This is a genomic window from Roseobacter insulae (assembly GCF_019375555.1).
Lineage (GTDB): Bacteria > Pseudomonadota > Alphaproteobacteria > Rhodobacterales > Rhodobacteraceae > Roseobacter > Roseobacter insulae.
This window is the reverse complement of sequence record NZ_JAHXDN010000003.1, coordinates 113,047-167,276: the sequence shown is the minus strand read 5'-3', so window position 1 is coordinate 167,276 and position 54,230 is coordinate 113,047. Positions and strand designations below refer to the sequence as shown.

The window sequence follows — 54,230 nt, the reverse complement described above, 5'->3', positions numbered from 1 at the left end:
GAAAGAGGGGTAATGACACAGCCACGTAAAAAACCGCCACCTTTTCGGGTGGCGGTGTGATGTTCAAAACGGCCTTGCATCCGCCTCAGTCTGTGACGGTGACCTTCTGCATCAGATCGGGCGCGCCGATCACGGCGCCGTTCGGACCTTCGCCCAGCTTGATCGCATCCAGCACGTCCAGCCCGTCGACGACGCGTCCGACAACCGTATACTGCCCATTCAAGAAGTATCCTTCGTCGAACATGATGAAGAACTGACTGTTGGCACTATCGGGATTCTGCGCCCGCGCCATGCCGACCACACCCCGGTCGAAGGGCACGTCGGAGAATTCAGCCGCAAGGTCCGGCTGGTCGGACCCGCCCATACCCGCGCGGCGCATGTCGCCGCCGGATTTACCGAATTCGACGTCACCGGTCTGGGCCATGAAACCCTCGATCACACGATGAAAGACGACACCGTCATAAGCGCCACTGGTCGCCAGCGCCGTGATGCGCTCCACGTGACCGGGTGCGACATCTTCCAGCAGGTCGATGGTGATGGTGCCGTTGGCCTCACCGGCCACCTGAATTTCAATCCCCGTCGCCATGGCCGGACCGGCCAGCATCAGCGATGCAGCAAGAGCCTTATACATCAGCAGCAACCTTGACGGAGATCATCCGGTCCGGCTCGGCCGGGGGTTCGCCACGCACGATGGCATCCACATGCTCCATTCCTTCGACAACCTGACCGTAAACGGTGTACTGACCATTCAGGAAATCATTGTCCTTGAAGTTGATAAAGAACTGGCTGTTGGCACTGTCGGGGTTTTGCGACCGCGCCGCCCCGATCGACCCGCGGGCATGCGGGATCTTGGAAAACTCCGCCGGAACATTCGGCAGATCCGATCCGCCCGTGCCTGCCATGCGCAGGTTAAAGCCATCTTCCATATCGCCGTGCTGCACGTCGCCGGTCTGGGCCATGAAGCCTTCGATCACCCGGTGGAACGCCACGTTGTCGTAATGACCGCCGCGCGCCAGTTCCTTCATGCGCTCAACGTGCTTCGGGGCGACATCCGGCAGCAGCTGGATCGTGACGGTGCCATCTTTCAATTCCATCAGGATCGTGTTCTCGGGGTCTTTGATTTCGGCCATCTTGGGCTCCTTAACTAATCGGTTGCCGATTACCTAAGCTGTGGCAGCGCGAATGCCAAGCAAGTCCATTGACCTCTGGGCAGATAAGCGCAAAACACGTGGGCAACCGGAACCGAAGGAGACGACGATGGCCTGGAAAACACTCGATGATATGGATCTGGCCGGGAAGCGCGTGCTCGTCCGCGTCGACATCAACGTTCCTGTCGAAGACGGTCAGGTCACGGACACCACCCGGATCGACCGCATTGTTCCGACCATCAAGGATATCCTGAGCGCGGGGGGCCTGCCGATCCTGCTGGCACATTTTGGCCGCCCCAAGGGTAAATACGTGCCGGAGATGTCGTTGCGCGTCACCCTGCCCGCCCTTGAGGCCGCACTTGGCCAGCCGGTGACCTTTGTCGAACGGCCCGACCCGGCGGAATTGGCCGCCCTGCCCGCAGGCACTGTTGTGCTGGTGGAAAACACCCGTTTCGCCGCTGGCGAGGAAGCCAACGATCCGGGCATGGCACAGTTCCTCGCAAGCCTCGGCGATGTCTATTGCAACGACGCGTTTTCGGCAGCGCACCGTGCCCATGCATCGACGGAGGGCGTCGCACGGCTGTTGCCTGCGTGCGCAGGCCGGTTGATGCAGGCCGAGCTTTCCGCGCTGGAAGCGGCCCTGTCCAATCCCAAGCGCCCCGTTGGCGCTGTCGTGGGCGGTGCCAAGGTCTCGACCAAGATCGCGCTGCTGGAAAACCTTGTCACGCGGCTTGACCTGCTGGTGATCGGCGGCGGCATGGCAAACACCTTTCTGGCCGCGCAGGGTGCCAAGCTGGGTGCCTCTTTGCAGGAGCCCGATTTCATCGACACCGCCAAAGCGATCATGGACCGCGCCGAAGAAGAGGGATGCCGCCTGTTGCTGCCGGTTGACGGGCTGGTCGCGCGCGCATTCGAGGCAGGGGCAGAGCACGAGGTAATCGCCCTGAGCGCCAATACCGTTCTGGCGGATGACCAGATGGTGCTGGATGCCGGACCTCAAAGCATCAAGGCGGTGACCGAAGCGTTTGGCAAGCTGAAAACGCTGATCTGGAACGGTCCGCTTGGTGCGTTTGAAATCGCCCCTTTCAATCAGGCGACCAATGCCGCCGCGGCGGATGCAGCCAGACAGACGAAGGCCGGTACGCTGATCTCGGTGGCGGGCGGCGGCGATACGGTTGCAGCCCTCAACCAGGCCGGAGTGGCGGAGGACTTCACCTACATCTCCACGGCAGGCGGCGCATTCCTGGAGTGGATGGAAGGCAAGGAACTGCCCGGTGTCGCGGTTCTGTCCGAATAATCGGGGAAACCCGCCCAAAGCACCTGATTCTTAAAGGTTTTGCGACAAAAGGGATTCCCTTGACGAGGCGCATGTGCCATAGTGATGCCACGCCCGCAAAGAGGCGACCAAGAGGCACGACAGATGACCCGCACATCGCGACCGGCACTCGGCACATTCACCTTCTTCGCGCTGGCGTTGGGATTGGCAACCTATTTCACCTTCGCGGCCGTTCAGGGCGACTTTGGCCTGTTTCGGCGGGCGGAGATCATTGCCGAGGCAAACGCCCTGCGCGGGCAGTTGAATGAGGTCCGGGGCGATGTTGCGCGCATGGAAAATCTCACCCAAAGACTGTCGGACGACTACCTCGATCTTGATCTTCTGGATGAGCAGGCACGCTCCGTTCTGGGAATGATCCGCGCCGATGAGATCGTCATCCGGTGATCCGAAATCCCCTGCTTTGCCCGTTGGCACCACATCGGGCTGACCATGGGTCATATTGCCTCTCGCATTGCCTTTGCGAATCCGATAAAGAATAGTTTAACGCTAAACTATCTGCCCTGCACCGGGCGCGATGAGGGAGGATTGCCAGTATGGCACCGCGTAAATCAGCCAAAAAACCCAATGTGTCCGCAGAGGAACTCAAAGCCTATTACCGCGACATGCTGTTGATCCGCCGGTTCGAAGAAAAAGCCGGTCAGCTCTACGGGATGGGCCTGATCGGCGGCTTCTGCCACCTCTACATCGGTCAGGAAGCCGTGGTTGTGGGCCTCGAAGCTGCGGCGGAAGAAGGGGATAAGCGCATCACCTCCTACCGCGACCATGGTCACATGCTGGCCTGCGGTATGGACCCCAACGGCGTGATGGCCGAATTGACCGGACGCGAAGGCGGCTATTCCAAGGGCAAGGGCGGCTCGATGCATATGTTCTCCAAGGAGAAGCACTTCTACGGCGGCCACGGCATTGTCGCCGCGCAGGTTCCGTTGGGCGCGGGGCTGGCGTTTGCCGACAAGTACAAGGAAAACGGCCGCGTCACCTTCACATACTTTGGCGACGGGGCGGCCAACCAGGGCCAGGTCTACGAAGCCTTCAACATGGCGGCGCTGTGGAAACTGCCCTGCGTCTTCGTGATCGAGAACAACCAATACGCGATGGGCACATCGCAGCAACGCTCCACCTCCTCCGCCGAGATCTACGAGCGCGGCAAATCCTTCGGCATTCCCGGCGAAGCCGTGGACGGCATGGACGTGCTCGCCGTAAAGGAAGCGGGCGAGAAAGCCGTGGCGCACTGCCGCTCGGGCGACGGCCCCTACATTCTTGAGATCAAGACCTACCGCTACCGGGGCCACTCCATGTCAGACCCGGCCAAGTACCGGACCCGCGAAGAGGTGCAGAAAATGCGCGATGAGCGCGATCCGATCGAACAGGTCCGTTCGCTGCTGCTGACCGGCAAACACGCGACCGAAGACGACCTGAAAGCGATTGACAAAGAGATCAAGACCATCGTGAACGAGAGTGCGGAATTCGCAAAGGAAAGTCCCGAGCCCGCACTGGATGAGCTCTGGACCGATATTTACGCCACAGAAGTACCGCAGGAGGCTTGATCCATGGCAACTGAAATTCTCATGCCCGCCCTGAGCCCGACGATGGAAGAAGGCACGCTGGCCAAGTGGCTGGTGAAGGAAGGCGATACCGTGTCTTCCGGTGACATCATGGCCGAGATTGAAACTGACAAGGCGACGATGGAATTCGAAGCCGTTGATGAAGGCACCATCGGCAAGATCCTGATCGCCGAGGGCACCGAAGGCGTGAAAGTGAATACTGCCATCGCGGTACTCCTTGAAGATGGCGAAAGTGCCGATGACATCGACACGGCAGCCGCCGCGCCGGAGGCGGCACCCGCCGCCGACGCGGGCAACGAGGCGGCTCCTGCGGCCTCCGAGGCGCCCGCCACGCCTGCCCCGGAAGCACCACGGACGGACAGCACGCCTGACTGGCCGGAAGGCACCACGCTGAAACAGCAGACCGTACGCGAAGCGCTGCGCGACGGCATGGCCGAGGAAATGCGCCGTGATGAAAGCGTTTTCCTGATGGGTGAAGAGGTCGCCGAATACCAGGGCGCCTATAAGATCAGCCAGGGCATGCTCGATGAATTCGGCGCCAAACGGGTTATCGACACACCGATAACCGAACACGGGTTTGCCGGCATCGGCGTCGGCGCGGCCTTTGGCGGTCTGCGCCCGATTGTCGAGTTCATGACGTTCAACTTCGCCATGCAGGCCATCGACCAGATCATCAACTCCGCCGCCAAGACGCTCTATATGTCGGGCGGCCAGATGGGCGCGCCAATGGTCTTTCGCGGGCCCAATGGTGCCGCCGCGCGAGTAGGCGCGCAACACAGTCAGGATTACGCTGCGTGGTACATGCAGGTGCCCGGCCTCAAGGTGGCGATGCCCTACTCCGCCTCTGACTACAAAGGGCTTATGAAAACGGCGATCCGCGATCCGAACCCGGTGATTTTCCTGGAGAACGAAATCCTCTACGGGCGCAGTTTCGACGTGCCTGACCTGGATGATTACACGGTGCCTTTTGGCAAGGCCCGCATCTGGCGCGAAGGCACGGACGTGACCATCGTGAGCTTTGGGATCGGCATGAGTTACGCGCTGGCGGCCGCCGATAAACTGGCGGAAGACGGTATCTCAGCTGAGGTCATCGATCTGCGCACCCTGCGTCCGATGGACACCGGCAGCGTCATCAAGTCCGTCATGAAAACGAACCGTTGTGTAACGGTCGAAGAAGGCTGGCCACAGGGCTCCGTGGGCAACTACATCAGCTCGGTAATCATGCAGGAGGCCTTCGACTATCTGGACGCGCCGGTGATTAACTGCACTGGCAAGGATGTCCCCATGCCCTATGCGGCGAACCTTGAAAAGCTTGCGCTGGTCACCACGGATGAGGTCATCGCCGCGGTGAAACAAGTCACCTACACCTGAAGGCGTCGCCATGATAATTCTTGATGACAAAGAAATGGCTTTCATCCATGTGCCCAAGTGCGCTGGATCAACCGTACGTCATCAACTGCTGGAATTTTCGAACCAGGAAGACACCTTCAAGGGTCCGGCCATCCTGCCGGATCTGGGCAAAGTGCATTTGCCGCATTTGACCCTCGATCAGGTGCGCAGCGCATTTCCGGAAGCCTTCAGGAAAATCGGATCTTACGAGACATTTGCAATCACAAGGGATCCGATCAGCCGGTTCGCCTCCGCGCTCGGGCAGAGGTTGAAGCAACACAAGGGTGTGAATATCCATACGATGGACGAGCACAGCAAACGCAGGGAAATGGAAGTCGTCTTTGACGTTCTGGCGGCAAATGACGGTGCGCTTCCAAGCGAATTCATTCACTTCACCCGACAGTCCGCGTTCATCGAGCTTGAGGGCAAGCAGATCGTCAAACACCTGTTTCCAATGGCAAAAGTTTCAGAACTGGTGTCCGTTTTCGCGGAAAAATTTGGACGGGCGCATGTAAACCCGGGTCGGCACAATCAAAGCCTCGAATTTCGTCATGACGGACTTCGCGATGCCGCGATGAAGCTCAACAGGTCCCTGAAGCGGCTGGTCCCCCGGTCGGTTTATGTCCAGCTGAAAACCGCGGCGACCCCCCTGCTGACGAAAAAACCATCGGCAGGATCAAAGCGCCTGCCGTTCACAAACGCCGAAATTCGTCTGATCGAACAGTACTACGCAGCGGATTTCAAGTATCAACAAATATCGAAAAATCGCATTAAGCGACGAGATGAGGAGAACGCCTGATGCCGATAAATATTCTCATGCCCGCCCTGAGCCCAACCATGGAAGAAGGTACATTGGCCAAGTGGCACGTCAAGGAAGGCGATACAGTGTCTTCGGGCGACATCATGGCCGAGATTGAAACTGACAAGGCAACGATGGAGTTCGAAGCCGTTGATGAAGGCACGGTTGGCAAAATCCTGATTACCGAGGGAACGGAAGGCGTGAAAGTGAATACTGCCATCGCGGTTCTCCTTGAAGATGGGGAAAGTGCTGACGACATTGACGCATCCCCTGACGCTGAGACCGAAGCGCCCGCCGAGGCCAGGCCAGCAGAAGCGGACCCTGCCCCCGCGGCTGCCGCCCCGACACCGGCTGCACCGCAAGCCTCGGACGGATCGCGCATTTTCGCGACGCCCTTGGCCCGCAGGATCGCTGCGGAAAAGGGTTTGGATCTGGCCAGTGTCAAGGGCTCCGGCCCGCATAACCGTATTATCAAAGCGGATGTCGAAGGGTTGAGTGCTTCGGAGACACCGAAAGCGGATGCTCCGGCGGCATCGGCTGCGCCAGACGCCAGACCCGCCATCGCGGCGGGGCCGTCCGCTTCTGCGGTCATGGCGATGTATGAAGGCCGCGAGTTTGAAGAGATCAGCCTGAACGGCATGCGGAAAACCATCGCTGCCCGCCTGACTGAAGCCAAGCAATCCATTCCGCATTTCTACCTGCGCCGGGACATCGAACTGGACGCGCTGTTGAAATTCCGCGGGGACCTGAACAAGCAGTTGGAAGCGCGCGGCGTGAAGCTCTCTGTCAATGATTTCATCATCAAGGCCTGCGCGCTGGCCTTGCAATCTGTCCCGGACGCCAACGCGGTGTGGGCCGGCGACCGGATGCTCAAACTGAAACCTTCCGACGTGGCAGTTGCCGTGGCGATTGAAGGCGGGTTGTTTACACCGGTCCTGAAGGATGCAGAGATGAAATCTCTCTCCACGCTCTCGGCAGAAATGAAAGATCTCGCCGGTCGCGCACGAGACCGGAAACTGGCGCCACATGAATACCAAGGCGGCAGCTTTGCAATTTCCAACCTGGGAATGTTTGGCATCGACAACTTCGATGCGGTGATCAACCCGCCGCACGGGGCGATCCTTGCTGTCGGCGCCGGCGTCAAGAAACCTGTCGTCGGGAAGGACGGTGAACTGGCCGTGGCAACCGTGATGTCGGTCACCCTTTCAGTGGATCACCGGGTCATCGATGGCGCCTTGGGGGCACAATTGCTGCAGGCAATCAAGGATAACCTTGAAAGCCCGATGACCATGCTGGCGTAGCAGCCGCTCGAACGCAAAAAAGGCCGGGCGCGTTACGCCCGGCCTTTTTTGCATCTATTTTGTGACTTTACTGGCTTTCTGGGCCAAACATATGGTTCATCGAAACCGAGGGCTGATCGCACCCGGCTTCGCCAACGATACGCGCCGGAATGCCCGCCACCGTCTTACAGGCGGGAACCTCTTCGAGAACGACGGACCCGGCAGCGATGCGGCTGCAATGGCCCACCTTGATGTTGCCGAGTACTTTCGCACCCGCACCGATCAGCACGCCATTTCCGATTTTCGGATGGCGGTCTTCTTCTTCCTTGCCGGTGCCACCCAAGGTCACCGAATGCAGCATCGAGACGTTGTCGCCAACAACCGCGGTTTCGCCGATCACGATAGAATGGGCGTGGTCGATCATGATCCCCTGCCCGATCCTCGCAGCCGGGTGGATGTCGACACCAAAGATCTCGGACACGCGCATCTGCACGAAATACGCCAGGTCGCGATGCCCTTTTGTCCACAGGTGGTGTCCAACGCGGTAAGCCTGCATGGCCTGATAGCCCTTGAAGTACAAAATGGGCTGCAGCAGACGATGGCATGCCGGATCGCGTTCGAATATCGCGGCCAGGTCAGCGCGCGCCGCCTGGATCAGTGAAGGGTCCTGCGCATAGGCTTCTTCCACCATTTCACGAACAACAACCATCGACATCTCGTTCGACGCAAGCTTGGCCGCAATTCGATAGGACAATGCCTTCTCGATGCTCTTGTGATGCAGAATACAGGCATGCAGAAAACCGCCCATCAGGGGTTCGTCTATAGCAGCCTGGCGCGCCTCGTCACAAATCTGATCCCAGGCCGGGTCTAACTTTGCGATGTTCCGTTTCAGTTCAGCCATGACACACATCCTTTTCACCGATTCTTACTCTATTTAAGAACCAATTCACAAACGCAAACCCGTGATGCCCATCATTCCGATTTGAAATGACATCCCTAAACCCGCCGAATCTCACGCATATCGCGCCCCAAGGTGACCAGTCCAGCCCCTGAAGGGGCTGCTAAACCCCCATTTCAAATCGACGTGACAATCCCAGCCCATATGCCGCGGATACCTGCCCGACCTCGATCGTGAAAGGTTCAGACATGCTGTCCTCAAGCTGGTTTGCAAGCGAGTAATGCCATTTCGGCTGTGCGACCGAGACTTCTCGAACGGTCACGCCATCCTTGATAATCCGAACGACATAGGCTTCGCTTTCCTCGCCAAGGGGTATTTCGGGTACGTCCCAACTGTCCCCGTCCACCCGTGTGCGCCTGATCCAATCGATCACAACTGTGCCATCATCCGCGCGCTTGGCCCGCAGATGGGCTGGCGCGTATGGCCGTAACCCGTTCCCGTCGAACGCATGCGTTTCCTGAATATAGGAGGCGTCATCAACTGGACGGCGTGCTGGTCCGATCCGGTATGTTTGCGCCACACGTCGCAGGTTGCGGCTCAAGTCCATCTGTTCCGGAAGTCCGTTCAAAAGCACGAACCAGGAATCCGCGGGCCATACATCAGGCATGATACCTTCGGTACCAAGCTGGCCGCGCAGACGATTTGTCAGCCGATAGGTGTTTTCGGCCACCAGTTCAGCGTCCGTGAACTGAAAGACCTCCCAATTGTTTGGATGCCCGTCGCCAATAGCCGCGAGATTAGCGCCGCTCAGGACCGCTCGGATGTCGACGGAACTCAGCGTGCCACTGCTGAGTTTCACTTCAAGAGCTGCGCCGCGATCCAGACGGCCTGATGGCGCCGAGACAATTTCAGTTTGCGTTTTACCGATAATGGAGCGGGCGGAGAATTGACTGAGCAGCTTGAAGTCGCTCTCCTGCGGAGAAGTGTAAAGAGCCACCGATCCGGGCCAGGGCTGTGCGGTAATGGCCACATGTGGCGCATAGGGGTTTTCATCCCCCGTGATAAGCGGCAAATCCAGAAACAGCGGGAGGACAGGTACCGCCGGTACGACCGGGCGCGCCGTAGGAACCTCATCATCCATACCGGAGGGTGTGTAGATGTCCGGTTCGATCCGGACTGCCTCAACGATCTGCAGCATGCCCTGCTCGACGCGGTCTATTCGATACAGCGCCTTTCCTTCGGCCTGTTCCCCATTCAAGGCCACAACATCGCCTGCGCCCATCGTCAGACAGGATGGAGGAAGCGCAAATCGAATGGCGTCGCGAGCCACCCGGGCCTCGGTGAGCCATCGCTCCGCGACCTGCCGCCCTTCCACGCGCGTCAGCGCGATGGGCATTTCGGAGGTTGACACGGCATGTGTTTGCTCATCTGCAAGAACCGCTTCCTCCGCCAGGACATCAAATTCGGCATCGGCCTGGACGAACCTTAGCCTCACCCGCCCGGCCATTTCGGCCTGCGCCGCTCGTGTTTGCTCAACCGCGCCATCAAGCTCGGTGCTCAAAGCCAATACTGCGCGATCAAGAGTGACTGCGCCACGGCCGTCACGCATCTTGAAAATCAGCTTTCCATCCCGCTCAATCGCATCGAAGGAGTATCGCAACATCAGCGGCTGCAGTGAGGCACGCGCATCATTCACGTCATCTACCAGATATCCGCGTACCGTCCCGTACAACTGGCTCGTATCGACATCTGTCAAACCGGCTTTTGCACAGACTTCGGCGACAACCGATGCAAGTGATCGGGCCGACGTGCGCCCGTTCAGCCAATGACCACGACCATAGTTTTCTGAATCGCTCCACAAACTCGAAGTATTCGGAAAGTAGGGGTACGGGCGTGCGTCCCAAGCCCATACGAACGCGCGGTCCATATCCACCATGGGACCAGCATATACCGATGACACCGGATTATTTGCCGGATCACCCCAATATGAGGCCATGGTCCGCAGGTATTGCGCCTGCATGAAGTCGTCTCGCGCCCCATTCGAGTATTTCGGCAGGCTGCTTTCAGATGATTTCGCATCCAGAAACTTGTTGGGTTCGTTGGTGCCCTTGTCGATCGCGGCGCAGCCCATTTCCGTAAACCAAACCGGTTTTGAGCCCGGTACCCATGGCGATGCTGTCGGTGATCTCTGCCCGGCGACACGGTCGTGATGCGGGTTTGACCACCAGTTGCGAATGTCTTTGTAACGGTAGATCCATGGTTCGTTGTGTGCCTGATCCTCGATCGGTGTGCGTATCTGATTGTTCCGCGCATCGTCTGACGCATAATACCAATCATAACCTTCACCGCCAGCCACATTGCCCCGCAGGTAATCCAGATCGTAAATGGTTCCTGCATCGACATCGAGGTGGTCGTCACCGTCACGCCAGTCCGAGATCGGCATGTAGTTGTCTATGCCGATGAAATCGATATTGGCGTCCGCCCAGAGCGGATCGAGGTGAAAGTAGCGATCGTTTGATCCATCCTGTGGCTGGTAGCCAAAGTATTCGCTCCAATCGGCAGCGTAGCTGATCTTGGTACCTGCGCCCAGAACTGCACGCACCTCACCAGCAAGAGCCCTCAGGCGCTCAACAGCCACAAAACTGTTTCCCGGGCCTCTGATCTGAGTCAGTCCTCGCATCTCGGAACTGATGCAAAACGCTTCGACGCCACCTGCGAGCTTGCACAAAGCGGCGTAGTGCAGCACGAAACGCGACAGGGTCCATTCCTGAGGGCCGCTGTAACTCACCACACCGCCGGCCGTTGAGTAATCTGCAGCGGTGGCAGACCCGAAAAAAGCATCAACTTCGGTCGTGGCCGCTGCGCTGCCATCCGGCGACCCGTCAACACCGGGCGCAACAGACAAGGTAATCCTACCACGCCAGGGAAGCCGGGGTTGCATTTCTTCCGGGGCGTAGGGGTTCGGCAGCATGTTGTCGGAAAGCTGATCCATCAGAATGAACGGATAGAACATCACTTTCTTGCCTGCGGCGTGCATCGCCTGAATGGCTTGAATGACAGATTGATCCGTCGGTGTTCCCCCGTAAATCGGACGGCCATTCTCTTGCACCATGGCCTGCGCGGAAGCGCGTGTCAGCCCGGCAACGGTCCATGGCATGTTCTCGCCTTCGTACTGCTTTTTCTCAACCTTGGGGCGCACGCTGCAATTGCCGCACCGAAGATCGTTGCCAAACCACGACACGACCAGCGAGGCAGCCTGACAGTTCGGCAATTCTTCCACCAGCGCCTCCAGCGAGACACAGAAATCCGGCTTTTCGGCTGGCGTGTTGACGTTAGCGCTCCATCTGCTGCCCGGTCCATTTGTGTAGTGGACCGGTGTGGTCGCCAAGGAATATTCACCCGTGCCGGGGATCAATGCAACGCTGCGAATGCCGTAGGTCAATGACTGATCTGCATCCGCCTCACCGATCTGTTCGGGCCGCGACACCTCGAATGAAAACTGCGGCACACGGTTTCCGAACCGCTCCAGATCGAGGTTCTCGATGACCGCATATGCCGTGCCGCGATAGGCCGGAACCATTCCAGTGCCTTCAATGGCCTCCATCACCGGATCAGGCAGTTGCTCGGCACTTCCCTTGTAAATCCGCAAATTCAAATCATCCGGGGCAATCTCTTCGCCGTTTGCCCAGATGCGTCCAACACGGGTGATTTCACCCTCGCATATCGCAACAGCCAGATTGACGGTATACGAGTATTTCCGTGTCTGCGGCTGGCTGGGCGCACCTTTGCCACCACCGCCGCCACCACCGCTTACGGTGACAGTCTCCTGAAAATCAGATGCCCAGATGACCTGACCGCCAAGCCTCATGCGGCCGTAGACCTGCGAGATCACCTCCCCCTCGCCAACACTGGAAATCCGGAACCGGTCGACCTGACCGGTGGTCACCACATCGGATCCCTGCCCCAGAAGTCTCTGGTCGATCATCTTGCCAACCGTCGCACCAACCGCGCGGCCGATGACAGCGGTGGAAAGACCTGCGACCGATCCCCCGATGGAACCACCAACAGCCGCGCCAACCGCGGAAAGTACTATCGTTGCCATCAGGTGGCCTCCTCAGGAAATTGAAACCGTGCAACAATGCGACGCCGCCAAGGCAGGCTCAGCGAGCTCTCCTTAACCCCGTGACCGGAATACGCGTGCAGAAAACTGGCATCCGCGCCAATGCGGCCCGCCACGCCCAGATGCTTGGCGACGGCGCCAGCGCGCATCCGAAACAGCAATACATCGCCCGCATCCTCGTCGTTGAGATCCTTCGCGACCAGATGCCGCAAGGCGGCCTCCCACAGTTTCTCTTCTCCCTGTGGCTCGGACCAATCGTAAGAATAGGCTGGTATCTCTTCTGGCTCGCCATCGTATAAAGCGCGCCAGATTCCGCGCAACAAACCAAGGCAATCGGTGCCTGCCCCCCTCACCGAGGATTGATGAACATAAGGCGTCCCAATCCAGGCACGCGCTTCCTGAACGATTTTCTGTGAAAATTCCGTCATCTGCGACTACCGCCTGTGTTTGCACTGGTCGACTTTGGTACGGCCATCATCCAGTCTTCTCCGGGAACATCCGGAAATCCCTGAAAATTCGCGAGGTTCGAAAACTTCAGACGGCATGTTTCGCTGCGCTTGTCACAACCGGCGATCAACCGAACGTTGGTACCGCCGGAAATCGCGCTGCGGATTGGCTCCCACAACTCGATGATGCGCTTTGATCCGTCGAAACGATCATGCTTGATCATGCCCCAAAGTCCCGCGGGATCGCCGCTAAGCACTTCAAGCCGCCCGCGTGAAAACCAACCCGCGTCGAAGCCTGAGAAGTTATCCCACGTGAAAATGCGCGACTGGGTCACGCCTTCAACGGGCAAATCAATGAAATTCCCCGGTGCATTCAGATCCACGCCGCAGGATGTGTCGCCCAGAACGGCGGTGCAGGGTTTTTGGTATACGCGACCCAACGGGCGGTTCAGTGCTTCGGTCAGCCCCCGCAGCTCGGCCTGAAAACCTCCGTCGGCCCGCCGCAGCTCTCCGATCATGCCACGAAACTGCAACCAGCGCTGCGAGACATCCTGCCAGTTCACCAACCATGCCTCGACCTGTGCCTCATCGAACCGGCCCTGCTCAATCTCGTCTTCGCGGATTGACAGGTCGCTCAGCGCGCCAAGTGCTTCGGTGTTGTCAACGGACAGCCCGGTACTCTGCGCCAATGACAGGGCGGTCAAGCCGGTATCGGCCCTGAAGGTGACCCCTTCAAACTCCAGATCACGGTCGTGATCCGTGAAACCCAGGACCACGCCGTCCTTGCGCGTGATCGACCACGCATGCGCGACGGTTGTCAGCCCGCTCGCCAGATGGGCCTGAAGGCCCGCATCCATCTCGGCCATCAGATACGCACCTCCACGATCGGAACATTAGGCACTTCGCCGGCCTGAAAGCTTGCAATGCTGGTCTGAATGCGATCCGTGTCAAAGCGCACCGGCACATCGAATTCGAAACCGGCAGTGACCGTCGCACCCGCTTGAGGCGCATTTGCAAAAGTGACCAGCCCGGACGTCAGGTCGACGGAAAACTCGACAGTGTCGGTCAGTTCAACATCCGCTACGCCAACGCGAACGGTTCCCGAAACAGGTTTCGTGATGGGCCGCACATAGCTATACGCACCGGAGTCGTAGGTTTTGAGCAACTGAAATTCGGACTTGACCCCATCGCCCGTGCCGATTTCCTGGTCGAAGGCTGTGATATCCAACGATGGTTTGCTTGATCGGTAGTCGGACCAGTCCTTCCAGCGGAACGCGAAAAGCTGCCCGTATCGTGCTTCGAAAAAGGCAATCATTGTCTCGATATCGTCGAGCGACCGCATACCCATGCCAGCATCATAGCGACGACGCGAATGCGCCCAGGGCGAATTGCGCTCCTCGTATCCATTGCTGATGGTGACAACATCCGTGCGCCGCTCCGGGCCGCCCACGGATCCAAAACTCAATGTTGCCGGAAATCTGACTTCGTGAAACTGCATCTGTTGCTCCCCTCAATGTTACCGATTGCGCTGACCGCGGCCCAAGGCCCGCGACATCTGGGCCGCGATCTGACCCTGGCTGCGCTGGAACCCCTGAACGTCGGGTGTGGTGATATTCATGACCACCGTCTGGCCACCACCACCGGCACCCCGCACGCCCAGTTTGCCGTCCGGGCCACGCGCCAAGGGCATGATGGCCTCGGGGCCCGCCTCGCCCATGATCCCCATGCCGCCCCGCATGCCAAAGGGCGTGGCGCCGCTGACAATCCCACCGGTGGCGAAAGGCATCACGCGCCCTTGGCTGAAAGGCGCCCCATCGGCGAATGGCAGGATATTACCCACCAGCCCATCGACCCCCTGTGCCAGCAGACCGCCTACGTGTTTCGTCACCGGGCTGATGGCCGCGTTGTAAGCGGTGTTGACCATGCTGTCGGCCAGCGTATGCAGTGCATCCGACAAGTTCAGACCATCGAACACCACACCGTCAAAGGCACGCCGCAAGCCACGGCTCAGGCCCCGTTCCAAAACAGCGATGTCCCGGCCCGTCGCCTCCAGCGACGACTTCATGCGCCGTAGCTCGCTGTCAAATCCGGTCACCAGAACGCTGGTTTGTGCAAGGGTATCGTTAAGCCCGTCAGCACGCGCCTCGAAATCATCAAAGCTGCTATCATCTGTCATTGAGCTCATCCTCATTTTCATTGTCCGGGTAGGCCGCCATCAGGGCTTCGAGGCCACTGGTCAACAAGGGTCCGGATTGCGCGGGATCTCCCACGATCAACTGGAATTCCGCAGGTGTCAGTTCCCAGAAGGCCTCTGGCGACAATCCGCAACCGCGAAACGCCACCCGCATCAGGGCCGGCCAGTCAAGGCTGCTCATGTGCCATGAACCGTGAAGGCTCGCGCCAGCAATTCCGCCGCCGCTTTCGCTGCAGCGATCGGCCCCCCGGTGATGTCTGCATGGTAGAGAGCATCGGCCTCCACCCCGCATTTACCACCGCGCAAACCGGCGTGCAGCAGATCCAGCACATCCTGGCTGGTGAAACTGCTGCTTTCGAAACGTTCGACCAAAGCCATCAGGGATTTCTCCTCCAGCGAGGCTTCCAGTTCTGCAAGCGCACCGAGTGTCAGGCGCATCACATGCGTCTGACCGTCGATCTCCAAGGCCACATCGCCCCTCCAGGGATTTGCCATTGTCAGATCGCCGTGAAGCTCAGTGAACCCGCGCTGGCAAGTGACAACTCGTAGGTCGCCTCACCGTTGTGGCTGCCGCCGTATTCGATCGCGGTGACCTGAAATGGCCCCTCCACGATACCGAAATCCGGGATCACAACCTGGAACTGCGGCGCTTCACCGTCGAAGAACAACTGCCGGGCGCGTTCATCGGTGTCCGCGTCACGGAAGACACCGGAACCGCTGATCGACACCGACCGCACACCGGCGCCTGACAGCAACTCGCGCCAACCACCCTGGCTTTCAAGGCTTGTCACATCAATGGTTTCGGCGTTGAAGCTCACCCGCGTGGCCCGTAGACCTGCCAGCGTCGTGAACGCTCCCGTGTTTGTCATATCGACCTTGATCAAAAGGTCTTTTCCGTTCTGAGCACCCATGGGTTGTCTCCTGTTTGAAATCAAAAAATGTTATTGGTCTTCGACTCTGGCGCGAAATCGCAGCCGGATTTCCCGACCGGCGTTCTTGTCGATCCGCCGCGCGTCCGCGCGCGAAAAGCGCAAGTAAACAAGACGGCCACGGCTCAACACGAGATCCGCATCGTGCAAAACGTCCGAGATAGCGGCGGCGACGTCCTTGGCACCGGCAAATCCCGGTTGCGTCGTTATCACCGAGATGTCGATGATATGCAGCGCGCCATCGCCGGTCTGATCAGAGGCGTCTTTCACCTGTTCGCGGCCCAAGCTCACGTAGGTTTCGGGCATCGTACCGGTTGGTACAGCATCGTAAATGTCACCCCCGATCAGGCCCGTCAGCGTCAGGTCGGTTGTCAAGACATCGTAGATGGCGGCCTGAAGCGCGCCCGACATGGCATAACTCATACCGCGATCTCCTCGGTGGCAAAGCAGGTGATGAAACGCCCGTCCGCGTCTTCTTCAGCCACTGCCTGAATGACGAACAGCCGCTCGCCTTCCCGAAACCGCTGCTCCGGCTTGGGGCGATCAGGCGCTCCGAAAGGCGCTCCGCGCACAACAATTCTGTAGCTCATGGCAGACACGGGAGCACCGGATTGCGCGGTCTCCCGACCGGTCCGCGCCGACACCTGTGCCCACAGGGTGCCGAGCGGCTGCCAGTCCTCGACGTAGCCACCGGCCCCATCGGCGATCTTGACAGGTGTCTCAAGCACCAGTTTGCGATTCAGACGTGGGGCGTTCATCGGTTTGCCCCCGGTCCCATCCGCAACACCTTGTAACGCTCGATCAGGCTGGAGACGCCAAACGGCATGCATCCATCGCTCAGGGATGTCTCGTGGCGGTATTCGTAGTAGTGCGACGCCAGAAGCAACACGGCCTGACGCAGGTCGGCGGGCAAATCACTCCAGGTCAGCCCATACCCTGCCTCGAACTCCACCAATGCAGAGCCACCTTGCGGGATCACCGGCAAACAGGCGCCAACCGATCGCAGGCGCGGGCGCTGGCTGTCGCGTTCAAGCCAGTATTGTGCCGCGTCTATCTCGGCCTGGGATCCGTCTCTTGCGACGGTCCAGACGTGGTTCACCACCGATACCGGCGCAACAGGCAAAACCTGTGCATCGCGGTCCCGCCAAAAGGTCAACGACCAGCTGAAAGGGCGAGTCATCAGGACTTTTCCCGTACGCGCTTCGACGGCCGCCATCGCGGCGCGTAGAAAACCGCTTAAAACCTCGTCTTGCGCACTCTCGTTGCCAAAGCTGGTTCCCAGCCGCAGGTGCGCTTTGAATTCCTCGACGGGCAATGCCGCATCCGGCACCGTCGTCTCTTCAATCAACATCATGGAATGTCTCCAAATTCTTGCCCCCGTGGACATGGGAGCCGGGCACGCGCCCATCCGCATTGCTCGGTCGGAGGGGAGCAGCTAGACAACGCAAATGATGCCGGCGCGCACCCGGCCCCGGCGCACGGGGCACAGGCCCCGGCGCCGGTATCGTCACCTCCGCTTAGGAAGTGCCGAATTTCAGCAGTTTGATGGCGGAAAAGTCGCTTACATCACCGCCGACCCGCTTCGTGGCATAAAACAGCACATGCGGCTTGGCGCTGAAGGGGTCCCGCAGAACACGCAGATCAGGGCGTTCCGCGATGGTGTAGCCGTTTGCGAAATCACCAAAGGCGATGGCCGTCGCATCAAGGCCCGCATCGGGCATGTCCTCGGCGATCAGAACGGGGTATCCCATCAGCCGTGCAGGCTCAGCCGCCGCAAGACCGTCCGACCACAGGAAGCGACCGTCGTTGTCCTTCAGCTTGCGCACCAGACCAGCCGTCTTGGAATTCATCACGAAGGTCGCGTTGGCGCGGTACTCCGCTCCCAGCGCATAGACCAGATCAATGATGGAATCCGCCGTGACATCGCCGGCAAGGCCCGTCGGCACATAGCCCAGGTTGCCCCAGGTCCAGACATCGTTGTCCACCGTGGCATGTGTCAGGAACCCCATGGGTTTGTCGATCCCGTCGCCGTTGACGAAGGCCGCGGCTTCTGCGCGGGCAAACTTGTCGGCAATACGGCTTGCCAGCCAGTTCTCGATATCAAAGGCGCTGTCGTCAAGCAGCCGCTGGGACGCCTTCGGCAGAGCGCTCAGCTCGTGCAGCGGGATGGTGATACGATCAAGCTGCGGCGTGTCGGTTTCCGTGGTCGCGCCTGTCTCGGTCGCCCAGCCTGCACCGACATCGGTGTGATCGACCAGAACGTCATAGGAAGTTGCTTCAACGTTGACCACCGCCGCGATGGCGCGGATTGAGGCCGTCGCCTTAAGCACCGAATTCACGGCGTCCGACGTCTGCGGGTCGACAAGGTAGCCGCCGTCCGAGTTGACTGCGGTCGAAAGGGATTTCGCGTCCATCTCAAGCCCGCGCAGGCCGTCATCATCCCCCGAACGCAGGTATGCGTTGAAGGCCTTCTGGTGTGGCGCGCCAGCTTCGATGGCGCCGCCAAGAGGGGTACGTTGGGGGGAGTGTGTCTTACGGTCCAGCATGGTCAGTCGCTCTTCTGTTTGTTGAAGTTTTGTTTCAATGTCGGTTTGGAAGCTTTTGAAATCAGTGACAAAGCCGGTTACGGCTTGTCTGACGTCCTCAGCGGGGGACAAACCTTCCCCGCCCGCCGCCTTGCGTTCGGTCTTGCTCATTGGCAGTTCCTCAATGTGATAGATTGATGGGCGCGGCACGTGCGCACGCCCGGGACGACAGGTGCGCGTTAGCGGCGCGCCAGATCAGCGCGCGCGCCTGCAAAGGCGGCCGCCATGTCACGCAGATGGCGGTCAAGGTCGGTGTCCTCCGACTTGCCCGCAACCCGCGCACTGGGCAGCATTGGAAACGTCACCAGCGACACCTCCCAAAGCTCCAGTTCGGTCAAGAGCCGCTGGCCCTTGGAATTCTTCGTGGCCTTGCGGGTGCGATACCCGATCGACAGCCCGTCGATGGCGCCCGCCTCGATCAGCGCAGCGGCTTCGCGGCCCTTGGCCACACTGTCCAGCAACCGGCCCTTGACCCAAAGGCCCCGGGCGTCCTCGCGGACGTCGTCCCAGATCCCAATCGGTTGCGTGGGGTCATGCTGCCAGAGCATCTTGACCTTGGTGCCCTTGGCATTCAAGGACGCCAGCGATGCGCCATAGGCACCGGCCGCCACGACATCATTGCCCTGATCGACGGCCCCGAAAAGGCTGGCGTAGCCGCTGATGACGCAGCCTTCCTCCACCTCAAGCGCTTCGCCGAAACGGGCGAACTTGCGTTCCAGCCCTGTGTCGAAGTCCATGGCCTCTCTCCTCATGTTTGATGTTATCATCTGTTCTGTCACGGCACGGCCACCAGCACGGACTGCAAAGCCTCACCCAGGATCATCGCGACGATCCCGTAAACGGTCAGCCACAGTCTTTTCTCCAGCCGCTCCATCATCTCCTCGACCCGGTCGAGCCGCCGGATCAGGTTTTCATGCTGGATCTGCGAGACCCGTTCATGGGCCTGCAGCCGCAGGCCCGGCGCGCATTCAAACCGCTCCACCCTCGGATCACTCATCCGCACTCACCGCCGGCAAGCCCAAGAGCGCCCGTTTCTCCGCCTGGCTCAGGAAATCCGCCTGCGCGACCCGGTTCCACTGGGCATCGCGTTCTGCCGCCAGTGCAGGTACCTGGTCCAGATCGGGCTTCAGGGTCAGCTGTTCGCCGGTGTACTGCGCGATCCAGTTGGCCAGTGCCGCAGTGACCCGGGTGACCAGCGGCAGTACCGTCAAGCGGTAGAACGCGCGATGCGCCTCCTGGTAGTTCGCGTAGGTCGCATCGCCCTGTATCCCCAGCAGCATCGGCGGCACACCGAAGGCCAGCGCGATCTCGCGCGCGGCAGCCTCCTTGGTTTTCTGAAATTCCATGTCCGAGGGCGAAAACCCCATGGGTTTCCAGTCCAATCCGCCTTCCAGCAGCATCGGGCGTCCCGCGTTACGCGCGCCCTGATGATGGCTCTCCATTTCACTGACCAGACGTTCGTATTGGTCGGTGTTCATCGTGCCTTGCCCCTCGGCGCCCCGGTACACGATGGCGCCCGACGGGCGTGCCGCGTTGTCCAGCAGCGCCTTGGACCAGCGGCTGGCGGAGTTATGCACGTCCACCGCCATCGCCGCCGCCTGCATCGGGCTGAACCCGTAGTGATCATCCTGCGGGTGAAAGCTCTTGATATGGCATACCGGCGTCTGCGCGCCCGTCGCATCGAACCGGTGCTTGCGCCCGCCAACAGCGTATTCATAGGCGATGGGCCAGCCATCGCTTCCCGGTACCACACTCATGCGATCTGATCGCAGCACGTGCAATTCAACGGGCAGCGCGCTTTCCGCGGCCACGGCCTCGACGTATCCATTGCCGGTCAGCAGAAGCTGCGCGTAAAGCGCCTCCAGCAATTCCGCACGCCCCTGCATCGGGTTGGGGCGCGACACCAGGTCAATGAAGGGGTGTGTTTCGTACCGTTGTTCGGCATCCTGCAGCACCAGAGGCAAGGCGGCCGCCGCTTCCGCGATTAGCTTCACCGACCGGAAGCCAACCGGATTGCCGGAAAATCCTGTGCGCGTCAGCGAGACAGCATCCCGCGGGCTCCACGCCACCCGCCCCGAAGACTGGTAGGCCACGACCGGCCCGGTGGCGCTCGCCTTCTGCTCCGGCACCTCCATCGGCACACCGCGCTTTAGAAAGTCAAAAACCATGTCGTTTGCTCCTCGATTAATGTGCCGGCGCGCCAAAGCAGTCGGCGCGACCGCATTCGCCGCACCGATTTCTGATCATTCGCCAAAGTGTTAAGTGTTACGGGGTCCGCGCTCTCAGAGCGACCGCACCCGCGGGGCCCGCCACTTTGCGGCGGGTTCAATCATCAGTTCATGCAAGGCCCAGACTAGGGCGTCGACCCGATCCGGGGAGCCCTTGCCTTCGTAACCCTGTAGCGTCATCCGGCACATCTGGTCTTCCAGATCCTCAAGGCCCGGCATGTGCCGCACCCGCCCCTGCTCGTAGAGCGCCGCAACCGGTTCTGCCCGTGCGACCTTGCCGCGGCTGGCATGTACCCCTTTGTAGGGGACCAGCGGATCGACCTGCCGGATCACTTCGGCCACCATCTGGCCGCCCTGGTTGACTTCAGCCACCAGCCGGTCCGCGCCGAACTGCTCCATCGCCGCAATCGCGGCCTGCGCCCATCCGGCGGGCGATGCCCCTGTCACGGTGCAATCGGCCAAAACCACGGCCCGCCAGTCCTGCGGTGCACCCGCTGTCTTGACCCCTGCCACGATGATCCCGCACTCGTCAGAGTCCGAACCGCCTGTGGTTGCCGGGTCCACCGCCACAACGATGCGGTCCAGTTCCGGCGCTTCGCGCACCCGGCACTGCTCGATACCCGATGATGTCCACAACGCGCCCTCCGCGTCTTCCAGCAAGACACCGTCCAGTTCCTGACGTCCCAGCCGCGTGCCCTTGTACCGCGCCCGCACCTCCTCCAGAAACGACGCGGCCAGGTTGGCCGCATTGGCTTCGGTCGGTGCCTGCGTCAGAACCGTCGATGGCGATTTCAGCAGGGCTTTCAGCACCCCGACATTCCGCGGCGTGGTCGTAACGCAAACCTGCGGCTTGTCCCCCAGCCGCAAGGCGAACTGCAACATGTCCCATGTGCTCTCCGCCTTTTTCCACTTCGCCAGTTCGTCAACCCAGGCAGCATCGAACTGCGGCCCGCGCAACCCTTCAGGGTCGAAGGCGGAATGCACCGAGGCCACGGCCCCATTGGGCCAGACCAGGCGCTTGCGCCCCGCTTCCCAGTCGGGCCGTCTGTCCGGTGGCGAACAGGCCAGAATACCGCTGTCGCCGAATATCATCACTTCGCGGACCTGATCGATGGTCTCGCCTACAAGGGCCACGCGTCTTGCACGCCCCTCATCCGTTGGTTTCGCTCCCTCGACCTGCGCGCGCACCCACTCCGCGCCTGCCCGTGTCTTCCCCGCACCGCGTCCCCCCATGATCACCCACGCGCGCCAGTCTCCCTCTGGCGGCAGCTGATGTTCCATGGCCCAGAACTCGAACAAATAAGGGAGAGCCAGAAGCTCTCCCTCGTTCAGGTCATTGAGAAATGTCTCTTGTAGGTCGCGTGCAGCGGAGCCGAGCCAGCTTGCACCCAATCTCAGCCCGTGCTCTTTCGAGATCGAGGGCATAGCCCCCGCGGGCGATACCTGCGTGTTTGCTGCGGCATTCGACAAGGCGGTTCTCCACTTTCTGGCAGGTCTCAAGTAGCGACACGGCTTGTGTCACGGTCTTGTTGCCCTGCACTGTCTGCTCACCATCCGTTGCGCGGACCCGTTCTTTCAGGTCTTCAAGTTCTTTACGCAAATCCTTGATGGAACCGATGACCGAATTCAGAAGGTCTTCGGTTTGCGACTCTACGAGCTCTGGGGTTATCAAAGTCATTCAGGTGTCTACCTCTCATGCGCGTAGTCTCCGCACGAGAGAAACGAAAAAACGACCCGGCGGGATCACTCCCGGGGTCGTCTGCCCACTTCTTCTAGCATGTCACAAGTTATACGTGTGTCCGTTCGCAAAGTCAAGAGAATTCGAGGCAAGCAAAATCTCTAACCGTACGGTACGATTAACAAATTCCTAAAACGAATACACGCATAAGGGTATCATGGATCACTGGGCAACGCCTTTACGCAAGGGAAGAAAACACGCGATCGGCCCCTGTTTTATTGCGCCGTTGTTGTCGTCAGTTGGCGCGTTCCGCCTCAATCTCACGCCATTTGGCCACATTGCGATTATGCTCATCCAGCGTTTCGGCAAAGGCATGTCCGCCGGTGCCATCGGCAACGAAGAATACATAATCCGTCGTCAAGGGCCGCGCCGCCGCCTGCAGGCTCGCGGCCCCTGGGTTGGCAATTGGTGTGGGTGGCAATCCTTCGATCACATAGGTGTTCCACGGGGTTGCCGCGCGCAACTCGCTTTGCCGCAGACCCCGGCCCAGAACACCCTGCCCCTTGGTGACGCCGTAAATCACCGTCGGGTCGGTCTGAAGGCGCATGCCACGGTTCAGGCGGTTGACGAAAACGCTTGCCACCTGCCCCCGCTCTTCGGCAACACCGGTTTCCTTCTCAATGATAGAGGCCAGCACCAGCAGCTCCTCCGGCGTCTCTACGGGCAGGTCCTCCGCCCGGTTTTGCCAGGCTTGCGCGACCCTCAGTTCCTGCGCGGCCTGCATCCGTTCGATGATCTGCGTCCGATCATCCCCCGGGCGCACCTCGTAGCTGTCCGGCGCCAACGATCCTTCGGGCGGCAAGTCAGCGACAGCCCCCTCCAGCACGTCCATCGACTTAAGGCTCTCGACAACCTGCCAGCTCGTCACCCCTTCGGCCAACGCCACGCGGAACCGCGTATCGGGCTGCGCCTTCTTTTCCGCATATATTTCGGGCGTTTCTTCTTCGGCCGGGGTAAAGGCGGCGCGTTCTTCGAAGCGATTTGTTTCAGGATCCAGTTCGCGCACCTGGATGCCCAGTCTGTTCACGCCAATCCGGTAGACAACCTCGGTCCCGCAGGTGCTGGCGCCGCCCCGCGTGACGATGTCCACGATCTCCGCCATGGAGGCACCGGGGGCGACCAGATAACTGCCCGCCTTCAGCTGCGACGTCTTGTCGGCATAATCTGCCCCCATGCGAAAAATCGTCGGGGAGCTGACCGCGCCCTGATCTTCCAGCGACCGGCTGACCCGGCGCATGTTAGACCCGCGCTCGACCTGCAGGCATATCGCCTGATCAAGCGGACCGGCTGCCTCATACTGGCCCTTGCCCCAAAGGATCACGCCACCCATCAGGAAAAGCAGCACGATCAGCATGGTCACCGCGTTAGACGCGATATGTCGCCACATCAGCCGACCTTCCCGAAAATGACGCTGGCGTTCGTGCCGCCAAAGCCAAAGGAGTTGGACAGGGCGACGTCCACCTTGCGTTCCCGTTTCGCATTGGGCGCGAGGTCGATTTGCGTTTCAACCGCCGGATTGTCCAGGTTGATCGTCGGTGGCGCGACCTGGTCACGGATCGCCAGGATCGAGAAGATCGCCTCGATCGCGCCCGCCGCGCCCAAAAGATGACCCGTGGAAGACTTCGTGGACGACATGGTGACATTGCGCGCGTGCTCTCCCAGCATCCGCTCGACCGCGCCAAGCTCGATGGTATCGGCCATCGTCGACGTACCATGCGCATTGATGTAATCGATGTCGGCCGGCGTCAGTCCGGCATTGTTCAGGGCGGCACGCATGGCGCGCTCGGCACCGTCGCCGTCTTCGGCAGGGGCGGTAATATGGTAGGCGTCACCCGACAAACCATATCCCAGCACCTCGGCATAGATCTTGGCGCCGCGCGCCCTGGCATGCTCATATTCTTCCAGCACGACGATCCCGGCCCCCTCGCCCATGACGAAACCATCGCGGTCCTCGTCATAGGGGCGGCTGGCTTTCTCCGGAGTGTCTCCGCGCTTGGTGCTGAGCGCCTTGCAGGCGTTGAACCCGGCGATCCCGATTTCACAGATCGCGGCCTCCGCACCGCCGGCAATCATCACATCCGCGTCGCCGTGCTGGATCAGGCGGCTCGCATCGCCAATCGCATGCGCCCCGGTCGAACACGCCGTCACCACCGAATGGTTCGGGCCGCGGAACCCGTATTTGATCGACACCTGACCGGAGATCAGGTTGATCAGCGCGCCCGGCACAAAGAACGGCGAGACGCGGCGCGGCCCCTTCTCATTCATCATGATCGCGGTGTTCGCGATGGAATTCAGCCCGCCGATACCCGAGCCGATCAACACACCGGTGCGATCGAGGCTCTCGCGATCCTCCGGGTGCCACCCGGCATCCTCGACCGCCTGCTGTGCGGCGGCCAGACCAAACAGAATGAAGGTGTCCACCTTCCGCTGGTCTTTCGGCTCCATGTAGGTGTCGGCGTTGAACGTGCCGTCCGAGCCGTCACCCAAAGGCACTTCGCAGGCGTATTGCGTGACCAGTTTACCGGGATCAAACCCCGTGATCGGCCCCGCACCTGATTGACCGTCAAGGATACGCGACCAACTGGCTTCCACGCCATCGGCCAACGGTGTTACCAGGCCCAAACCTGTGACAACTACTCTCCGCATCGTAATGCCCCTCTCAATTTCGTCCCACCCCATACAGTGCAGGGAGGTTTTTGTGCAAGTGCACTCAGTACACAGCGCATCGCCGCAATGTTACTGTGGTGGTCCCTTGCGTGCCATCAATCGGACAGCACTGCCATCGAATTCTGCATCCCGCATCAACTCGTAGCCCAGAGCGTCGGCAATGCGCAGTGATCCGCCATGTTCCGGCGCGATCATGCAGACAAGCCTGCCGGTGACCACGCGGTCGAACCAGTCATGCGCCGCCCGCGCCGCTTCGATCCCGAGGCCCTGCCCATGCGCCTCCGGCGCAAGCACCCATCCTGCCTCGGGAAAATCGTCAAAATCCTCACCAAGATCCCGTTTTGCATAGAAAAACCCCACCTGCCCACACATGTCGGGTGCACGGTGCCGGTGAATCGCCCACTGGCCGAAACCCGTGATCTGCCAGTGCCCCGCGTTGCGCAGGAATGCATCCCACGCCTTGCTGCGCGACCAGGGCGCGCCGTTGATGTGTTCCACAACCTCCGGCATCGACCAGATCGCGGCATAGCGCCCAAAATCCTCCGGGCGCATCCCGCGCAGGGTCAACCGCGACGTGTTGATTGTTGGTATCGTGCGCGACATCTTTGCTGCCTCTGCTCTGATTGCGGGGCTTTGCGCCCTCTTTTCGCAGATTTGCGCGAGACAGGGCGCCAATTCAACCCCTCCGCGAACTTTATAGGACAAAAGGCGCCTTTCCTCGCGGAAAGACGCCTTTTTAATCTCGTTGCCGGAAAAGCCCGGCGGCTATTAGGAGGCTTCGGTAATGAACTTCACCGCGTCGCCAAATGTCTGGATGGTTTCGGCGGCGTCATCAGGAATTTCGATGCCGAATTCTTCTTCGAATGCCATCACCAGCTCGACAGTATCGAGGCTGTCTGCACCAAGATCGTCGATGAAAGAAGCATTCTCAGCTACTTTATCCTCTTCAACACCAAGGTGCTCAACAACGATTTTCTTAACGCGATCTGCGATGTCGCTCATAATAGTCCCTCATTCGTTCGGGCCATACTGGCCCCTTTCGGTTGCCCGCCCACCCGGTGATCCCGGGATGGTCAGACGTTTGCCCCAAAGGGGCGGCTCTGTCCGTGTTGGCGCGGCGCCTGCCGTACCTTGTTCGGATCGATCCCAACATGCAACTGCATATCCGGGCTCAAAACTGCGCCCCCTTTAGCACAAGCGGCACAGATGGCAAACGCATTGTGCACACTCTTTGAGCGCGGCGCAAATCTGACCTACAACATGGCCATACCGCCATTCACATGCAAGGTGGTACCGGTAACATAGCCCGCCTCCGCACTCGCCAGATAGGCCACGGCCGCGCTGATTTCTGCCGGCGTGCCCATGCGCCCGGCAGGAATTTGCCCCATGATTCCGGCCTTTTGATCCTCTGTCAGCTTGTCTGTCATCGCGGTTTCAATGAAACCGGGGGCCACCGCATTCACGGTGATGCCACGGCTCGCCACCTCGTAGGCAAGGCTTTTGGACATGCCGATCATGCCCGCCTTTGACGCGGCGTAATTCGCCTGGCCGGGGTTCCCGGTTGCGCCGACAACGCTGGAAATATTCACGATCCGGCCCCACCGCGCCTTCATCATGCCGCGCATCACACCTTTGCAAAGCTTGAAGGTTGCGGTCAGATTGACGTCCAGAACCGAATTCCACTCCTCGTCCGACATGCGCATGAACAGGTTGTCCCGGGTGATCCCGGCATTGTTGACAAGAATGTCCACGGAACCCATCGTCTCGATCGCCTGTTTCGGCAACGCCTCCACCGCGGCCATGTCGCTCAGATTGCACGGCAGAACATGCGCGCGCTCGCCAAGCTCCGCAGCCAGCGCCTCCAGGGGATCAACCCGTGTTCCCGATAAACCGACTGTCGCGCCTGCACAGTGCAGTGTCCGGGCGATCTCTGCACCGATCCCCCCCGAGGCGCCGGTGACGAGCGCAGATTTACCAGTCAGATCAAACATTCAGGGTCTCCCAAAAATCAAAAGCTGGCGTGGGAGTGCCACGCCAGCCTGACAAATTCAACCTCGCTTGATGGGTCGGCCGCGCCGCACAGGCTCACGATGCAGGAGACCATTGTCTTGCGCACGCCTCGCGCACCCCTGATACGCATCTGCATCGGGATGCCACCTGTTTCAACGCCGCTGCGGTGTCTAGATGACTCCGGCGCGGCTGATATCACCGATACGCGCGCGCCCGTCTGAGGAGGACGCGGACATCGTGGTATTAGCAAAGGTGCTGATGCCGTCATCCACCGTGGCAGCGTCGCTTGCGAGGGCGGAGACTCCGGCAATGGCTATCGCTAAAAGCGCCACGCCTTTTCTAAAAGAAACCATGCAATCATCCAATCAACAGTCACAATCGTTACACCGCCGGAAATATCGACGGATACGGAAATATTAGCTGATGGAAGCCTTTCAGGTCAAATGTTTGCGGGTTTCAAACGTTCACCCTGTGTTTCAAAAATGTTTCAAATCGTCCTCAAAGGCTCGCGACCACGGATGTCACGTCCTCCGGTGTGCCGACGTTGCGCTGTGTGCTGTCTTTTGCGATCCGGCGGATCATACCGCTGAGCGCCTTGCCCGCGCCGATTTCCCAGAATTCCGTGACGCCCTGTCCGGCCATCCACTCCACCGAGGATTTCCAGCGCACCCGCCCGGTAACCTGATCCACCAGCAGCGACCGGATCAGCGTCGTGTCGTTGACCGATGCGGCAAGCACGTTTGCAACCAGCGGTACCTTGGGGGCGTTCAGCGTCACCTTGTCCAGCGCCTGCGCCATCTCCGCAGCGGCAGGCTCCATCAGAGCACAGTGGAAAGGCGCCGATACCGGCAGCATCAATGCGCGTTTGGCCCCTGCCTCCTTGGCCAGCGCCACCGCGCGCTCCACCGCCTCCCGGGTGCCCGACACCACATTTTGCGCGGGGTCGTTCTCATTGGCGATCTGGCAGATCTCGCCCTGTGCCGCGCGGGCCGCGACATCCGCCGCCTCGTCGACGTCAAGCCCGAGGATGGCCGCCATGGCTCCCTCGCCCACCGGCACGGCCTGTTGCATCGCGCGGCCGCGAATGCGCAACAACCGTGCGGCGTCGGCAATGCTGAAGGTTCCTGCCGCAGCCAGCGCCGAGTATTCCCCAAGCGAGTGCCCCGCGACATAGCTCACACGGTCCAGCCCGATGCCTTCCGCCTCCAGACTGCGCAAGGCGGCCATCGAGGTGGCCATCAACGCCGGTTGCGCGTTTTCCGTTAGCGTCAGCGTGTCGATCTCCCCGTCCCAGATCAGGCTGCTGAGCTTTTCGCCCAAGGCATCATCAACTTCGTCGAACACCGCGCGCGCCGTTGGATAGGCGTCCGCCAGCGCCTTTCCCATACCGATGGTTTGCGCCCCCTGCCCCGGAAAAACAAATGCGATGCTCATGAAAGACGGTCTCCTCTTGGTAATGGTTCTGTCTGGCTTAGCCTGCCCGCGCGGGCGAGGCAACGGCGGAACCGGCCCGGCAGGGGCACGGGGCGCATCGGCCAATACTCCTGCCTGCGTCCCCCCTGCTCACGGGCGCGCACCCTCTGTGCACTGGCTGGCATTGCGTCCAGCCGGTGACCCGCTACATGATGCAGGATGTCACGACGTTTGAGGTTACCGATGTCCCTTTCCAATACCGCTTCGCATTACGGCAGTGTCACCAAAACATTCCATTGGCTCACCGCGCTTCTGGTGCTGACGCTGATCCCGCTGGGCATCTACGCCAACAGCCTGCCGTTCGACACATCCGAGCAGCTTGCGCGGAAAGCCTGGCTGTTCTCGCTGCACAAAACCCTGGGCGTGACGGTATTTTTTGTAGCACTCGCACGTATTGTCTGGGCACTCAGCCAACCCAAACCCGGCTTGCTGCATCCGGACCGCAAGGTCGAAAGTCTCGCCGCCGAAACCGTGCACTGGCTGCTGTACGGATCCTTGCTGCTGGTGCCCCTGTCAGGTTGGGTGCACCATGCCGCGACGGATGGGTTTGCGCCGATCTGGTGGCCCTTGGGGCAATCGCTTCCCCTTGTGCCCAAATCCGAAACCGTTGCGGCCGTAACGGCAGGGCTTCACATCGTCTTTGAACGCGTATTGGCAGCGTCGATCCTGCTGCATGTCGCCGGCGCGGTAAAACACCACGTCATTGACAAGGATGCCACGTTGCGGCGGATGCTGCCCGGGCGCCCGGAGGTAGCAGCAACCGGCGGCGGCCATCGCATCGTGGCCCCCGTGACAAGCGCCGTGGCGATCTGGATCAGCGCCCTTTTTGTGGGCAACGCCCTAGGTCTTTACGCGGCTCATGGGCCAACCGTCTCCGCCGCCGCTCTGGAGGACGTGCAATCGGACTGGCAGGTGCAGGAAGGCGAGATCACCATAACGGTCCGCCAGCTGGGCACGAACGTTCAGGGCAGTTTCGCGGACTGGACCTCTGCAATATCATTCGATGAAGACGTCACCGCGGGAACCGCCGGTACTGTGGAAACCACTGTGTCCATCGGGTCGCTGACGCTGGGCTCGGTCACCAGCCAGGCACTGGGGGCCGATTACTTCAACGCGGAGGCTTTCCCGACGGCGGTTTTTGTTGCGGAGATTCTGCGATCGGAAAGCGGGTATGAAGCCCAGGGCACACTGACCATGAAGGACACCTCGGTGCCAGTCACCCTGCCCTTCACACTGGAGATATCAGGGGACGTTGCGACCATGACGGGCAGCGCAACGCTGGACCGGCGCAATTACGGGATCGGCGACAACCAGAAAGACGAGGGAACACTGGGGTTCAACGTGGCGGTGAACATCTCGCTGACCGCCACCCGCGCCGAACAGTAACCAAAAAAAAAAGCCGCGCAACCCACTGCGCGGCTTTTGTCGTTTCTGCCGTTGTGACAGCTTACTCCGCTTTCATCGCCTCGATCGAGATGTTGATTTCGACTTCATCGCTGACGTAGGGCGCGAAAGCGCCAAGGTTGAAGTCGGAGCGCAGCACCGTTGCCGTGGCATCGAAGCCCGCCCATGGTTTGCCCGCCTGGGGGTGGTCGCCCGTCTGGTTCAGTTTGACATCCAGCACAACCGACTTGGTGACGTCGTTCATCGTCAGATCGCCGGTGATCTTGGCGGTGTCATCGCCGGTCACCTCGATGGAGGTGGAGGAAAAAGTAATCATGTCGCCTTCTTCAGCGCCGAAGAAATCCTCGGACATGAAATGCCCCTCACGCTTTTCCCAGCCGGTGAACATGCTCATCACCGGCATCGACACGTTCACGGACGAGGCGGCGGGATCGGCCTGATCGAACATGATTTCCCCTTCAAAACCGGAAAACATGCCGTAGGTGGTTGAAAAGCCGAGATGGTTGTAGCTGAACAGCACCTGGCTGTGGCTGGAATCGAGCACGTATTTCTCTGCAGAAGCAGCAGCCATACCGGCTGTGGCTGTCAGCGCGGCAGCAAGAAGAAGTGATTTCATGGAAGAACCTCCTGTTATTAATACAGAAGGTTATGTGGTGTGCGGTGCGTCCAAGGCAATCCCGCAGGTCTCAACAGGGAATGCGCGCTGATGAACAGCGCGCTTTTCCGCCTATGTGAATTTCGGAAGTCAGAGTTTGCCGGCAACCCGCAGGGCGGTGACGAGGCTGCGATGCGCGACCCGGTCGGTTGCGGCCACTTCGGCCAGCAAAGCGTCGTTCTTGCCCCAGAGCTTCACGTAGGTGCCGGAATTCTCGACGCTGGTCAGATCCTTGAAGGCGCAGCGGTCCAGAACGAACCGGTCCTTGCCGCGGGTGCGTACCAGGCGCACTTCGTGACGAATTGTGTCCACCTCCACCTTGGGTGGCGCAGGACGAACAAAGCCTTGCAACAGGGCGATCCCGGCCATGCCGCCAATCGCGGACGCCAGCAGCTTGAAAAGCATCAGTTCGTGATCCCAGCTTGCACCGGGTGCGAACCAAAGGCCAAGGGCCGTCAGGATCAGCGCAGCGCCGACCACGCCCTGCGCTGCGCGCATCAGCATTCGGCTACCGTCTGTTGTCCGCACCGGTTGCGGTGCGATGGAGTCAAAGCTGATCGGATCGACTGTGCTGGACATGCGCTTTCCCTCTCTTGGTTAACGAGCAGGAAAACGCCCAATCAAGACGCAAATAAGACGGCTTTCTGGCGCGGCCGGGACTATTTTAAGAAAGATGCCGTCAATGCGGGCGCGCATGGGGCGGGCATAGAGCCTTGCGCTGCACGCCAAAGCGTGTATATCGGCCCTTCCTTTTGCACATACTTGAACCGCGCAGTCTCTCGTGGCGGGGCCGCAGAAGGATACCAGGCCCCACCTTTGAAATGCGCCTTGATATAAATGAGGAAGCTACATGCCTAAATATGAGCATGTTATGATCGCGCGTCAGGACCTGTCCAACACGCAGGCCGAAGGGCTGATCGAACATTTCGGCGCCGTCCTGTCCGACAACGGCGGCAATCTCGTGGATCACGAGTACTGGGGCGTCAAGACGATGGCCTACAAGATCAACAAGAACCGCAAGGGCCACTATGCCTTCCTGCGCTCGGATGCCCCGGCACCGGCCGTTCAGGAAATGGAACGCCTGATGCGCCTGCATGACGACGTGATGCGCGTTCTGACCATCAAGGTCGATGAGCACGCGGAACTGCCTTCCGTGCAGATGCAGAAACGCGACGAACGCGACCGTGGCGACCGCCGCGAGCGCCGTTAGTCAGCTTCAGGACAAGGATATAACCCATGGCCGCTAAACCATTTTTCCGCCGTCGCAAGGTCTGCCCCTTCTCGGGCGACAACGCGCCGAAGATCGACTACAAGGACACCCGTCTGCTGCAACGCTACATCTCTGAGCGCGGCAAGATCGTGCCCAGCCGTATCACCGCAGTCTCTGCCAAGAAGCAACGCGAGCTGGCCCGTGCCATCAAACGCGCCCGCTTTCTGGCACTTCTGCCCTACGCCGTGAAGTAAGGAGAGCATCATGCAAGTTATCCTTCTCGAACGTGTCGCAAAACTGGGCCAGATGGGCGAAGTCGTCGATGTGAAACCCGGCTACGCCCGCAACTTCCTGTTGCCGCAAGGCAAGGCGCTCAGCGCTTCGAAATCCAACATCGAAGCCTTCGAGCAGCAAAAAGCGCAGCTTGAGGCCCGCAACCTGGAGACCAAGAAAGAAGCGTCATCGCTCGCAGAGAAACTCGATGGGCAGCAGTTCATCGTGATTCGCTCCGCGTCCGATTCCGGCGCGCTCTACGGCTCTGTCACCACCCGCGACGCCGCCGAAGCCGCGACCGAGGCCGGATTCACCGTGGATCGCAAACAGGTTGTTCTGCAGCCGATCAAGGAACTGGGCCTGCATTCCGTACAGATCGTTCTGCACCCGGAAGTCGACGCCACAATCGAGCTCAACGTGGCCCGCTCGCCCGAAGAGGCCGAATTGCAGGCTGCCGGTAAATCCATTCAGGAACTGGCCGCCGAAGAAGAAGCCGCTGCCGACTTCGAAATTGCCGAGCTTTTCGAGGATATAGGGGCTGCGACCTCCGAAGACGAAGATCTGGCCGAAGCCGTGTCCGAGCCGTCCGAGGAAGATCAGGACGACGCAGAAACCAAGTCCTGATCGGTCTCATATCACATCACGAAAAAGCCGGGTGCCTGTCAGGTCCCCGGCTTTTTTTGTTGCCCGCCGCCGCATCGGCATTTTGCGACGGTCGCTGACCGGAAAGGGCTTTCACCATCCTGCACAAAGAGGCATCCTGCCGTCATGAACGGGCGTGTTCTCATTTCAGGGTGTTCCGGCGGTGGCAAATCAACGCTGCTGGACGAGATCGAGGCGCGCGGCCACGCGGTTGTGAAAGAACCGGGACGGCGCATCGTGGCCGAGCAGAAAGCGGGCGATGGCAAGGCCTTGCCCTGGGTCGATATGGCGGCCTTCGCACGGCGGGCGACAGAGATGGCCAGACATGACCTGTCAGCCGCTGCTGAACGCGGCGGGTTTGTGTTTTTCGACAGGGGGCTGGTAGATGCCGCCGTCGCGCTTCAACAGGCGATAGGCGTTCCGGTGGCGGAAACACTTGCCGGGGCGCACCGCTATGCGCCTTGCGTGTTTCTGGCCCCGCCATGGCCGGAAATCTTTACCAGGGACGCCGACAGACAGCATGACCTGAGCACGGCAATTGCCGAGTATCACCGGCTGGAACAGGCATTTGACGCATTGGGCTACGCGATATGTCTGTTACCGAAGGCCCCGGTGTCTGACCGCGCCGATCTTGTGTTGCAAAAGGTCGGGCTGACCTAGCCACATGATGCAATTGGGGTGATCAGAGCGCGCTGTCCCGGCGCGCAGCAACATAATGCCGACAGGCAAAGGCCAGCTTGCACCGGGCTGCGTCACCGATAGGGTGCGTGGACCATCAGCCATTTGGGACGCGCTATGCCCCGTTCTCCGCAACCAGTCACAAGCCTACCACGGCGCAATTTCATCTATGCCCTGACCGCCCTGCTCCTGACCGGCTGCGCGCCCCCGGACCCGGCTGGATACAATCCGCCCCTCTACCCGAACGAGACACCCGAGTTGCGGCGCCTGATAAACCAATACGCCGATCTCTATGAATTGCCGCGGCCCTTGGTACACAAACTGGCGATCCGGGAAAGCACGCACCGTCCCTGGGTTCGCAACGGCCCCTATTACGGCTTGCTGCAAATCCTGCCGCAGACCGCCCGCACCATGGGGTTCCGCGGGGCGCCAAACGATCTGCTGGATGCCGAAACCAACCTCAAATACGCAGGCAAGTACCTGCGCGGAGCCTGGTTGTTGTCGGACGGCCAACAGGACAGGGCCATCATGTGGTACGCTCGCGGCTACTATTACGAGGCCAAAAGGCGCGGCATGCTGGTCGAGACGGGCCTGCGCCCGGGGTGATACCTGCTACCATCGCGGGAAACTTGAGCTTGACGGACGTTTCCCGCCGGTTGATCCTGAGGGTCATGATGCTGTGATCTGCCCCCGGCATCTCTTCCTCCAGTGCGTTCAGACCAAAGGAAATCCGCCATGACCCTCCGCCTCTCCCGCCGCTCCTTCATCGCTGGCAGTGCCGGCCTGCTGGCCGTGCACCCATTTTCCGTGCATGCTGCCGCTGGTCAGGCTCATTTGCGCCTGATGGAAACCACCGACCTGCATGTGCATGTCTTTCCCTACGACTACTACGCCGACAAACCCCGCGATACTGTTGGCCTTGCGCGCACCGCCTCGATCATCAGCGACATCCGGTCCGAGGCCACGAATTCCCTGCTGCTCGACAATGGCGACTTCCTGCAAGGCAATCCGATGGGTGATTACATCGCCTATGAACGCGGCATGAAAGACGGCGACATGCATCCGGTGATCGCCGCGATGAATACCGTGGGCTTCGATGCGTCAACGCTCGGCAATCACGAGTTCAACTATGGCCTTGATTTCCTGATGAAATCTCTGGCCGGTGCGGATTTCCCGGTGCTGTCTGCAAATGTGGTCAAGCAGATGGGCGCATCGCCAACTGCCGACATCCCGCTGATCAAACCCTACACGATCATCGACCGGACGCTGACAGACGGTGCAGGCAACACTCATCCGATCAGGATCGGCCTTATCGGCTTTGTGCCACCGCAGATCATGAACTGGGACCGCCGACATCTTGAAGGCAAGGTAGAGACCCGTGATATCCTTGAAGCCGCCCGCGCCTATGTCCCTCAGATGAAAGAAGAAGGCGCGGATATCATCATTGCGCTGTCTCACTCGGGTATCGGATCGGCGGATGAAAGCGAGATGATGGAAAACGCCTCCGTCCCGCTGGCGGCGGTTCCGGGGATTGACGCCATTCTGACCGGGCACAGCCACCTCGTGTTTCCCTCCGGCACCTATCAGGATTACGCCGCTGTCGACGCTAATGCAGGGACGATCCACGGCAAACCGGCGACCATGGGCGGTTTCTGGGGCAGTCACCTTGGCCTGATCGACCTGATGCTGGAACGGGACGGCGGGAGCTGGCGCATCGCCGGGCATGCGTCCGAGGCGCGCCCGATCTCGAAACGCAATGAAGACAGGTCGATCACCGCGCTGGTGGAGAGCGATGAAGCGGTACTCGCCAGCGTTCAGCAGGAACATGACGAGACCCTTGCCTATGTGCGCCGGGCGGTTGGCAAAACGGATGCGAACCTGCACAGCTACTTTGCGCTGGTGGCAGATGATCCCTCGGTGCAGATCGTCTCCAACGCGCAGACCTGGTACATCAAGGAAATGCTGCAAGGCACTGAATATGAGGGGCTTCCTGTCCTGTCCGCGGCCGCGCCCTTCAAGGCGGGCGGACGTGGTGGCCCGGAATACTACACCGATGTGCCCAAGGGGGACGTGGCGATCAAGAACGTCTCCGACCTCTACCTCTACCCCAATACCGCACGGGCTGTGCTGGTGACCGGAGCCGAGGTCAAGGACTGGCTCGAACGGTCGGCAGGCATGTTCAACCAGGTCACCCCGGGCAAGGCGGACCAGCCTCTGATCAACGACAGCTTCCCCTCTTACAACTTCGATGTGATGGACGGTGTGACCTACCAGATCGACCTCAGCCAACCGTCGAAGTTCGACCCCAAGGGCGTGCTGATCAACCCCGATGCCAACCGGATCGTTGAGTTGAAATACAATGGTGAACCGCTTGACCCCGATCAGAAATTCATCATTGCGACCAACAATTACCGCGCCAGCGGCGGTGGCGATTTCCCCGGTGCCAAAGGCGACACGATTGTCTTTGAGGGGCCGGATACAAACCGCGACGTGATCGTCCGTTACATCGTGCAGAACGGCACCGTCAGCCCGCGCGCCGATGCGAACTGGACCTTCAAACCGCTGGACGGGGCTTCCGTCCTTTTCGACACCGGGCCGAAAGCAGAGGACTATGTGGATGACGTCAAAGGCGTCACCGTGGCCCCTGCGGGCGAAGGTGCGGACGGCTTTGCGCGGTTCCGCATTCAACTCTGACCCCTGCACGACAAACAAAAAGGGGCCGCGCATCGCCAGCGCGGCCCCTTTTATCATGCCATAGCGGGAAGGATTATTCGTCTTCCAGCGCCTCAACGGCTTTCTGCAGATCATCCTTGGAGACTGTTTTCTCCTTGATCGTGGCCTGCTCGAATACGTGATCAACCACCTTGTCTTCGAACAGCGGCGCGCGCATCTGCTGCTGCATCTGCTGGTTTTGCTGAACGAATTCGAAGAACTGGCGCTCCTGACCGGGGTACTGGCGCGCCTGGTTCATGATCGCCTGCGTCATCTCGGCATCGGTGACTTCCACTTCGGCCTTCTGGCCGATCTCGGCCAGCAGCAGGCCGAGGCGCACGCGGCGCGTCGCCAGCTTGGTGTGCTCTTCAGTGGCTTCGATCTCCGGGTGATCATGGCCTTCGACATCCGGGTTTTCCTCGTGCCAGAGCTGATGCGCGATCTGACCGGCTTCCGCTTCGACCAGCGAGGGCGGCAGATCGAAATCGACAAGCTCATCCAGCGCATCCAGCAGGCTGCGCTTCATCACCGCACGCGCCGCCCCGGCGTATTCCGCTTCCAGACGTTCTGAGATTTGCGTTTTCAGCGCAGAGAGATCCTCGGCACCGAACTTGGTGGCCAGTTCATCGTTGATTTCGGCGGCAACGGGTTCTTTGACTTCCTTGATGGTGCAATCGAACACCGCCTCTTTGCCTTTCAGGTTCTCGGCCTGATAGTCATCCGGGAAGGACACGTTGACTGTCTTCTCCTCGCCCGCTTTCACGCCAACCAGCTGCTCTTCGAAGCCGGGGATGAAGGAGTTGGAGCCCAGCACCAGCGGATAGTCTTCCGCAGAGCCGCCCTCAAAGGCTTCGCCGTCCACTTTGCCAACGAAATCCATCACGACCTGATCACCGTCCTTGGCCTTGGACCCTTTCTTGCGGGCTTTGAAGTCCTGCGCGGTTTCGGCGAGATTGGCCAGCGCTTCGTTCACGGCCGCGTCTTCGGCCTTCACAACCAGTTTTTCCAGCTTGATCTTGGTGTATTCGACTTCGGGGATGTCGGGCAGCGCCTCGTAGGACATCGATACCTCGACATCGTCACCCTCTTTCCAGTCCTCGTTGGTCATCTTGACTTCGGGCTGCAACGCCGGACGGTCGCCGGAGGATTCAAAGTGTTCGCTCATCGCGCCGTCGATGCTTTCCTGCATCGCCTCGCCCATCACCCGCTGGCCGAACTGCTTTTTCAGCAGCGCCATCGGCACCTTGCCCTTGCGAAAGCCTTTCATTTCGACTTCCGGCTGGGCTTCCGCCAGTTTCTCGTTGACCTTGGCCTCCAGCTCTGCGGCGGTGACCGTGATGGCATAGCCGCGTTTCAGACCTTCGTTCAGCGTCTCGGTGACCTGCATGTGTGCTCCATGTAAAAGAGGCGCGCCGGGCGGGCGCGGGCATAAATTTTCCGCCCTTCTAAGTGCCAAGCGCGCAAGGTGCAAGAGGCGTTCTCTGCCTGTTCCAAAGGGCTGGCCACGGGAGGGATTGACGTGGTGCGGGTGAAGGGACTTGAACCCCCACGCCTTGCGGCGCCAGAACCTAAATCTGGTGCGTCTACCAATTCCGCCACACCCGCACGGTCCGGTCGTCATCACCGGATCGCGGGCTTCCTAGCAAACCCTGCGGCCACTGGCGAGAGCAAAAAATCAAAGACTTCGTGGCGGATCTGGTCTATCGTGCCTTCAACCTTGAGGCAGGTTGAAAAGGAAGACGCCCATGAAGCCGAAAACGGCCGGGCGCGTAGGCGGTGGATACCGCCCTGCGGGCCATATGGCGCAGGCAACATCTCCCTTTGCGGGACTGGTTGCGGGCGCTAGCATACCCACCCTGAATGGCAATTGCGCCGTCGAAGACCTGTGCCCCGGGACACATGTCATCACCCGGAACGCCGGGGCCATACCGATTGAACGGATCGAAACGCGCAGCGTCGTGACGCAGGCAGTGTACGTGATCGCCGGATCACTGGGCCATGACCGCCCCGACCGCGACAGCCTGCTGTCGGGCGCGCAGCGCGTGCTGGTGCGCGACTGGCGGGCCAAGGCCTTTCTGGGCCAGACGCAGGCGCTGGTTCCGGCGCAGGCGCTGATCGACGGTGAATTTATCGAAGATGTCGGACAAAGGGCCCTGACGCTTTTCCGGATCTTCTGCGGTGCCCCGCGTATCCTTTACGCCGACGGGATGGAGTTGGCATCAGCCGACGATATCGCGCTGAGCCGGACGCAGGACGCAGCTTAAAGGCTCAGGGCGCGCAACACTTTGGGAAGCTCTTCCGGCAGGTCTTCGGCGATCAGCCCCGGCCCGAAGGAGCGTGCGCATTCCACGTGCAACCACACCGCCGCCTCGGCAGCGACAATCAGATCCGCTGAGACGGGAGAGGCCGCCAGTCCGGCGATCATGCCCGCCAACACATCCCCGGCCCCTGCTGTGGCCAGCCAGGGCGCGGCGCGGTCGTAAGCAGCAGCGTGCAGACAGGCCGCGCCTTCGGGGTTGGTGATGACGGTATCGGCGCCTTTCAGCAAGACCACGCAACCCGCGCGCGCCGCCGCCTCCCGCACGACGTCAATTTTGGACTTCGCCCCGCGCACGGCTTCTGCGAGGTCCGGGAAAAGCCGGGCAAACTCGCCTTCATGCGGCGTCAGAATGGTGCGTTCGTGCACCTCGGCAAAGAGCGTTTCGGGATCATCCGCAAAGCTTGTAAGGGCATCCGCGTCCAGCACCACGACGGGCCGCCGCCAATCCCTCTCGCCCGCCTTCCGGGCCAGAGCCGCCTGCACCAGCGCCCGGGTTCGCGTGCCGACACCCAGCCCCGGCCCCAGGCAGAACCCCGACACCCGGTCATCCGCGACCTCACCCAGCAGGTTCGGGTCGTCGAGCCCCCTCAGCATGACCGCATTCAGTTGCATCGCGTTCTCCATCAGGGCGGCCTTGGGGCACACAAGCGTCACCAGTCCGGCACCGGCGCGCAAACCGGCCCGCGCAGCCATCCGGCCCGCACCACCACGCCCCACGCCACCAGCAAAGACAATGAGATGGCCGAAGTCGTACTTATGCGCACCGCCGCGACGTTTGGGCAGAACCGATGATGGCCAAGTGCCGGGTTCCAGTGCGGTCAGTCCCGCGGCGCCGAAATGCTTCGGCTCGGTCAGGCGGGCGCGCTCCGGATCAGCGGGCAGCCCGATGATGCCGCGCTCCATCGCGTCGCCGCGCAGGCCGATGTCGGCGACGGCCAGATGTCGACTCATCAGCGGCCCCAGCTCAAGATAATGACCCGGCTTTGGCGTGTGGAAGGTGACCGTCAGGTCGGCAATGTTGGATCGTCCCGGTGGTGGTTCGGATGCAGGCGCCTCCATATCTGGCTCAAGGGGCACGTGGCCATTGTCGAGATTGAGTCCCGAGGGGCAATCCACGGCGACTTTCCGAATGCGCATCCAGTTCTTCCAGGACTCCCGGGCATGGTGATCCAGAACCCGCGCTACCTCGCCCGGCAACGGGCGGGTCAATCCGATGCCAAAAACAGCATCCACAATCACGTCAGGGCGCGCGCCCGACAGGATCAGATCGACGTCCCATTGGTGTGCTTCTCCGGTTTCGATCCACCGATCGTGATTGGCGCGGGCATCGGGGGGCAGCTTCTCGGCCTTGCCGTAAAGAAACACGTCAACCTGCCAGCCCCTGTCCGCCAGCAGCCGCGCGATCACGAAACCGTCGCCGCCGTTGTTCCCCGGACCGCAAAGAACCAGCGCGCGATGGGCGGTTTCGGCAAGTTCCGGCCAGTTGTTGCAGAGCGCATCCACCACGCCCTGCCCGGCGCGCTCCATCAGCTCCAGCCCCGTCACCTTGCCCGACTCAATGGCCGCACTTTCGAGGGCGCGCATCTGGTTTGCCGTCAATAATTCCGTCATTTCATCCCTTCGCGATTCACTTCTGCTTATTTTTTGTGCGACATGCCCTCAGAATAGGCGGCGCACAGCCAAAAATACCGGAGTCATCTTTCAGTTAACGCCTACGCATGGACCGCTCTAGTGCGAAATGATCTGACACCTAACGAAACACAGGCAGGGAGGCCCCCATGAAGAAGATCGAGGCGGTGATTAAACCGTTCAAACTGGACGAGGTCAAAGAGGCCCTGCAAGAGGTGGGCGTGCAAGGCCTGTCCGTGATCGAGGTCAAGGGCTTTGGCCGCCAGAAGGGCCACACCGAGCTTTACCGCGGCGCTGAATATGTCGTGGATTTCCTGCCGAAGGTGAAGATTGAAATCGTTCTGGACGATGACATGGTCGATGCTGCCATCGACGCCATCGTATCGGCAGCCAAGACCGAGAAGATCGGGGACGGCAAGATTTTTGTGACGCCGGTAGAACAAGCGATCCGGATCCGCACGGGCGAAACCGGCTCGGAAGCGCTCTGATCGGCGCGTCAGACATATTATCATTCCATTGAAGAGGGATATCGAGAATGAGCAATGAACTGCTAAGCATGATCAAGGATGAGGACGTCGCATACGTCGACATCCGTTTCACAGACCCGCGTGGCAAACTGCAGCACGTGACTGTGATGGCCGATCAGGTGGATGAAGATTTTCTTGAGGAAGGGTTCATGTTTGACGGCTCCTCCATCGAGGGCTGGAAGTCGATCGAAGCATCCGACATGAAACTGATGCCCGACACCGACAGCGCCTATATCGACCCCTTCTACGCCGAGAAAACCGTCTGCCTGCATTGTTCCGTGGTCGAGCCCGACACCGGCGAAGCCTATGAGCGCGACCCGCGCGGCACCGCTCAGAAGGCTGAGGAATACCTGAAATCTTCCGGCATCGGCGACGTGGCCTACATGGGCCCCGAAGCGGAATTCTTCCTCTTCGACAACGTGAGATATTCCAATACGATCAACAAGGTATCGTACGAAGTTGATGCCTCCGACGGTTCCTGGAACACCGATACCGAATACGAGATGGGCAACATGGGTCACCGTCCCGGCGTCAAGGGCGGCTATTTCCCGGTAAACCCGATCGACGAAAGCCAGGATCTGCGCTCCGAGATGCTCTCGACCATGAAGCGTCTGGGCATGAAGGTGGACAAGCATCACCACGAGGTGGCCTCCTGCCAGCACGAACTGGGCCTGATCTTCGACAGCCTGACCAAACAGGCCGACGAGCTGCAGAAGTACAAATACGTGATCCACAACGTGGCCCACGCCTATGGCAAATCCGCGACCTTCATGCCGAAGCCGATTGCCGGAGACAACGGCACGGGCATGCACGTCAACATGTCGATCTGGAAGGACGGCAAGCCGGTTTTCGCGGGTGACAAATACGCGGATCTGTCTCAGGAAGCGCTCTACTACATCGGCGGCATTCTTAAGCATGCCAAGACGCTGAACGCCTTCACCAACCCCGGTACCAACAGCTACAAGCGACTGATCCCGGGCTTTGAAGCGCCCGTGCTGCGCGCCTATTCCGCGCGCAACCGCTCCGGCTGTGTGCGGATCCCGTGGACCGAAAGCCCGAAAGCCAAGCGCGTCGAGGCCCGCTTCCCCGATCCGTCCGCCAACCCTTATCTCGCTTTTGCCGCCCTGCTGATGGCGGGTATCGACGGGATCGAGAACAAGATCGATCCGGGTGAGGCGATGGACAAGAACCTCTACGATCTGCCCGCCGAAGAACTCGCAGGCATCCCGACGGTATGCGGATCGCTGCGCGAAGCCATCGAGGCGCTGACGGCGGATCATGACTTCCTGCTGAAGGGCGATGTCTTCACCAAAGACCAGATCGACGGCTACATCGACCTGAAAATGGAAGAGATCGAGCAGTACGAGCACACGCCGCACCCGGTTGAGTTCGCGATGTATTACAGCTGCTGAGAAGTTCAGCTTTCTGACAAAGACAGAAGAGGCGTCCGGTTGGGCGCCTCTTTTCTTTGAATGTCCGCGACTCCGCGGTGCGCGGTCACATCAAGCCCCGGCCGTTCCTGAGCATTTTCGCAAAAATTGCCGCGAATTTGTGGCAATTCCGTGGCATTCCGGCCGCGCGCCGCCGTCTGTGGTGTCTATTTCCCTGAAACAACTAAACAAAACCGACGCTCCCCTAAAACGGGAAAATCTTCTCAATTACACCGTCTCACCCAATGATCACCATATTCCGCAGATAACTTCAGGTTGAACACATACAGGAGAGAAACCATGTCATGTAATGGCACGTGTTATCATTCTGGGATGTTACTGAGTGACGAGACAACGGTCGATCTTGCGGAGATCAAGCACCTGACGTCCGTGTTTATGAGTGAAATCGGGGCAAAGAGTTTCTGCGACGTGACGGTCGCCGAGAATGAGGCGAGACTGCGCGGCAAGCTGCTGGAAATCGGGCTGCTGTTTCCGGGCACCGCGACGCCCCAAAGCGAAACCGAAGACCTGCCTTGCATGGCCAAAGGCCACCGTGAACTGCGCGTTGAAGTGACCGGCCCGGATGGCGAAGCACTTGCGGAACACGACGCCATCCTCGCCGCCCTGCTTTATTATCTGACAGAAAAGACCGACCCGATCCATGTGCAATGGCTGTCGGAAGAAACCCGTCTGACGAAAGAAGCATTCCTCCGCATGTTTGCTCCCGAAGATGCGGACGACAAGGTGCAGGTGCGACGCCCCCGGATTTCCGCAAGCGCACGCACACCACGGCCCGCGCCCTCTGCGACCACCCTTGCCAAAGGCCATGTGACGCAGCCTTCCCGGTCAAAAGTGATCCCGAAGCGGCCCTGCGCGCAGGGACAGCTGAGAAAGCGGCGCGAATCGGATAGCCTGCGCGCCGCCTTCACCAACCTGAGCAACACACAGCTGGCGACACAGCGCGCGCTTGCAAAAAGCCGGTCGAATGTGCCGGAAAGGGACTCGTGGTTGGCAAATGTGCACCAGTCTCTCCTGCGCTCGCGGGTCAGACTGTCCGAAGCCACTCATCTTCGCGCAGCAATGGTCGGAGTTCTGGCCATCGGCATCATTGGCCAGCCCCAGATCGCAAGCGCGCTGCACACCGCCGCCAGTGTCTTGAAGTAACAGCGACTTCGGGCGCGGAAAGGTGGCGCAGAACGCGGTGGCGCTTGATTGCGGCACCGCACATCTGTAAGCCGCCGCCATGCGTACCTTCGAAAACATCATCCGCGACCGCGGCTCGAAATACGCGGTCTCCGGCGCGCTATGCACGTCGGAAAGCGACGCAAAAACTCTGATCAAAGCCTTGATGCGCAAGAAAAAGTTTGCGAAGGCAACCCACAACAGCTGGGCCGTTCTCACCGCGTCCGGCCCGGTGAAGAATGACGATGGCGAGGCCGGCGCCGGCATGGTTATCCTGCGGATGCTGGAACGCGAAGGCCTGAACAACCACCTGATCGTTGTGACCCGTTGGTTCGGCGGCAAGCATCTGGGGGGTGACCGGTTTCGCCATATTCAGGAAGCGGTGCGGATTTACCTGGCAGAAATCGGCCCCTGATCGGTTTGCTTGAAACAACAGACGTCTTGCTTTGTGCTCCAGACCGGCCTATGACGCGACCGGGCCCATGGCGCCTGCCGTTCGCACTCTGGTGAAGCCATGATATGATACTCCTGTTCTGATCTGATCACGATCGCTTCGGGCATGGCAACGCGAACCCCTCCGCCTCTCTTGCGATCATCAGGAGAAGAAGATGGATGTATCCCTCCCCTCACGAGACGCGCTGAAGGCGCAGGCCAGACGCTTGCGCACCGGGCTTGCGTTAAACGGTCATGACATCAGCCATGCGCAGGCTCTGGAAGCGGTTGCACACCAATGGGGTGCGCGCGACTGGAACACGTTATGTGCGCAGGCCCGAAACACTCCGCGGCCGGTCTACCATCCGGGACAACCGGTGTCCGGGCGCTACCTGGGGCGCGATTTCACGGGCCAGGTCAAAGCGGCCAATGCCCGCGGTGGCGGTTTCTGGGGTCTGACCCTGCGGTTTGACGCGCCTGTGGATGTCGTCAGGTCGCCCCGGTTTTCGGCGTTGCGCCAACAGGTGACCTGCGTGGTGGATGCCACGGGTCGCAGCGCGCAAAAGACATCGGATGGCCTGCCGCACATGATCCTGCACGACCATTGGTCGGGTGCTTGATCCCACGCCACACAATTCCATGCGGGCATAGAAAGGCACATGCCCGCATGGATCGCCCTAACCGGGGGATGCGGGCTGCGCGACCACATAGGTGTGGATCGAGAAGACGACAGCGCCCGTCTCGGGCAGGCGCAGGATGCATTGCCGCTCTGCCCGTTGATAACGCGCGTCCCCCATGCCCGGAGCGATCCGGCGTGGTGCCGAGGCTGACCGCGGTTGAAACAGTTCCGGATCATCGTACCACAACCGGTTGAACCGCCACAGCGGGCGCGCCACCTGCACCCCGTCAAACAGCCGCTGCACGCGTCTCGCGATGCCGTCGTCATATTCCGCGACGGTGTCGTGAATGCCGACCAGCGGCCGCCCGACCTTCTCGCTCAGTCGCCAGCTGGCCGGAAAACACAAGCACGCGGCGACCAGCACATGTTCGTCGCCGCGCTTGTCCAGGATGCAGATGTCTTCCTGAATGATCCGGCCCAGAACGGCCAGCGGCGTGTCATCGGCAAGGTCGATCACGACCCCATCGGGGCAGCGCACCCGATCGGCAGAAACCTCGTAGCCCAGCCGGGGCAACAGCCGGAGTGCTTCGCGCAGGACTTCGGCCGCCGCATCCCGCGCGCTTTGGTCCTGCCAGAACACGGCGGTACGTTTGCGTGCGATCAGGTCCCGCCGATGCGCCATTTGCGCGGCATAAGCCTCATCCACACGAATCCATGCATCCGCTGCAAGGGGCTGGACACCCGGCAGGCCCCGGTCGACCAGCATGTCGGAAGGGATCATTTTCTGTAAAATCTCCGCCATGGCAGGCATTTAGCGCCGCCAGTGCCGGTTGTCTTCAAAAAACGACCTGTAAACGTGTCGCAATCAAACAAACCCGCCGCACGTTTTGCGCCCAAGCTTGGCGCAGGACAGTGCCAGCGAGGCGAGAATGAACCAGCACTACCGCGACAGCCGCAAGATCGACCCCAACCGGGGCGACAAGCTGGGCGATGGCACCCCCAACGATATGGACCGCGTCGAGATCGGGCCAACCCGGCTGGCGTTTGAGGAATGGGCGGCGGCAGGGCTGGAACTGCCCGACCTGGCCGCGATGCGCGCCTTCCGTCACAAACGGCTGACAGACCATATTGTGGCGCGCGGATATGCCGGCCTGTTGATGTTCGACCCGCTCAACATCCGCTACGCGACCGACAGCACCAATATGCAGCTCTGGAACACCCACAACCCATTCCGTGCGGTGCTGCTTTGCGCCGATGGGTACATGGTGATGTGGGACTACAAGAACTCTCCTTTTCTCAGCAAGTTCAATCCGCTGGTGCGCGAACAGCGGTCCGGCGCCGACCTTTTCTACTTTGACCGGGGTGACAAGGTGGATGTGGCGGCCAACAGCTTCGCCAACGAAGTGCGCGTCCTGCTGGACGAACACGCCCCCGGCCACAGACGCCTTGCCGCCGACAAGGTGATGCTGCACGGGCTGCGCGCGCTGGAAGCGCAGGGTTTCGAGGTGATGGACGGCGAAGAGGTCACTGAAAAGTCCCGCGCGATCAAGGGACCGGACGAGATCAAGGCAATGCGCTGCTCGTCACATGCCTGCGAAACCGCCGTGCGCCTGATGGAGGACTTCGCCCGCGCAAATGTCGGCGACGGCACAACCTGCGAAGACGATATCTGGGCTGTACTGCACGCAGAAAACGTGCGCCGGGGCGGCGAGTGGATCGAAACGCGGCTGCTCTCTTCGGGGCCGCGCACCAACCCGTGGTTCCAGGAATGCGGTCCCCGGGTCTGCCAGCAAAACGAGATCATCTCCTTCGACACCGATCTCGTGGGCAGCTACGGCATCTGTACCGACATCTCCCGCAGTTGGTGGATCGGAGATCGGAAACCCCGTGCGGATATGATCTATGCCATGCAACACGGGGTGGAGCACATCATGACGAACATGCAGATGCTCAAGCCGGGTGTGATGATCCCGGAGCTGACGGCGGGCACGCATGTGCTGGACGACCCATTCCAGAAACAGAAATACGGCTGCCTGATGCATGGCGTCGGCCTGTGCGATGAATGGCCGTTGGTAGCCTACCCCGACCAGGCGGTCGAGGGGGCGTACGACTACCCGCTGGCGCCCGGCATGACCCTCTGTGTCGAGGCGCTTGTGTCCACCGTGGGCGGCGATTTTTCGATCAAGCTGGAAGATCAGGTGCTGATCACCGAGGACGGCTATGAAAACCTGACGACCTACCCGTTTGACGATGCGTTGATGGGGCGCTAGCCGCCCCAAGTCAGGCGATTTACCGGCGGGAGACCGCGACATCGTCAGGGTGACGCAACGTCGTCCCCAAGGATACCCGCGCCTGTTAAGACTGTTCTCATTTCGCGCTTAATTTATGAAAATGCCGCGCATATACCGGCGCCAAGTTGGGTTGAAGACTGGCCGCATTGGTCCGGAGTGCGGCCCCTGCGCCAGTAACAAGTAGTACCATGGGCAGATTTCATGCCCGCGGTTTAACGAGGAAAAACGATGAAATTAACTGCACTTGCGGCGGCGGCCGCGCTTTCCCTTGGCACCCTGACCGGCAGCGCATATGCGGCAACGCTGAGCGGCAATTTCCTGGTCAAAGTGGTCAATTACTCTGCCGGTGGCAAAGGGCGCAACGCAAAGGCCAACCAGGAAAATTTCAACGCGCGCTATGCGGCGGCCGGCACTGGTTTCGCCGATCAGTTCATGTATCGCGGATCACTGGACTTTCTGGTCAACAACAACCCGAAGGATCTCGATCTCGAAACGATCGGCGATTTCCTGTCTACCGGGTCCGGTATCGTGAGCGGCCTTGACGCGGATGTGGCCGCAAAGCGCCTGAGCACGCCAACGTTCGATCTGACAACGCTGTTTTCGTTCACGGAAGTCTATGCGAACGCGTTTGATGTCATCGCCCGTCACGACGATGGCATTTCGATCTACGACGATGGCGCGCGTATCCTGTCCTTCGAGAACCCGACAGGTGTGCGCACAACGGGCACCGGGGCTTTCGATGGCGGCGCCTTCACGCTGGTCTACGCGGCCGCGAACGGCAACCCGTCGGTGCTGAACGTGATGGGCGACGGTGTGCCTGCCGTGCCACTGCCCGCCTCGGCCCTGCTGCTGGTTGGCGCATTGAGTGGCTTCGGGGCCATGGCGCGCCGCAAGGCCCGCAAAACGGCGTAACACGACCTGTCAGAACGCGTCTCCTTTCGAGGCGCGTTTTCGTCCCGGCAGATGATGGGTACGAACGCTTCGTCACCTCCCCGTGATGTTGCTGACACAGACCTTGCCTCGCGCTCCAATGATGCCCACTCTGGGACCCGAAGGAGCACTGTCATGCCCACTGAACGCATCAAATTTACGGGCCATGACGGCTCGGACCTTGCCGCCCGGCTCGACCTGCCGAACGGGCCGCATCTGGCAACCGCCATTTTCGCGCATTGCTTCACCTGCGGCAAAGACATCCCGGCGGCGCGGCGTATTTCGGCGCGGCTGTCGTCGCTGGGCATTGCCGTCCTGCGCTTTGATTTCACCGGGTTGGGGCATTCGGGTGGTGAATTTTCAAACACGTCCTTTACGTCCAACGTCGACGATCTGATCTCGGCGAACGCCTATCTTACGGCACGCTCTATGGAACCGGCGTTGATCATCGGCCATTCGCTGGGCGGCGCCGCCGTGCTCAAGGCCGCCGCGCAGTTAAACAACATCAAGGCCGTCGCAACGCTTGGAGCGCCCTTCGACCCCGAGCATGTGACGCATAATTTTGCCGACGCGCTGCCCGAGATCATGTCGAACGGGGTTGCCGAGGTCTCCTTGGGCGGTCGTCCGTTTCGCATCGGCAAGAGATTCATCGAGGATGTCGCCGAAGGGCAGCTGACCCCGTCTATCGGTGCCCTGAACGCCGCACTACTGGTGCTGCACGCGCCTCGCGATGAAATCGTGTCGATCGACAATGCCAGCCAGATTTTCCTCGCTGCAAAACACCCCAAGAGCTTTGTGACCCTTGATAGCGCCGACCATCTGATCTCCCGGGCGGACGATGCCGAATACGCGGCCGACGTCATCGCGACATGGGCGCAACGCTACATTCACCTCAAGCAGCCCGCGCCGCCGCCGGGGGCGCCCGAAGGCGTGTTGCGGGTCTCCGAGGCCGATCCGGCGGGATACCTGACCGACATCACGTCCTCCGACGGGCACCATGTTCTGGCCGATGAGCCGCTGGCCTATGGCGGCACCAACAAGGGGTTATCCCCCTATGGCCTGCTGTCCGCCGGGCTGGGGGCGTGCACGTCAATGACGATCCGCATGTATGCACGCCGCAAGGGGTGGCCCCTGAACCAGGTGTCTGTCGACGTCAGCCATGACAAGGTACATGCGCAGGACGCGGAAACAGCCGTGGGCGAAAAAATCGACACGTGGCGGCGGCGCATATCCCTCACCGGGAAACTGGATGCGGATCAACGTGCCAGATTGCTGGAGATTGCGGATAAATGCCCGGTGCATCGCACCCTGGAGCGCAGCTCAACCGTGATCACGGAGTTGGCCGAGGCAGAATAGCATGGTGCCGGAAGGTGCATGCGCCCTGCCCCAAACCAAAGCAACCGGTGATCCGGACATGCCGGAAACGCAAAAAGCCAGAGCGATTGCTCTGGCTTTTTCGATCTTGATTTTGGGGCGCTTGCGTCAGCCACGGGCGTTGCCAACCAGCTTCCACAGGGCAGGCAACAGCGCAGCGGCCAGTGCCAGCTTCAGCAAATCGCCCGTCAGGAACGGTGTCAGACCCCATTCGAGGATCGGCTTGTCCCAGCCGTAAAGAATGCCCAGCCAGGCAAGGCCCGGCAGGTAGATCAGCACATTGCCAAGCAGCATCGCAGCCGCCATCCAGACCGCCGAACGGTCCCAGCCCCGTTGCGCCAGAACGCCCAGCATCAGGGTCGCCAGCACGTAGCCCAGCAGATAGCCGCCGGTGCCGCCCATCATGTAGGTCAGTCCAAACGTCTCGGCGGTGGAGCCTGCAAAGACGTCAAAGCCGAGGGCGCCGATGATCATGTAGCCAAGGATCGTCACCAGACCGAGGCGCGCGCCATAAGCCGCCCCGATTGTCAGCACCGCGAAGGTTCCCATGGTCATGGGCACCGGCCACATCGGCACTTTGATCTTGGCGGCGAGCGCCAGCAGGACGATGCCAAGCACGACCAATACAGCCTGTTTGACGCGCCGCGCCGCGCCCTCGGTCGGGCCAAAGGCCTCTGCCAGGACGGAATGAGAAGCGGACAATTGCATGGGTGTTTGTCTCCTGTTGAGAATATGTTGCCCCCTGAATGCCGCAGCCGCAGCATCAGTGCAAGACCTGTTGCGCTAACGGCGGCTGTAATGACTGTGCAGAGAGTAGGATTTTCGAGGCCCCGAGACCTCCCACAGGGCGGTGAAGACCGGCCAGCGCGCGAAGTCGTAGATCACGCTGTAGGTGTCCGGGTCACACCAGTGTGTGGCCTTCCCTCCCCTTGCGGGCACCGCGTGAAAGAACCGCCCGTCATCGAAATACACGTCCAGACCCGCGGCCCAGCGATACTGCCGTTCCGACTGCATCGCCGCACCCTGCGGCATCTTCAGGCTGCCGGTTTCGCGATAGATCAGCCCGTCCGCCTCCGGTGTCCAGACAGCCACCCCCTGAAACATCGCGGTCGTCCCATCCGCATGGATGATCTGCCGGTGCAGATCCCATGCCCCCTCGAAATCCGCCAGAACCCGCGCGCCCGGATCAGTCTGCATAGACAGCATCGGTGATGTCATCACCCTGACCGATGAACCGCAGCCTGTCGCCGGCGCGGGCCATGTCGTAACAGGCCCAGAGGTCGGACGGCGGCCATTGGCTGCAATACTGGTCGCCCGCGACACGCCAATTGCCCCAACTGTCAGCGCCCGCATTGTAGAGCGTGCGGCCCGACGCGCGGAAATCCTGTGAGGCATTGGCATACTGCAATTTCCGGTCGGTCAACGCGCTGCGGATCTCTTCGCCGGTCAGCGGCTTCCACGCATCCGCCGACACCACAAACGGACAAATTGCCAGCGCTGCGGTCATCAATGCTCTCATTTCCCGGGCTCCCGGCTTGTGGCTGTCCCGCGCGCAGTTTAAGAGCGCGGCAAGCCCAAGACAAATGCCAAAAAGGTGAGCTGATGATCCCCCGCTATTCCCGTCCCGACATGGTTGCAATCTGGTCCCCGGCCACGAAATTCCGCATCTGGTACGAGATCGAAGCGCATGCCTGTGACGCGATGGCCGATCTGGGGGTGATCCCGCGTGCAAACGCCGACGCCGTTTGGAAAGCGAGGGACGTGGAATTCGACGTCGCCCGCATCGACGAGATCGAGGCGGTGACCAAGCACGACGTGATCGCCTTTCTGACGCATCTGGCCGGACATGTGGGCAGCGACGAGGCGCGTTTCGTGCATCAGGGCATGACATCCTCGGACGTGCTCGACACCTGTTTCAACGTCCAGCTGGTACGCGCTTCGGACATCCTGATCGAGGATATGAAAGCGTTGCTCGCCGCCCTGAAGCGCCGCGCGCTGGAGCACAAAGACACTGTGCGCATCGGGCGCAGCCACGGCATTCACGCAGAACCCACCACCATGGGTCTGACCTTCGCGCGCTTTTACGCAGAGATGGACCGGAACCTGAACCGGCTTGAAAAAGCCCGCTACGAGATTGCGACGGGTGCAATCTCTGGCGCGGTCGGCACCTTTGCCAACATCGATCCGGCGGTCGAAGAACACGTCTGCGCCAAATTGGGCCTGGAACCCGAACCGATTTCCACCCAGGTCATCCCGCGCGACCGGCACGCAGCCTTCTTTGCCGCCCTTGGTGTCGTTGGCAGTTCCATTGAAAACATCGCCACCGAAATCCGCCACATGCAGCGCACCGAGGTGCTGGAGGCCGAGGAATTCTTTTCTGCCGGGCAAAAAGGCTCTTCGGCGATGCCGCACAAGCGCAACCCGGTGCTGACCGAGAACCTCACCGGCCTCGCGCGTCTCGTCCGCATGGCCGTGGTGCCCGCGATGGAGAATGTCGCCCTCTGGCACGAGCGTGACATTTCGCACTCATCCGTTGAGCGTAACATCGGCCCTGACACCACGATCACGCTGGATTTCGCCCTGGCCCGGCTGACCACCGTCATCGACAAGCTGGTGATCTACCCCGACAACATGCTGGCCAATATGAACAAATTCCGTGGATTGGTGATGTCGCAGCGGGTTCTGCTGGCGCTGACCCAGGCCGGGGTCAGCCGCGAGGACGCCTACAAGCTGGTGCAGCGCAATGCGATGAAGGTCTGGGAAGAAGGCAAGGATTTCAAAACCGAATTGCTGGGGGATGCGGAGGTTCTGGCCGCCCTGAGCGCCGAGGAGATCGAAGAGAAATTCGACATCGGTTACCACACCAAACATGTCGACACGATCTTCAAGCGTGTGTTCAAGGACTAGGCATGGCCCGGGCCGTGCCTCGCCGCGGACGGCATTTTTGTTGACGCATGGTCACCGGCTGCTACCTTGGCAGGTACACAGCAAGGAGACCCGCAATGACGATCAAGACGTTGGCCGCCGCGGTGGCCCTGACAGTTGCACCGATGTTGGCCTATGCCGAAGGTTGCAGCTACGGCAAGAAAGTAACGATGTCCTGCGCCGAAGGCACGATCTATGACAGTGCCACGAATTCCTGCGTGGCCACCACCACCTGAACATCCGGTTTATGCGATCACGGACCTGTGATCGCATAAAACCATCGGCTGCCGCGTAAACAACGTATGAATAGTAAACCAAGCAGGAGTTTTTCATGCGTCTTTTTTTGAGTGCGGCCCTTTTGTTTCCAACGATGGTTCTGGCCAATGGCGGCGATAATGACGCCCCTCCCCCCAAACCGGCCGTGACCTGCGAAGGCGCGCAGGTCTACGACAAGAAAACCAAGAAATGCGTGAACGCACAGGAAAGCAGTCTCGGAACCGAGCAGCTTTACCTCGCCGTGCGCCAACTTGCCTATGCAGGCCGCTACCACGATGCCCAGGCCGTGCTGGACGCGATGCCAGAGAATGACCCCGGGCGGTTGACCTACATGGGTTTCACGCATCGCAAACTGGGCAATGTCGAGCTGGGCATGGTGTTCTACGAAAAGGCGATTGCGCAGGACCCGGGAAATATTCTCGCACGGTCCTACATGGGGCAAGGTCTTGTAGAGCAAGGTGATTTGGCCGGCGCCATGGTGCAATTGCGCGCGATCCGCGAACAGGGCGGCGCAGGCACATGGTCGGAAACCTCGCTGCGCAAAGCGCTCGAAACCGGCAGGACCTACAACTACTGATTTCAGCCAATCTTTACCTTTATCTGCCACAAGCGGGATGACTCCCAAAGAGGCGGGTAAAGATGACAGACATGGTTCCAATGACTCCGCTCGCGGCACTGCCGGGGGCGGAAAACAGCAGACCGGTGACGCTGAGCCGCAAGGCAAAGGCCGCGATCGTCGTGCGGCTGCTGCTCAATGAAGGGGCGGATATCCCGCTTGAGGATCTGCCCGATGAAATGCAGGCCCAGCTGACAAAACAGATGGGTGCGATGCGGCTGGTAGATCGCGACACATTGGCCAGCGTGGTGTCCGAATTCGCCGATGAGCTGGAAAGCATCGGGCTGTCCTTCCCCGGCGGGATCGCGGGGGCGCTGGAATCGCTGGACGGACGCATTTCCAAACAGACCGCGGCGCGTCTGCGTAAAGAAGCGGGCGTACGCCAATACGGTGACCCCTGGGCGCGCCTGCGGGATCTGAATGCAGAAAAGCTCCTGCCCGTGCTGGAGAATGAAAGCATCGAGGTGGCGGCAGTCCTGCTCTCCAAGATCGACGTGGCGCGCGCGGCGGAGCTGCTGGGCAAGCTGCCCGGCCCGCGCGCCCGGCGCATCACCTACGCGGTGTCGCAAACCAGTGCTGTGACACCGGATGCCGTGGACCGTATCGGGCTTTCACTGGCCACCCAACTGGATGCAGAACCGCTCAAGGCTTTCGACAGCGGTCCGGTGGAACGGGTGGGCGCGATCCTAAATTCCGCGCCCTCAATCACCCGGGACGATGTGCTTGAAGGGCTGGATGAAACGGATGCGGGCTTCGCCGATCTGGTCCGCAAGGCCATTTTCACCTTCGCGAACATCCCAAAACGGATCGCCCCGCGCGACATTCCCAGAGTCGTGCGCGAACTGGAGCAGGAAGTTCTCGTGACCGCGCTTGCCGGGGCCGACGCCGCCGGTATGAAAGCATCGGCCGACTTCATCCTCGAAAACATGTCCGGCAGGATGGCCGATCAGCTGCGCGAAGAGATGGAAGAGCGGGAAAAGGTCAAATCCTCGGAGATGGAAGAGGCCGCCGCCACGATTGTCGCCAGCATCCGCGAGATGGAAGCCGCCGGCGAATTGCTTTTAGTTGTGGAAGAAAGCGACGAAGGGTAATGCCAGCTTCGGGCCGCAACCAGATGCGGCCCGCGACTACCCCCGATCTCATCGCGCGCATGATCAGCCGAGAGCGTCAGACCCGCCTCACCTGACCCGTGCAGCGGCCAGAATTGGCCCCATGCGTTCGGCCTGGATAAGGACAACCGCCGGGGCATCGCCGGGCGCCATGGCCTGCATCGACAGGGGCTCGCGCCCGTCCCACTCCCGGA

Annotated in this window: 61 protein-coding genes and 1 tRNA gene (1 of these 62 running past the window's edge); 26 read left to right on the top strand and 36 right to left on the bottom strand. The window is 60.6% G+C overall.

The window, feature by feature from the left end:
- Positions 1–85: 85 nt before the first annotated feature.
- Complete coding sequence (locus KX928_RS12245) at positions 86–631, bottom strand: peptidylprolyl isomerase (protein ID WP_219502614.1); 546 nt, start codon at positions 629–631, stop codon at positions 86–88.
- Positions 624–1,130 carry a peptidylprolyl isomerase gene (locus KX928_RS12240; RefSeq protein ID WP_219502611.1) on the bottom strand — a complete coding sequence of 169 codons (507 nt, stop codon included), beginning with the start codon at positions 1,128–1,130 and terminating at the stop codon, positions 624–626. Before KX928_RS12240 ends, KX928_RS12245 begins: the two co-directional genes overlap by 8 nt.
- A gap of 127 nt (positions 1,131–1,257) precedes the next feature.
- Here KX928_RS12240 and KX928_RS12235 point away from each other — a divergent pair, with 127 nt between their 5' ends.
- The 6 genes from KX928_RS12235 (at position 1,258) to KX928_RS12210 (ending at position 7,535) form a co-directional block, all read left to right on the top strand.
- Entirely contained in the window at positions 1,258–2,445 is a 1,188-nt protein-coding gene (locus tag KX928_RS12235) for a phosphoglycerate kinase (protein WP_219502608.1), read from the top strand.
- Positions 2,446–2,568: 123 nt separating this feature from the next.
- Complete coding sequence (locus KX928_RS12230) at positions 2,569–2,868, top strand: FtsB family cell division protein (RefSeq protein ID WP_219502590.1); 300 nt, start codon at positions 2,569–2,571, stop codon at positions 2,866–2,868.
- 149 nt (positions 2,869–3,017) lie between these two features.
- Complete coding sequence (gene pdhA / locus KX928_RS12225) at positions 3,018–4,028, top strand: pyruvate dehydrogenase (acetyl-transferring) E1 component subunit alpha (protein ID WP_219502587.1); 1,011 nt, start codon at positions 3,018–3,020, stop codon at positions 4,026–4,028.
- 3 nt (positions 4,029–4,031) lie between these two features.
- A complete protein-coding gene (locus tag KX928_RS12220) occupies positions 4,032–5,417 on the top strand; it encodes a pyruvate dehydrogenase complex E1 component subunit beta (RefSeq protein ID WP_219502585.1) in 1,386 nt (461 codons plus the stop codon).
- Positions 5,418–5,427: 10 nt separating this feature from the next.
- On the top strand, positions 5,428–6,234 hold the full coding sequence (locus tag KX928_RS12215) for a sulfotransferase family 2 domain-containing protein (RefSeq protein ID WP_219502582.1): 807 nt from the start codon (positions 5,428–5,430) through the stop codon (positions 6,232–6,234).
- Complete coding sequence (locus tag KX928_RS12210; protein WP_219502579.1) at positions 6,234–7,535, top strand: pyruvate dehydrogenase complex dihydrolipoamide acetyltransferase; 1,302 nt, start codon at positions 6,234–6,236, stop codon at positions 7,533–7,535. The genes KX928_RS12215 and KX928_RS12210 overlap by 1 nt, the downstream gene beginning before the upstream one ends.
- A 67-nt stretch (positions 7,536–7,602) precedes the next feature.
- Here the strand turns inward: KX928_RS12210 and cysE are convergent, their stop codons facing one another.
- The 24 genes from cysE to fabD form a co-directional block, all read right to left on the bottom strand.
- Positions 7,603–8,415, bottom strand: coding sequence for a serine O-acetyltransferase (gene cysE, locus KX928_RS12205; protein WP_219502576.1), 813 nt, complete (start codon positions 8,413–8,415; stop codon positions 7,603–7,605).
- 160 nt (positions 8,416–8,575) lie between these two features.
- A complete protein-coding gene (locus KX928_RS12200; protein WP_219502573.1) occupies positions 8,576–12,514 on the bottom strand; it encodes a baseplate multidomain protein megatron in 3,939 nt (1,312 codons plus the stop codon).
- Positions 12,514–12,960 carry a C40 family peptidase gene (locus tag KX928_RS12195; protein ID WP_219502570.1) on the bottom strand — a complete coding sequence of 149 codons (447 nt, stop codon included), beginning with the start codon at positions 12,958–12,960 and terminating at the stop codon, positions 12,514–12,516. Before KX928_RS12195 ends, KX928_RS12200 begins: the two co-directional genes overlap by 1 nt.
- Positions 12,957–13,844 carry a phage/gene transfer agent baseplate hub protein gene (locus KX928_RS12190; protein ID WP_373274799.1) on the bottom strand — a complete coding sequence of 296 codons (888 nt, stop codon included), beginning with the start codon at positions 13,842–13,844 and terminating at the stop codon, positions 12,957–12,959. Before KX928_RS12190 ends, KX928_RS12195 begins: the two co-directional genes overlap by 4 nt.
- Positions 13,844–14,476, bottom strand: coding sequence for a DUF2460 domain-containing protein (locus KX928_RS12185; protein WP_219502567.1), 633 nt, complete (start codon positions 14,474–14,476; stop codon positions 13,844–13,846). The genes KX928_RS12190 and KX928_RS12185 overlap by 1 nt, the downstream gene beginning before the upstream one ends.
- Positions 14,477–14,494: 18 nt before the next feature.
- Positions 14,495–15,154: an RcGTA-type gene transfer agent tail tape measure protein gene (locus KX928_RS12180; RefSeq protein ID WP_219502565.1), complete on the bottom strand. Its 660-nt coding sequence runs from the start codon at positions 15,152–15,154 to the stop codon at positions 14,495–14,497.
- Positions 15,144–15,353, bottom strand: a complete 210-nt coding sequence (locus KX928_RS12175) for a rcc01693 family protein (RefSeq protein ID WP_219502561.1) — start codon at positions 15,351–15,353, stop codon at positions 15,144–15,146. Before KX928_RS12175 ends, KX928_RS12180 begins: the two co-directional genes overlap by 11 nt.
- Positions 15,350–15,667, bottom strand: coding sequence for a gene transfer agent family protein (locus tag KX928_RS12170; protein WP_219502558.1), 318 nt, complete (start codon positions 15,665–15,667; stop codon positions 15,350–15,352). Before KX928_RS12170 ends, KX928_RS12175 begins: the two co-directional genes overlap by 4 nt.
- Positions 15,668–15,669: 2 nt before the next feature.
- A complete protein-coding gene (locus KX928_RS12165) occupies positions 15,670–16,083 on the bottom strand; it encodes a phage major tail protein, TP901-1 family (protein ID WP_219502555.1) in 414 nt (137 codons plus the stop codon).
- Positions 16,084–16,113: 30 nt separating this feature from the next.
- A complete protein-coding gene (locus KX928_RS12160; protein WP_219502552.1) occupies positions 16,114–16,524 on the bottom strand; it encodes a DUF3168 domain-containing protein in 411 nt (136 codons plus the stop codon).
- On the bottom strand, positions 16,521–16,859 hold the full coding sequence (locus KX928_RS12155; RefSeq protein WP_219502549.1) for a phage head closure protein: 339 nt from the start codon (positions 16,857–16,859) through the stop codon (positions 16,521–16,523). Before KX928_RS12155 ends, KX928_RS12160 begins: the two co-directional genes overlap by 4 nt.
- On the bottom strand, positions 16,856–17,455 hold the full coding sequence (locus KX928_RS12150) for a head-tail connector protein (RefSeq protein WP_219502545.1): 600 nt from the start codon (positions 17,453–17,455) through the stop codon (positions 16,856–16,858). The genes KX928_RS12155 and KX928_RS12150 overlap by 4 nt, the downstream gene beginning before the upstream one ends.
- 163 nt (positions 17,456–17,618) lie before the next feature.
- Complete coding sequence (locus KX928_RS12145) at positions 17,619–18,797, bottom strand: phage major capsid protein (RefSeq protein WP_219502534.1); 1,179 nt, start codon at positions 18,795–18,797, stop codon at positions 17,619–17,621.
- Between the two features lie 68 nt (positions 18,798–18,865).
- Positions 18,866–19,423 (bottom strand): HK97 family phage prohead protease, encoded by a 558-nt coding sequence (locus KX928_RS12140; protein WP_219502530.1) that lies wholly within the window; start codon positions 19,421–19,423, stop codon positions 18,866–18,868.
- A 38-nt stretch (positions 19,424–19,461) separates the two neighbouring features.
- Positions 19,462–19,683 (bottom strand): GTA head formation protein, RCAP_rcc01685 family, encoded by a 222-nt coding sequence (locus KX928_RS12135; RefSeq protein WP_219502527.1) that lies wholly within the window; start codon positions 19,681–19,683, stop codon positions 19,462–19,464.
- Positions 19,676–20,854: a phage portal protein gene (locus KX928_RS12130; RefSeq protein ID WP_219502524.1), complete on the bottom strand. Its 1,179-nt coding sequence runs from the start codon at positions 20,852–20,854 to the stop codon at positions 19,676–19,678. The genes KX928_RS12135 and KX928_RS12130 overlap by 8 nt, the downstream gene beginning before the upstream one ends.
- 114 nt (positions 20,855–20,968) lie before the next feature.
- On the bottom strand, positions 20,969–22,339 hold the full coding sequence (locus KX928_RS12125; protein WP_219503809.1) for a DNA-packaging protein: 1,371 nt from the start codon (positions 22,337–22,339) through the stop codon (positions 20,969–20,971).
- Between the two features lie 548 nt (positions 22,340–22,887).
- A complete protein-coding gene (mltG, locus tag KX928_RS12120; protein WP_219502521.1) occupies positions 22,888–24,039 on the bottom strand; it encodes an endolytic transglycosylase MltG in 1,152 nt (383 codons plus the stop codon).
- Entirely contained in the window at positions 24,039–25,298 is a 1,260-nt protein-coding gene (fabF, locus tag KX928_RS12115) for a beta-ketoacyl-ACP synthase II (RefSeq protein ID WP_219502516.1), read from the bottom strand. The genes mltG and fabF overlap by 1 nt, the downstream gene beginning before the upstream one ends.
- A 90-nt stretch (positions 25,299–25,388) precedes the next feature.
- Positions 25,389–25,922 (bottom strand): GNAT family N-acetyltransferase, encoded by a 534-nt coding sequence (locus KX928_RS12110; RefSeq protein ID WP_219502512.1) that lies wholly within the window; start codon positions 25,920–25,922, stop codon positions 25,389–25,391.
- A gap of 165 nt (positions 25,923–26,087) precedes the next feature.
- Positions 26,088–26,321, bottom strand: a complete 234-nt coding sequence (locus KX928_RS12105) for an acyl carrier protein (protein WP_035247318.1) — start codon at positions 26,319–26,321, stop codon at positions 26,088–26,090.
- Positions 26,322–26,572: 251 nt separating this feature from the next.
- On the bottom strand, positions 26,573–27,310 hold the full coding sequence (gene fabG, locus KX928_RS12100) for a 3-oxoacyl-[acyl-carrier-protein] reductase (RefSeq protein ID WP_219502511.1): 738 nt from the start codon (positions 27,308–27,310) through the stop codon (positions 26,573–26,575).
- A gap of 189 nt (positions 27,311–27,499) precedes the next feature.
- The gene (locus tag KX928_RS12095; protein WP_219502508.1) at positions 27,500–27,682 is read right to left on the bottom strand and encodes a hypothetical protein; all 183 of its coding nucleotides are present in this window, start codon (positions 27,680–27,682) and stop codon (positions 27,500–27,502) included.
- Between the two features lie 145 nt (positions 27,683–27,827).
- Positions 27,828–28,763 (bottom strand): ACP S-malonyltransferase, encoded by a 936-nt coding sequence (fabD, locus tag KX928_RS12090; protein WP_219502505.1) that lies wholly within the window; start codon positions 28,761–28,763, stop codon positions 27,828–27,830.
- A 222-nt stretch (positions 28,764–28,985) separates the two neighbouring features.
- Between fabD and KX928_RS12085 the strand changes: the two genes are divergently transcribed.
- Entirely contained in the window at positions 28,986–30,188 is a 1,203-nt protein-coding gene (locus KX928_RS12085) for a cytochrome b/b6 domain-containing protein (protein ID WP_219502488.1), read from the top strand.
- 61 nt (positions 30,189–30,249) lie between these two features.
- Here KX928_RS12085 and KX928_RS12080 read toward each other — a convergent pair whose 3' ends face one another.
- Both KX928_RS12080 and KX928_RS12075 read right to left on the bottom strand, forming a co-directional pair.
- A complete protein-coding gene (locus KX928_RS12080; RefSeq protein ID WP_219502485.1) occupies positions 30,250–30,822 on the bottom strand; it encodes a YceI family protein in 573 nt (190 codons plus the stop codon).
- Positions 30,823–30,951: 129 nt separating this feature from the next.
- Positions 30,952–31,440, bottom strand: a complete 489-nt coding sequence (locus KX928_RS12075) for a hypothetical protein (protein ID WP_219502482.1) — start codon at positions 31,438–31,440, stop codon at positions 30,952–30,954.
- 271 nt (positions 31,441–31,711) lie between these two features.
- Between KX928_RS12075 and rpsF the strand changes: the two genes are divergently transcribed.
- The 6 genes from rpsF to KX928_RS12045 all read left to right on the top strand — a co-directional run bounded on the left by rpsF (position 31,712) and on the right by KX928_RS12045 (position 36,358).
- The gene (gene rpsF / locus KX928_RS12070) at positions 31,712–32,071 is read left to right on the top strand and encodes a 30S ribosomal protein S6 (RefSeq protein ID WP_219502479.1); all 360 of its coding nucleotides are present in this window, start codon (positions 31,712–31,714) and stop codon (positions 32,069–32,071) included.
- Between the two features lie 26 nt (positions 32,072–32,097).
- The gene (gene rpsR, locus KX928_RS12065; RefSeq protein WP_005982441.1) at positions 32,098–32,325 is read left to right on the top strand and encodes a 30S ribosomal protein S18; all 228 of its coding nucleotides are present in this window, start codon (positions 32,098–32,100) and stop codon (positions 32,323–32,325) included.
- A 10-nt stretch (positions 32,326–32,335) separates the two neighbouring features.
- Positions 32,336–32,968, top strand: a complete 633-nt coding sequence (gene rplI / locus KX928_RS12060; protein WP_219502476.1) for a 50S ribosomal protein L9 — start codon at positions 32,336–32,338, stop codon at positions 32,966–32,968.
- A 144-nt stretch (positions 32,969–33,112) separates the two neighbouring features.
- The gene (locus tag KX928_RS12055; protein ID WP_219502474.1) at positions 33,113–33,646 is read left to right on the top strand and encodes an AAA family ATPase; all 534 of its coding nucleotides are present in this window, start codon (positions 33,113–33,115) and stop codon (positions 33,644–33,646) included.
- A gap of 135 nt (positions 33,647–33,781) precedes the next feature.
- Positions 33,782–34,270 (top strand): lytic transglycosylase domain-containing protein, encoded by a 489-nt coding sequence (locus KX928_RS12050; protein WP_219502471.1) that lies wholly within the window; start codon positions 33,782–33,784, stop codon positions 34,268–34,270.
- 129 nt (positions 34,271–34,399) lie between these two features.
- Positions 34,400–36,358 (top strand): bifunctional 2',3'-cyclic-nucleotide 2'-phosphodiesterase/3'-nucleotidase, encoded by a 1,959-nt coding sequence (locus tag KX928_RS12045; RefSeq protein ID WP_219502468.1) that lies wholly within the window; start codon positions 34,400–34,402, stop codon positions 36,356–36,358.
- Between the two features lie 73 nt (positions 36,359–36,431).
- On the opposite strand, the gene tig is transcribed toward KX928_RS12045, so the two are convergent.
- Together tig and KX928_RS12035 are read right to left on the bottom strand one after the other, a co-directional pair.
- Positions 36,432–37,763, bottom strand: a complete 1,332-nt coding sequence (gene tig / locus KX928_RS12040) for a trigger factor (protein ID WP_219502464.1) — start codon at positions 37,761–37,763, stop codon at positions 36,432–36,434.
- Between the two features lie 133 nt (positions 37,764–37,896).
- Positions 37,897–37,981: transfer RNA gene (locus tag KX928_RS12035), tRNA-Leu, on the bottom strand.
- Positions 37,982–38,121: 140 nt separating this feature from the next.
- Here KX928_RS12035 and KX928_RS12030 point away from each other — a divergent pair.
- Positions 38,122–38,640: a Hint domain-containing protein gene (locus KX928_RS12030; RefSeq protein ID WP_219502462.1), complete on the top strand. Its 519-nt coding sequence runs from the start codon at positions 38,122–38,124 to the stop codon at positions 38,638–38,640.
- Here the strand turns inward: KX928_RS12030 and KX928_RS12025 are convergent.
- Positions 38,637–40,307 (bottom strand): NAD(P)H-hydrate dehydratase, encoded by a 1,671-nt coding sequence (locus KX928_RS12025; protein ID WP_219502459.1) that lies wholly within the window; start codon positions 40,305–40,307, stop codon positions 38,637–38,639. The two genes, KX928_RS12030 and KX928_RS12025, sit on opposite strands and share 4 nt — an antisense overlap.
- A 167-nt stretch (positions 40,308–40,474) precedes the next feature.
- Here KX928_RS12025 and KX928_RS12020 point away from each other — a divergent pair, with 167 nt between their 5' ends.
- From KX928_RS12020 to KX928_RS12000, 5 genes are all read left to right on the top strand, one after another.
- Complete coding sequence (locus KX928_RS12020) at positions 40,475–40,813, top strand: P-II family nitrogen regulator (protein ID WP_219502456.1); 339 nt, start codon at positions 40,475–40,477, stop codon at positions 40,811–40,813.
- Positions 40,814–40,860: 47 nt separating this feature from the next.
- Positions 40,861–42,264, top strand: coding sequence for a type I glutamate--ammonia ligase (gene glnA, locus KX928_RS12015; protein ID WP_219502454.1), 1,404 nt, complete (start codon positions 40,861–40,863; stop codon positions 42,262–42,264).
- A 351-nt stretch (positions 42,265–42,615) separates the two neighbouring features.
- Positions 42,616–43,446 (top strand): hypothetical protein, encoded by an 831-nt coding sequence (locus KX928_RS12010; RefSeq protein WP_219502451.1) that lies wholly within the window; start codon positions 42,616–42,618, stop codon positions 43,444–43,446.
- A gap of 79 nt (positions 43,447–43,525) precedes the next feature.
- Positions 43,526–43,879, top strand: coding sequence for a YigZ family protein (locus KX928_RS12005; protein WP_219502448.1), 354 nt, complete (start codon positions 43,526–43,528; stop codon positions 43,877–43,879).
- 193 nt (positions 43,880–44,072) lie between these two features.
- Entirely contained in the window at positions 44,073–44,516 is a 444-nt protein-coding gene (locus KX928_RS12000) for a glyoxalase superfamily protein (RefSeq protein WP_219502444.1), read from the top strand.
- Between the two features lie 57 nt (positions 44,517–44,573).
- Here the strand turns inward: KX928_RS12000 and KX928_RS11995 are convergent, their stop codons facing one another.
- Entirely contained in the window at positions 44,574–45,317 is a 744-nt protein-coding gene (locus tag KX928_RS11995; protein ID WP_219502442.1) for a heme-dependent oxidative N-demethylase family protein, read from the bottom strand.
- 127 nt (positions 45,318–45,444) lie between these two features.
- On the opposite strand from KX928_RS11995, the gene dddP reads away from it, so the two are divergent.
- The 3 genes from dddP (at position 45,445) to KX928_RS11980 (ending at position 49,092) form a co-directional block, all read left to right on the top strand.
- The gene (gene dddP, locus KX928_RS11990; RefSeq protein WP_219502440.1) at positions 45,445–46,785 is read left to right on the top strand and encodes a dimethylsulfonioproprionate lyase DddP; all 1,341 of its coding nucleotides are present in this window, start codon (positions 45,445–45,447) and stop codon (positions 46,783–46,785) included.
- A 249-nt stretch (positions 46,786–47,034) separates the two neighbouring features.
- A complete protein-coding gene (locus KX928_RS11985) occupies positions 47,035–47,718 on the top strand; it encodes a VPLPA-CTERM sorting domain-containing protein (RefSeq protein WP_219502438.1) in 684 nt (227 codons plus the stop codon).
- A gap of 153 nt (positions 47,719–47,871) precedes the next feature.
- Complete coding sequence (locus KX928_RS11980; protein ID WP_219502436.1) at positions 47,872–49,092, top strand: bifunctional alpha/beta hydrolase/OsmC family protein; 1,221 nt, start codon at positions 47,872–47,874, stop codon at positions 49,090–49,092.
- A gap of 126 nt (positions 49,093–49,218) precedes the next feature.
- Here KX928_RS11980 and KX928_RS11975 read toward each other — a convergent pair whose 3' ends face one another.
- The 3 genes from KX928_RS11975 to KX928_RS11965 form a co-directional block, all read right to left on the bottom strand.
- Positions 49,219–49,818: a biotin transporter BioY gene (locus tag KX928_RS11975; RefSeq protein WP_219502434.1), complete on the bottom strand. Its 600-nt coding sequence runs from the start codon at positions 49,816–49,818 to the stop codon at positions 49,219–49,221.
- 75 nt (positions 49,819–49,893) lie between these two features.
- A complete protein-coding gene (locus tag KX928_RS11970; protein ID WP_219502432.1) occupies positions 49,894–50,307 on the bottom strand; it encodes a DUF6314 family protein in 414 nt (137 codons plus the stop codon).
- Positions 50,297–50,629: a hypothetical protein gene (locus tag KX928_RS11965; RefSeq protein WP_219502430.1), complete on the bottom strand. Its 333-nt coding sequence runs from the start codon at positions 50,627–50,629 to the stop codon at positions 50,297–50,299. Before KX928_RS11965 ends, KX928_RS11970 begins: the two co-directional genes overlap by 11 nt.
- An 83-nt stretch (positions 50,630–50,712) precedes the next feature.
- Between KX928_RS11965 and purB the strand changes: the two genes are divergently transcribed.
- From purB to KX928_RS11945, 4 genes are all read left to right on the top strand, one after another.
- The gene (purB, locus tag KX928_RS11960; RefSeq protein ID WP_219502428.1) at positions 50,713–52,017 is read left to right on the top strand and encodes an adenylosuccinate lyase; all 1,305 of its coding nucleotides are present in this window, start codon (positions 50,713–50,715) and stop codon (positions 52,015–52,017) included.
- Between the two features lie 95 nt (positions 52,018–52,112).
- Positions 52,113–52,271 (top strand): carbohydrate-binding module family 14 protein, encoded by a 159-nt coding sequence (locus KX928_RS11955; protein ID WP_219502426.1) that lies wholly within the window; start codon positions 52,113–52,115, stop codon positions 52,269–52,271.
- A gap of 95 nt (positions 52,272–52,366) precedes the next feature.
- Positions 52,367–52,888, top strand: coding sequence for a tetratricopeptide repeat protein (locus KX928_RS11950; protein ID WP_219502423.1), 522 nt, complete (start codon positions 52,367–52,369; stop codon positions 52,886–52,888).
- Between the two features lie 71 nt (positions 52,889–52,959).
- On the top strand, positions 52,960–54,018 hold the full coding sequence (locus KX928_RS11945; protein ID WP_219503806.1) for a flagellar motor switch protein FliG: 1,059 nt from the start codon (positions 52,960–52,962) through the stop codon (positions 54,016–54,018).
- 87 nt (positions 54,019–54,105) lie between these two features.
- On the opposite strand, the gene KX928_RS11940 is transcribed toward KX928_RS11945, so the two are convergent.
- Positions 54,106–54,230, bottom strand: the end of a protein-coding gene (locus KX928_RS11940; protein ID WP_219502420.1) for a DUF1223 domain-containing protein. Its footprint extends 571 nt past the window's final position; the window shows 125 of its 696 coding nt (coding positions 572–696); its start codon lies off the right edge, out of view; it ends in the stop codon at positions 54,106–54,108.

Excerpts from the sequence above, each read along its gene's own strand:
- KX928_RS12200 (WP_219502573.1), bottom strand. The coding sequence starts at position 12,514 with ATGGCAACGATAGTACTTTCCGCGGTTGGCGCGGCTGTTGGTGGTTCC.
- purB (WP_219502428.1), top strand. The coding sequence starts at position 50,713 with ATGATCCCCCGCTATTCCCGTCCCGACATGGTTGCAATCTGGTCCCCG.
- KX928_RS11985 (WP_219502438.1), top strand. The coding sequence starts at position 47,035 with ATGAAATTAACTGCACTTGCGGCGGCGGCCGCGCTTTCCCTTGGCACC.
- glnA (WP_219502454.1), top strand. The coding sequence starts at position 40,861 with ATGAGCAATGAACTGCTAAGCATGATCAAGGATGAGGACGTCGCATAC.
- KX928_RS12095 (WP_219502508.1), bottom strand. The coding sequence starts at position 27,682 with ATGGTTTCTTTTAGAAAAGGCGTGGCGCTTTTAGCGATAGCCATTGCC.
- KX928_RS11945 (WP_219503806.1), top strand. The coding sequence starts at position 52,960 with ATGGTTCCAATGACTCCGCTCGCGGCACTGCCGGGGGCGGAAAACAGC.
- mltG (WP_219502521.1), bottom strand. The coding sequence starts at position 24,039 with ATGTGGCGACATATCGCGTCTAACGCGGTGACCATGCTGATCGTGCTG.
- KX928_RS12185 (WP_219502567.1), bottom strand. The coding sequence starts at position 14,476 with ATGCAGTTTCACGAAGTCAGATTTCCGGCAACATTGAGTTTTGGATCC.
- KX928_RS12000 (WP_219502444.1), top strand. The coding sequence starts at position 44,073 with ATGGATGTATCCCTCCCCTCACGAGACGCGCTGAAGGCGCAGGCCAGA.
- KX928_RS11970 (WP_219502432.1), bottom strand. The coding sequence starts at position 50,307 with ATGCAGACTGATCCGGGCGCGCGGGTTCTGGCGGATTTCGAGGGGGCA.
- KX928_RS12170 (WP_219502558.1), bottom strand. The coding sequence starts at position 15,667 with ATGGCAAATCCCTGGAGGGGCGATGTGGCCTTGGAGATCGACGGTCAG.
- KX928_RS12210 (WP_219502579.1), top strand. The coding sequence starts at position 6,234 with ATGCCGATAAATATTCTCATGCCCGCCCTGAGCCCAACCATGGAAGAA.
- KX928_RS12020 (WP_219502456.1), top strand. The coding sequence starts at position 40,475 with ATGAAGAAGATCGAGGCGGTGATTAAACCGTTCAAACTGGACGAGGTC.
- KX928_RS12045 (WP_219502468.1), top strand. The coding sequence starts at position 34,400 with ATGACCCTCCGCCTCTCCCGCCGCTCCTTCATCGCTGGCAGTGCCGGC.
- fabD (WP_219502505.1), bottom strand. The coding sequence starts at position 28,763 with ATGAGCATCGCATTTGTTTTTCCGGGGCAGGGGGCGCAAACCATCGGT.
- rpsF (WP_219502479.1), top strand. The coding sequence starts at position 31,712 with ATGCCTAAATATGAGCATGTTATGATCGCGCGTCAGGACCTGTCCAAC.
- KX928_RS12005 (WP_219502448.1), top strand. The coding sequence starts at position 43,526 with ATGCGTACCTTCGAAAACATCATCCGCGACCGCGGCTCGAAATACGCG.
- KX928_RS11975 (WP_219502434.1), bottom strand. The coding sequence starts at position 49,818 with ATGCAATTGTCCGCTTCTCATTCCGTCCTGGCAGAGGCCTTTGGCCCG.
- KX928_RS12025 (WP_219502459.1), bottom strand. The coding sequence starts at position 40,307 with ATGACGGAATTATTGACGGCAAACCAGATGCGCGCCCTCGAAAGTGCG.
- KX928_RS12230 (WP_219502590.1), top strand. The coding sequence starts at position 2,569 with ATGACCCGCACATCGCGACCGGCACTCGGCACATTCACCTTCTTCGCG.
- KX928_RS12215 (WP_219502582.1), top strand. The coding sequence starts at position 5,428 with ATGATAATTCTTGATGACAAAGAAATGGCTTTCATCCATGTGCCCAAG.
- rpsR (WP_005982441.1), top strand. The coding sequence starts at position 32,098 with ATGGCCGCTAAACCATTTTTCCGCCGTCGCAAGGTCTGCCCCTTCTCG.
- KX928_RS12180 (WP_219502565.1), bottom strand. The coding sequence starts at position 15,154 with ATGACAGATGATAGCAGCTTTGATGATTTCGAGGCGCGTGCTGACGGG.
- KX928_RS12245 (WP_219502614.1), bottom strand. The coding sequence starts at position 631 with ATGTATAAGGCTCTTGCTGCATCGCTGATGCTGGCCGGTCCGGCCATG.
- fabF (WP_219502516.1), bottom strand. The coding sequence starts at position 25,298 with ATGCGGAGAGTAGTTGTCACAGGTTTGGGCCTGGTAACACCGTTGGCC.
- KX928_RS12240 (WP_219502611.1), bottom strand. The coding sequence starts at position 1,130 with ATGGCCGAAATCAAAGACCCCGAGAACACGATCCTGATGGAATTGAAA.
- KX928_RS12175 (WP_219502561.1), bottom strand. The coding sequence starts at position 15,353 with ATGAGCAGCCTTGACTGGCCGGCCCTGATGCGGGTGGCGTTTCGCGGT.
- KX928_RS11955 (WP_219502426.1), top strand. The coding sequence starts at position 52,113 with ATGACGATCAAGACGTTGGCCGCCGCGGTGGCCCTGACAGTTGCACCG.
- KX928_RS11980 (WP_219502436.1), top strand. The coding sequence starts at position 47,872 with ATGCCCACTGAACGCATCAAATTTACGGGCCATGACGGCTCGGACCTT.
- KX928_RS12080 (WP_219502485.1), bottom strand. The coding sequence starts at position 30,822 with ATGAAATCACTTCTTCTTGCTGCCGCGCTGACAGCCACAGCCGGTATG.
- KX928_RS12055 (WP_219502474.1), top strand. The coding sequence starts at position 33,113 with ATGAACGGGCGTGTTCTCATTTCAGGGTGTTCCGGCGGTGGCAAATCA.
- KX928_RS12160 (WP_219502552.1), bottom strand. The coding sequence starts at position 16,524 with ATGAGTTATGCCATGTCGGGCGCGCTTCAGGCCGCCATCTACGATGTC.
- KX928_RS12220 (WP_219502585.1), top strand. The coding sequence starts at position 4,032 with ATGGCAACTGAAATTCTCATGCCCGCCCTGAGCCCGACGATGGAAGAA.
- KX928_RS12110 (WP_219502512.1), bottom strand. The coding sequence starts at position 25,922 with ATGTCGCGCACGATACCAACAATCAACACGTCGCGGTTGACCCTGCGC.
- KX928_RS12050 (WP_219502471.1), top strand. The coding sequence starts at position 33,782 with ATGCCCCGTTCTCCGCAACCAGTCACAAGCCTACCACGGCGCAATTTC.
- KX928_RS12195 (WP_219502570.1), bottom strand. The coding sequence starts at position 12,960 with ATGACGGAATTTTCACAGAAAATCGTTCAGGAAGCGCGTGCCTGGATT.
- pdhA (WP_219502587.1), top strand. The coding sequence starts at position 3,018 with ATGGCACCGCGTAAATCAGCCAAAAAACCCAATGTGTCCGCAGAGGAA.
- KX928_RS11950 (WP_219502423.1), top strand. The coding sequence starts at position 52,367 with ATGCGTCTTTTTTTGAGTGCGGCCCTTTTGTTTCCAACGATGGTTCTG.
- KX928_RS12135 (WP_219502527.1), bottom strand. The coding sequence starts at position 19,683 with ATGAGTGATCCGAGGGTGGAGCGGTTTGAATGCGCGCCGGGCCTGCGG.
- KX928_RS12140 (WP_219502530.1), bottom strand. The coding sequence starts at position 19,423 with ATGGACTTCGACACAGGGCTGGAACGCAAGTTCGCCCGTTTCGGCGAA.
- fabG (WP_219502511.1), bottom strand. The coding sequence starts at position 27,310 with ATGTTTGATCTGACTGGTAAATCTGCGCTCGTCACCGGCGCCTCGGGG.
- KX928_RS12150 (WP_219502545.1), bottom strand. The coding sequence starts at position 17,455 with ATGATGTTGATTGAAGAGACGACGGTGCCGGATGCGGCATTGCCCGTC.
- KX928_RS12155 (WP_219502549.1), bottom strand. The coding sequence starts at position 16,859 with ATGAACGCCCCACGTCTGAATCGCAAACTGGTGCTTGAGACACCTGTC.
- KX928_RS12010 (WP_219502451.1), top strand. The coding sequence starts at position 42,616 with ATGTTACTGAGTGACGAGACAACGGTCGATCTTGCGGAGATCAAGCAC.
- KX928_RS12075 (WP_219502482.1), bottom strand. The coding sequence starts at position 31,440 with ATGTCCAGCACAGTCGATCCGATCAGCTTTGACTCCATCGCACCGCAA.
- rplI (WP_219502476.1), top strand. The coding sequence starts at position 32,336 with ATGCAAGTTATCCTTCTCGAACGTGTCGCAAAACTGGGCCAGATGGGC.
- KX928_RS12145 (WP_219502534.1), bottom strand. The coding sequence starts at position 18,797 with ATGAGCAAGACCGAACGCAAGGCGGCGGGCGGGGAAGGTTTGTCCCCC.
- KX928_RS12105 (WP_035247318.1), bottom strand. The coding sequence starts at position 26,321 with ATGAGCGACATCGCAGATCGCGTTAAGAAAATCGTTGTTGAGCACCTT.
- KX928_RS12125 (WP_219503809.1), bottom strand. The coding sequence starts at position 22,339 with ATGCCCTCGATCTCGAAAGAGCACGGGCTGAGATTGGGTGCAAGCTGG.
- KX928_RS12030 (WP_219502462.1), top strand. The coding sequence starts at position 38,122 with ATGAAGCCGAAAACGGCCGGGCGCGTAGGCGGTGGATACCGCCCTGCG.
- tig (WP_219502464.1), bottom strand. The coding sequence starts at position 37,763 with ATGCAGGTCACCGAGACGCTGAACGAAGGTCTGAAACGCGGCTATGCC.
- cysE (WP_219502576.1), bottom strand. The coding sequence starts at position 8,415 with ATGGCTGAACTGAAACGGAACATCGCAAAGTTAGACCCGGCCTGGGAT.
- KX928_RS12165 (WP_219502555.1), bottom strand. The coding sequence starts at position 16,083 with ATGGGTGCTCAGAACGGAAAAGACCTTTTGATCAAGGTCGATATGACA.
- KX928_RS11965 (WP_219502430.1), bottom strand. The coding sequence starts at position 50,629 with ATGAGAGCATTGATGACCGCAGCGCTGGCAATTTGTCCGTTTGTGGTG.
- KX928_RS11995 (WP_219502442.1), bottom strand. The coding sequence starts at position 45,317 with ATGGCGGAGATTTTACAGAAAATGATCCCTTCCGACATGCTGGTCGAC.
- KX928_RS12085 (WP_219502488.1), top strand. The coding sequence starts at position 28,986 with ATGTCCCTTTCCAATACCGCTTCGCATTACGGCAGTGTCACCAAAACA.
- dddP (WP_219502440.1), top strand. The coding sequence starts at position 45,445 with ATGAACCAGCACTACCGCGACAGCCGCAAGATCGACCCCAACCGGGGC.
- KX928_RS12130 (WP_219502524.1), bottom strand. The coding sequence starts at position 20,854 with ATGGTTTTTGACTTTCTAAAGCGCGGTGTGCCGATGGAGGTGCCGGAG.
- KX928_RS12235 (WP_219502608.1), top strand. The coding sequence starts at position 1,258 with ATGGCCTGGAAAACACTCGATGATATGGATCTGGCCGGGAAGCGCGTG.
- KX928_RS12190 (WP_373274799.1), bottom strand. The coding sequence starts at position 13,844 with ATGGCCGAGATGGATGCGGGCCTTCAGGCCCATCTGGCGAGCGGGCTG.